The 57,671-nt window shown below is 46.5% G+C and carries 40 protein-coding genes, 1 rRNA gene and 1 pseudogene (1 of these 42 running past the window's edge); 30 read left to right on the top strand and 12 right to left on the bottom strand.

Going from position 1 to position 57,671, the window contains the following annotated elements; all coding sequences use genetic code 11:
- Together cysS and GWO68_RS14535 are read right to left on the bottom strand one after the other, a co-directional pair.
- Positions 1–633: the beginning of a cysteine--tRNA ligase gene (cysS, locus tag GWO68_RS14540; RefSeq protein WP_162347188.1), read on the bottom strand. 858 nt of this gene lie to the left of the window's left edge; 633 of the gene's 1,491 nt are visible here — the first part of the coding sequence; the start codon lies at positions 631–633; the stop codon falls past the left edge of the window.
- Between the two features lie 103 nt (positions 634–736).
- Positions 737–1,855, bottom strand: a complete 1,119-nt coding sequence (locus GWO68_RS14535) for an endonuclease/exonuclease/phosphatase family protein (protein ID WP_162347187.1) — start codon at positions 1,853–1,855, stop codon at positions 737–739.
- Positions 1,856–2,168: 313 nt separating this feature from the next.
- Here GWO68_RS14535 and GWO68_RS14530 point away from each other — a divergent pair, with 313 nt between their 5' ends.
- The 3 genes from GWO68_RS14530 (at position 2,169) to infB (ending at position 7,104) form a co-directional block, all read left to right on the top strand.
- Positions 2,169–2,642, top strand: coding sequence for a ribosome maturation factor RimP (locus tag GWO68_RS14530; RefSeq protein ID WP_235942082.1), 474 nt, complete (start codon positions 2,169–2,171; stop codon positions 2,640–2,642).
- 7 nt (positions 2,643–2,649) lie between these two features.
- Positions 2,650–3,903, top strand: coding sequence for a transcription termination factor NusA (gene nusA, locus GWO68_RS14525; protein WP_162347186.1), 1,254 nt, complete (start codon positions 2,650–2,652; stop codon positions 3,901–3,903).
- Positions 3,904–4,026: 123 nt separating this feature from the next.
- Entirely contained in the window at positions 4,027–7,104 is a 3,078-nt protein-coding gene (gene infB / locus GWO68_RS14520; RefSeq protein ID WP_162347185.1) for a translation initiation factor IF-2, read from the top strand.
- Positions 7,105–7,182: 78 nt separating this feature from the next.
- Here the strand turns inward: infB and GWO68_RS14515 are convergent, their stop codons facing one another.
- Together GWO68_RS14515 and mscL are read right to left on the bottom strand one after the other, a co-directional pair.
- Complete coding sequence (locus tag GWO68_RS14515) at positions 7,183–7,521, bottom strand: hypothetical protein (protein WP_162347184.1); 339 nt, start codon at positions 7,519–7,521, stop codon at positions 7,183–7,185.
- A gap of 174 nt (positions 7,522–7,695) precedes the next feature.
- Positions 7,696–8,115 carry a large-conductance mechanosensitive channel protein MscL gene (gene mscL / locus GWO68_RS14510; RefSeq protein WP_162347183.1) on the bottom strand — a complete coding sequence of 140 codons (420 nt, stop codon included), beginning with the start codon at positions 8,113–8,115 and terminating at the stop codon, positions 7,696–7,698.
- A gap of 188 nt (positions 8,116–8,303) precedes the next feature.
- Here mscL and GWO68_RS14505 point away from each other — a divergent pair, with 188 nt between their 5' ends.
- The 18 genes from GWO68_RS14505 (at position 8,304) to GWO68_RS14420 (ending at position 35,367) form a co-directional block, all read left to right on the top strand.
- Positions 8,304–9,086 (top strand): enoyl-CoA hydratase/isomerase family protein, encoded by a 783-nt coding sequence (locus tag GWO68_RS14505; RefSeq protein WP_162347201.1) that lies wholly within the window; start codon positions 8,304–8,306, stop codon positions 9,084–9,086.
- Positions 9,087–9,116: 30 nt separating this feature from the next.
- Entirely contained in the window at positions 9,117–10,616 is a 1,500-nt protein-coding gene (locus GWO68_RS14500; protein ID WP_162347182.1) for an oligosaccharide flippase family protein, read from the top strand.
- An 18-nt stretch (positions 10,617–10,634) separates the two neighbouring features.
- Positions 10,635–11,084, top strand: a complete 450-nt coding sequence (dut, locus tag GWO68_RS14495; RefSeq protein ID WP_162347181.1) for a dUTP diphosphatase — start codon at positions 10,635–10,637, stop codon at positions 11,082–11,084.
- Positions 11,085–11,241: 157 nt separating this feature from the next.
- The gene (locus tag GWO68_RS14490; RefSeq protein WP_162347180.1) at positions 11,242–12,249 is read left to right on the top strand and encodes a sugar nucleotidyltransferase; all 1,008 of its coding nucleotides are present in this window, start codon (positions 11,242–11,244) and stop codon (positions 12,247–12,249) included.
- Between the two features lie 7 nt (positions 12,250–12,256).
- A complete protein-coding gene (locus GWO68_RS14485) occupies positions 12,257–14,017 on the top strand; it encodes a tetratricopeptide repeat protein (RefSeq protein ID WP_235942081.1) in 1,761 nt (586 codons plus the stop codon).
- Entirely contained in the window at positions 14,010–14,753 is a 744-nt protein-coding gene (locus GWO68_RS14480) for a DUF4292 domain-containing protein (protein ID WP_162347179.1), read from the top strand. The genes GWO68_RS14485 and GWO68_RS14480 overlap by 8 nt, the downstream gene beginning before the upstream one ends.
- Positions 14,754–14,835: 82 nt before the next feature.
- Positions 14,836–16,071: a murein hydrolase activator EnvC family protein gene (locus GWO68_RS14475; RefSeq protein WP_162347178.1), complete on the top strand. Its 1,236-nt coding sequence runs from the start codon at positions 14,836–14,838 to the stop codon at positions 16,069–16,071.
- Positions 16,072–16,727: 656 nt separating this feature from the next.
- Positions 16,728–16,940 carry a Sec-independent protein translocase subunit TatA/TatB gene (locus tag GWO68_RS14470; RefSeq protein WP_162347177.1) on the top strand — a complete coding sequence of 71 codons (213 nt, stop codon included), beginning with the start codon at positions 16,728–16,730 and terminating at the stop codon, positions 16,938–16,940.
- A 22-nt stretch (positions 16,941–16,962) separates the two neighbouring features.
- A complete protein-coding gene (locus tag GWO68_RS14465) occupies positions 16,963–17,181 on the top strand; it encodes a Sec-independent protein translocase subunit TatA/TatB (protein ID WP_162347176.1) in 219 nt (72 codons plus the stop codon).
- Positions 17,178–18,614, top strand: a complete 1,437-nt coding sequence (gatA, locus tag GWO68_RS14460) for an Asp-tRNA(Asn)/Glu-tRNA(Gln) amidotransferase subunit GatA (protein ID WP_162347175.1) — start codon at positions 17,178–17,180, stop codon at positions 18,612–18,614. Before GWO68_RS14465 ends, gatA begins: the two co-directional genes overlap by 4 nt.
- Positions 18,615–18,621: 7 nt before the next feature.
- Positions 18,622–20,154, top strand: coding sequence for a lytic transglycosylase domain-containing protein (locus GWO68_RS14455; protein ID WP_162347174.1), 1,533 nt, complete (start codon positions 18,622–18,624; stop codon positions 20,152–20,154).
- 194 nt (positions 20,155–20,348) lie between these two features.
- Positions 20,349–22,622 (top strand): NADP-dependent malic enzyme, encoded by a 2,274-nt coding sequence (locus GWO68_RS14450; protein ID WP_202923771.1) that lies wholly within the window; start codon positions 20,349–20,351, stop codon positions 22,620–22,622.
- Positions 22,623–23,219 (top strand): Holliday junction branch migration protein RuvA, encoded by a 597-nt coding sequence (gene ruvA / locus GWO68_RS14445; RefSeq protein WP_162347173.1) that lies wholly within the window; start codon positions 22,623–22,625, stop codon positions 23,217–23,219. It abuts the gene before it with no gap.
- A gap of 69 nt (positions 23,220–23,288) precedes the next feature.
- A complete protein-coding gene (sov, locus tag GWO68_RS14440) occupies positions 23,289–30,410 on the top strand; it encodes a T9SS outer membrane translocon Sov/SprA (protein WP_162347198.1) in 7,122 nt (2,373 codons plus the stop codon).
- Between the two features lie 61 nt (positions 30,411–30,471).
- Positions 30,472–30,852 (top strand): glycine cleavage system protein GcvH, encoded by a 381-nt coding sequence (gene gcvH / locus GWO68_RS14435; RefSeq protein ID WP_162347172.1) that lies wholly within the window; start codon positions 30,472–30,474, stop codon positions 30,850–30,852.
- Positions 30,853–30,945: 93 nt separating this feature from the next.
- Positions 30,946–31,242, top strand: a complete 297-nt coding sequence (locus GWO68_RS14430) for a VanZ family protein (protein ID WP_162347197.1) — start codon at positions 30,946–30,948, stop codon at positions 31,240–31,242.
- Positions 31,243–31,283: 41 nt separating this feature from the next.
- Positions 31,284–32,555 carry a M28 family metallopeptidase gene (locus GWO68_RS14425; protein ID WP_202923770.1) on the top strand — a complete coding sequence of 424 codons (1,272 nt, stop codon included), beginning with the start codon at positions 31,284–31,286 and terminating at the stop codon, positions 32,553–32,555.
- 148 nt (positions 32,556–32,703) lie between these two features.
- Entirely contained in the window at positions 32,704–35,367 is a 2,664-nt protein-coding gene (locus GWO68_RS14420; RefSeq protein ID WP_162347171.1) for a S8 family serine peptidase, read from the top strand.
- A 981-nt stretch (positions 35,368–36,348) separates the two neighbouring features.
- Here the strand turns inward: GWO68_RS14420 and GWO68_RS14415 are convergent.
- From GWO68_RS14415 to GWO68_RS14405, 3 genes are all read right to left on the bottom strand, one after another.
- The gene (locus tag GWO68_RS14415) at positions 36,349–37,155 is read right to left on the bottom strand and encodes a M57 family metalloprotease (protein ID WP_162347170.1); all 807 of its coding nucleotides are present in this window, start codon (positions 37,153–37,155) and stop codon (positions 36,349–36,351) included.
- A 432-nt stretch (positions 37,156–37,587) separates the two neighbouring features.
- Entirely contained in the window at positions 37,588–38,388 is an 801-nt protein-coding gene (locus GWO68_RS14410) for a M57 family metalloprotease (protein WP_162347169.1), read from the bottom strand.
- A gap of 305 nt (positions 38,389–38,693) precedes the next feature.
- Positions 38,694–39,575: a YicC/YloC family endoribonuclease gene (locus tag GWO68_RS14405; protein ID WP_162347168.1), complete on the bottom strand. Its 882-nt coding sequence runs from the start codon at positions 39,573–39,575 to the stop codon at positions 38,694–38,696.
- A gap of 128 nt (positions 39,576–39,703) precedes the next feature.
- Between GWO68_RS14405 and purQ the strand changes: the two genes are divergently transcribed.
- From purQ to GWO68_RS14390, 3 genes and pseudogenes are all read left to right on the top strand, one after another.
- Positions 39,704–40,396 (top strand): phosphoribosylformylglycinamidine synthase subunit PurQ, encoded by a 693-nt coding sequence (gene purQ, locus GWO68_RS14400; protein WP_162347167.1) that lies wholly within the window; start codon positions 39,704–39,706, stop codon positions 40,394–40,396.
- Positions 40,397–40,637: 241 nt separating this feature from the next.
- Positions 40,638–41,458: pseudogene (locus tag GWO68_RS18075) on the top strand (IS982 family transposase).
- A gap of 30 nt (positions 41,459–41,488) precedes the next feature.
- The gene (locus GWO68_RS14390; RefSeq protein ID WP_317164530.1) at positions 41,489–42,970 is read left to right on the top strand and encodes a SulP family inorganic anion transporter; all 1,482 of its coding nucleotides are present in this window, start codon (positions 41,489–41,491) and stop codon (positions 42,968–42,970) included.
- 50 nt (positions 42,971–43,020) lie between these two features.
- Here GWO68_RS14390 and GWO68_RS14385 read toward each other — a convergent pair whose 3' ends face one another.
- From GWO68_RS14385 to GWO68_RS14370, 4 genes are read right to left on the bottom strand one after another with little or no spacing between them, the layout of a single operon-like run.
- Positions 43,021–43,539: a hypothetical protein gene (locus GWO68_RS14385; protein WP_235942078.1), complete on the bottom strand. Its 519-nt coding sequence runs from the start codon at positions 43,537–43,539 to the stop codon at positions 43,021–43,023.
- Between the two features lie 3 nt (positions 43,540–43,542).
- A complete protein-coding gene (locus GWO68_RS14380) occupies positions 43,543–44,688 on the bottom strand; it encodes a serine hydrolase domain-containing protein (RefSeq protein WP_162347164.1) in 1,146 nt (381 codons plus the stop codon).
- 9 nt (positions 44,689–44,697) lie between these two features.
- Positions 44,698–47,919: a hypothetical protein gene (locus GWO68_RS14375; protein ID WP_162347163.1), complete on the bottom strand. Its 3,222-nt coding sequence runs from the start codon at positions 47,917–47,919 to the stop codon at positions 44,698–44,700.
- Positions 47,920–47,929: 10 nt separating this feature from the next.
- Entirely contained in the window at positions 47,930–49,015 is a 1,086-nt protein-coding gene (locus tag GWO68_RS14370; RefSeq protein ID WP_162347162.1) for an NAD(P)/FAD-dependent oxidoreductase, read from the bottom strand.
- A 77-nt stretch (positions 49,016–49,092) separates the two neighbouring features.
- On the opposite strand from GWO68_RS14370, the gene GWO68_RS14365 reads away from it, so the two are divergent.
- The 6 genes from GWO68_RS14365 (at position 49,093) to GWO68_RS14340 (ending at position 57,137) form a co-directional block, all read left to right on the top strand.
- Positions 49,093–49,728, top strand: coding sequence for an MBL fold metallo-hydrolase (locus tag GWO68_RS14365; RefSeq protein ID WP_162347161.1), 636 nt, complete (start codon positions 49,093–49,095; stop codon positions 49,726–49,728).
- Positions 49,729–49,753: 25 nt separating this feature from the next.
- On the top strand, positions 49,754–50,449 hold the full coding sequence (gene pssA / locus GWO68_RS14360) for a CDP-diacylglycerol--serine O-phosphatidyltransferase (RefSeq protein WP_162347160.1): 696 nt from the start codon (positions 49,754–49,756) through the stop codon (positions 50,447–50,449).
- A gap of 2 nt (positions 50,450–50,451) precedes the next feature.
- Entirely contained in the window at positions 50,452–50,703 is a 252-nt protein-coding gene (gene purS, locus GWO68_RS14355; protein ID WP_162347159.1) for a phosphoribosylformylglycinamidine synthase subunit PurS, read from the top strand.
- 104 nt (positions 50,704–50,807) lie between these two features.
- Positions 50,808–54,674: a type IX secretion system sortase PorU gene (gene porU / locus GWO68_RS14350; protein WP_162347158.1), complete on the top strand. Its 3,867-nt coding sequence runs from the start codon at positions 50,808–50,810 to the stop codon at positions 54,672–54,674.
- A 49-nt stretch (positions 54,675–54,723) separates the two neighbouring features.
- A complete protein-coding gene (porV, locus tag GWO68_RS14345; protein WP_162347157.1) occupies positions 54,724–55,839 on the top strand; it encodes a type IX secretion system outer membrane channel protein PorV in 1,116 nt (371 codons plus the stop codon).
- Between the two features lie 17 nt (positions 55,840–55,856).
- Positions 55,857–57,137, top strand: coding sequence for a M16 family metallopeptidase (locus tag GWO68_RS14340; RefSeq protein WP_162347156.1), 1,281 nt, complete (start codon positions 55,857–55,859; stop codon positions 57,135–57,137).
- Between the two features lie 415 nt (positions 57,138–57,552).
- On the opposite strand, the gene rrf is transcribed toward GWO68_RS14340, so the two are convergent.
- Positions 57,553–57,664, bottom strand: a 5S ribosomal RNA gene (gene rrf / locus GWO68_RS14335).
- Positions 57,665–57,671 lie beyond the last annotated feature (7 nt).

The raw sequence follows: 57,671 nt of genomic DNA, 5'->3' as shown, positions 1-57,671 counted from the left end.
CCAGCGCATGATATGCGACGGGGAAGCTTTTTTCCAGAGTGCAAAGTCCAGTGGCGAGCGTTTTTCCCCTTGTCCTTCGGTATCACGGGTATTACTCAGCAGGTCTTCTATAATGCGGCCCGACAGCTTGCCATAGTTATGGTCTTTGTTATAAGCAGGCACATCAAAGTATACCGAGCCATTCACTTCATAAGCAAAGCCATTCTCCAGTATCTCCTTTATCATCTCTATCTGTTCGATGATATGGCCGGAAGCACGTGGTTCGATATCGGGAGAAAGGGTATTCAGTTTTTCGAGGTCGCGATGATACACGTTGGTATAGTGCTGCACCACTTCCATGGGCTCCAGTTTCTGTGCCTTGGCAATCTTTTCGATCTTATCTTCACCTTCGTCAGCATCGTTCTGCAAATGCCCAACGTCGGTAATGTTGCGCACAAAACGCACTTTATACTTCAGGTATTTCAGGTAACGGTACAGCACATCGAAGGTAACCGCGCTACGAGCATGGCCCAGGTGTGGCTCGCCATAAACGGTTGGTCCGCACAGGTACATACCTACAAAAGGGGCATGTAGGGGTTCAAATACTTCCTTCTTGCGCGTAAGCGTATTGTATAGATTCAGTTTCTGTTGCATGGTATAAGTATAGGCAGCAGCGCCGCCGCACTTTATAGTTTATCAGCCTGCTATGGCCGGTTTATATTTCAAAATTAAAAAGATTGCCTTCCAACTCCTAACCTCACTCTTTTTCGAGCACATATTTAGCCGATATCGGGAAGTGATCGGAAAGGCCCATTTCGTAATGTGTTGTAAAATCGTAAGCTCGTAAACCCTCACTATAAAACTGGTTATCGATGCGCAGGAAAGGTAAAGGTCCGTTATACGTGGCTCCCACACCGGTACCCGCTTCTACAAATGCGTTCTGTAATTTGCGGGCAAGCTGGTTATAGGTATAACTCGATGGTATGTCGTTCAGGTCGCCGCAAACGATAACCGGATGAGGCGATTCGTTAATATGTTCCAGCAATTTTTCTACCTGGTGGCCACGGGCTATAAATCCTTTTTTCAAGCGGCGCGCGAGGTTACGACCCTCTTTCTTAAAACTCACTTCATCTCCAATAGCCGAGTATGTATTCTCAATATCCTGCGATTTTATACTCATTGACTGCAGGTGAGCAGTATAGATGCGAATTGTATCTCCTTTCACATTAATATCAGCCCAGATAGCGCGGTTATGGTTCGACTCGCCAAACCGGATCACGCCTTTATCAACTACAGGATATTTAGAGAAAATAATAATCCCGATATCAGCTTTGTTACGGTCTACATAAGACACCGAGAAATACCGGAATTTGTCGTACCGGTTTCCGATACGGCTGATAGTATTATAGGTACTGGAGCCCCGGTTGCTGTAAAACTCCTGCAGGCAGTATACATCGGCCGGGTGTTCGGCTACCCAGTTTATCATTTCGCTGGATGCGTCGCGGGCACTGCCATCCGTGTCGGCGTAAGCATTAAACACATGTACATTGTAGCTTAGTACCTGCAAAGTTTTGTCTCCTTCCGGCGCTTTCCCGTCACTAAAGTTAAAGGCCACCAACCGGTTATAGTATCCCCAGCCAAGTATAATTACCAGTAACGGCAACACTACATACCACGAACGTTTTATCAGCCAGTAAAAAAGGAACAGCACATTAATTAAAAGCGCACCCGGCAACGAGAGCGCCACAAAGCCGGCGGGCCAGAATTCGTGCGGCGGAACGCGCAGGCACAGCACACCCAGCAACACCCAAAACACCACAAGTATGTTAAGGATGAGCCAAACTTTGCGCCGTATTTCTCTGAATGTACCTGGCATGAAACAAACATACAAATAAACCCTTTATGTATAATAGGCTGCCTACAGAAATGCGCGTACAAAATCTATAGTTTGCAAACACATATACCTAACCCGAACTATAACGACCTATGCGCTGTTACCTTTTCAACACCCTCCCGGCACTTCCCTCTCCGGCTAGTAGCGCCCTCATGTCAGCAGAAACTATAAATTAATATAGCCCGTTTACGGACCGTATTGTATATATAATGTTTTTGTTGTAAATTTGTGACATTATTTCCAAGGAGATGAGGGGACACGAAGTCCCCTTCTTTATTTCTTATACTTGTAAACGATGGCACTAACCGCGAATACCATACGAGAGATGGCGGAGGCAAGTCTTCCGGACAGCGATCTGTTTCTGGTGGATGTAACAGTATCCGACTCACCGGTTCGCCCAAAGGTAACGGTGCTGGCCGATGGCGAGCAGGGTATAACTATAGACCAGTGCGCAACTATAAGTCGCCGCATCAGCAAGAAGATTGAGGAGAAGTACGGCGAGGAGCTGAGTTATACGATAGAAGTAAGCTCTCCGGGCGTTGATTATCCGCTGACGCAGCCAAAGCAGTTTACGCGCAATATTGGTCGTAACCTGAAGCTGAAACTGCAGGATGGTACCGAGAAAACCGGCAAGCTGGAAGAAGTAACAGAAACAGGCATAAACCTGACAGAAGAAATAAAACAAAAAGGCAAAAAGGCAACGTATGAGCCTGTGCAAATACCTTTCGGGGAGATTGTAAAAGCAAATGTTGTAATATCATTTAAATAAAAAGATAATGAACAGTTCAGTCCTGATCGAGTCGTTCGCTGAGTTTGCGAAATTCAAGAACATAGACCGCCCGACCATGATGCGTATCCTAGAAGACGTGTTCCGCACCATGATCCGTAAAAAGTGGGGCACCGACGAGAACTTTGACATCATCCTGAACGTGGAAAAAGGTGACCTGGAGATCTGGCGCAACCGCGAAATCGTGGACGACAACTCGGAGGATATCTGGGACCATGACAAGATCGCTTTATCGGATGCACAGAAGATAGAGCCTGACTTTGAAGTGGGTGAAGAAGTATCGGAAGAGATACAACTGGAAGACTTTGGCCGTCGCGCTGTACTTACAGCCCGCCAGACACTTATCCAGCGCATCAAAGACATGGAAAAGGAGTTGCTGTTCCAGAAGTATAAAGACCTGGTAGGTGAGATCATCTCTGGAGAAGTATACCAGGTATGGAACCGCGAAGTGTTGTTATTGGATCAGGACGAAAACGAGCTGCTGATACCAAAAGGCGAGCAGATACCGAAAGACCGTTACCGCAAAGGTGATGTGGTGCGTGCTGTTGTTCAGCGCGTTGAGATCGTAAATGGTAATCCAAAGATCATCCTTTCACGTACTTCTCCTGCATTCCTGGAGCGTTTATTTGAGAACGAAGTACCGGAAATTTATGATGGCCTTATCGCTATCAAAAAGATCGTTCGTGAGCCGGGCGAGCGTGCCAAAGTAGCCGTAGAATCTTTTGACGACCGTATTGACCCGGTTGGTGCCTGCGTTGGTATGAAGGGTTCGCGTATACACAGCATTGTACGTGAGCTGGAGAACGAGAACATCGATGTAATTAACTATACCGATAACCTGGAACTATATATTCAGCGTGCGCTTAGCCCGGCTAAGATCACCAGCATGAAAATAGATAACGAGAACAAGCGTGTATCTGTGTTCCTGAAACCAGACCAGGTATCGTTAGCAATCGGTAAAGGTGGCCAGAACATTAAACTGGCAAGCCGTCTGGTTGATATGGAAATCGACGTATTCAGAGAGTCTGAAGTATACGAGGAAGACATCAGCCTGGAAGAATTTACCGATGAGATCGAAGACTGGGTAATTGCAGAATTACGCCGCATTGGTCTGGATACAGCCAAGAGTGTGCTGGCAGTAAGCAAGGAAGACCTGCTGCGCCGCACCGAACTGGAAGAAGAAACCATCGACGACGTGCTGGCTATCCTGCGCGAAGAGTTGGAAGAAGAAGATAACCAATAGTTGTACGTTGTGCCCCATTCGCTTAATTTTGAAAGAAATTACCGAAGGGGCACTGCGCATTACCTGCTTAAAGGCAACTACTAGTAAATAACATTAAGATTAAAGACAGCATATTAGAACAAAATGGCAGACGAACAAACAAGGAGGCTTAAACAGGTTGCAACTACTTTGAACATTGGTACATCTACCATTGTGGACTACCTCTCTGCTAAAGGTTTTGACGTGGAAAATAAACCCACTACCAAGATCACAGCAGAGCAGTTCAGTATGCTGGCTAAAGAATTTGCGTCCTCTATGCAAGATAAGATAGAGGCGCATGAACTTAATATTGGCAAAAAGCCACAAGGCAACCAGGTAGTTGAGTCAGAGGCACACCACCATGAAGTAAAGAAAACTGCAGAACCTGAGCAGGAAATCTTTATTAAAACGGTACACCAGCCAAAAGGCGAAACCCCTGAACCAAAAGTACCTGAAGCACCTGCAAAACCAGCAGAAGCAGCTCCGGAATCTAAACTACCAGGTATAAAGGTACTGGGTAAGATAGAGTTGGATGCAAAAGGCAACCCAATACCAAAGCAGGCTCCTAAGCCAGCACCGGCACCTGAAGCGCCTGCTCCGGCTCCTTTAGCTGAAAAACCAGCAACTCCGGCTACTGAAAAGCCAGCTCCGGCCACAGCGCCAGTAGCTGAGAAGCCAGCGGCTCCGGCACCAGAAGAAAAACCTGCTGCCCCTGTAAAACCAGTTGAAACGCCAGCTCCCGCAGCTGATAAACCAGCAACGCCTGCGCCAGCGCAACCGGCAGCTCCAGTTGCTGAAAAACCTGCGGCACCTGCAACACCAGCCCCTGCTGCCCCTGTGAAGCCGGCAGCAGAAACCAAAGCACCTGAGCCTACGCCAGCTGCAACCGGAAAACCTTCGGAACAAGAACAAGGACCAATAGAAACAATTACAGCAAAAGCCGATCAGTTAAAAGGCCTTACTGTACTGGGCAAGATCGAATTACCAGACAGCTCACGCAGAAAAGGCACGAAACCTGTAGCTTCCTCAGATGATAGGAAGGGCGGCAAAAAGAAAAAGCGCAAGCGCATTATAGTTCCTACTGAAGGTGGTGGCCAGCAGCCAAACCAGCAGCAAGGTGGACAGGGACAAGGACAGCGTCCTATTACGCCGGCAGGTGGCAACCGACCGCATGGCGGAAGCGCACCGCACCAGGGCGGCCCACGTCCGCAAGGCGGTGGCGGCAGAAACCAGCAGCGCGGAACATTTACTCCACGTCCTGAGAAAGCCGAGGTAACCGATAAGGAAATCCAGGAGCAGATTAAAGCGACACTTGCAAAACTGAGCGGTGGCAAAGGAGCCAGCGGCAACAGAGCAAAATACCGTCGCGAGAAACGTTCAGCTATAGCTGATGCTACGGAAGAACGCAGAATGATGGAAGCCGCAGAGTCGAAGACACTGCGCGTAACCGAATTCGTATCGGCTAACGACCTTGCCTCGCTGATGAACGTGAGCGTGAACGATGTTATTAAGGTATGTATGCAGCTTGGTATGTTCGTTTCGATTAACCAGCGTCTGGATGCGGAAGCGATCACAATCATTGCAGATGAGTTTGGCTATAGTATAGAATTTATTACAAGCGAAGACGAGCAGGCCCTGGAGCATATTGAAGAAGATGCAGAAGAGGACCTGGAAGAACGTGCTCCGATCGTAACGATCATGGGTCACGTTGACCACGGTAAAACTTCCCTGCTTGACTACATCCGTGACGCGAACGTAACTGCCGGTGAAGCGGGTGGTATTACACAGCACATTGGTGCTTATAAAGTAAAAACAGAAAGTGGCCGTACCGTTACTTTCCTGGATACACCTGGTCACGAAGCCTTTACAGCGATGCGTGCCCGTGGTGCCAAGATCACAGACGTTGTTATTATCGTGGTAGCCGCCGACGACTCGGTGATGCCTCAGACAAAAGAAGCGATCAACCACGCACAGGCAGCCGGTGTACCAATTATTATTGCCCTTAACAAAATAGATAAACCTGCCGCTAACCCTGATAAAGTTCGTGAAGAACTTGCTCAGTTAAACATTCTGGTTGAAGAATGGGGTGGTAAGTACCAGTGCCAGGAGGTTTCAGCTAAAACAGGACAGGGTGTTAACGACCTGCTGGAAAAAGTATTGCTGGAAGCCGAATTACTGGAACTGAAAGCTAACCCAGACAGAAATGCAGTTGGTAGCGTAATTGAAGCGTCTCTGGATAAAGGACGTGGCTACGTAGCTACCATGATGGTACAGACAGGTACCCTGAAAATTGGAGATGTGGTACTGGCTGGTTCACATTACGGTAGAGTTAAAGCAATGACCGACCACCGTGGCCGCAAAATGAAAGAAGCAGGTCCATCTACGCCAGTACAGTTACTGGGTCTGGATGGCGCTCCGCAGGCCGGTGATAAGTTCCTGGTAATGGAGTCTGAGCGTGAGGCACGTGAAATTGCATCTAACCGTTCGCAGGTACAGCGTGAGCAGAACCTACGTACCCGTAAGCATATTACGCTTGATGAGATCGGTCGTCGTCTGGCAATCGGTACATTTAAGGAACTGAACGTGATCGTGAAAGGTGACGTGGATGGTTCGGTAGAAGCACTTTCTGACTCTTTACTGAAACTGTCGACTCCGGAAGTACAGGTAAGCATCATTAACAAAGGGGTGGGTGCCATCTCCGAGTCTGATGTGTTGCTGGCATCAGCTTCTGATGCGATCATTATCGGTTTCCAGGTTCGTCCGTCACAGAACGCGCGTAAACTGGCAGAGCAGGAGCAGATTGATGTGCGTCTGTACTCGATCATTTACGATGCGATAAACGAGGTGAAGGATGCCATGGAAGGTATGCTTGCTCCTACCCTGAAAGAAGAGATCACTGGTAACGCAGAAGTGCGCGATGTGTTCAAGATTACGAAGGTGGGTACTATTGCAGGTTGTATGGTTACTGACGGCACAATACAGCGTAACAACAAGGTACGTTTAGTGCGTGATGGTATCGTGGTACTGGATGGCGAAATTCTGGCTCTGAAACGCTTTAAAGACGATGTGTCTGAAGTGAGACAAGGTTTTGAGTGCGGTATCAGCCTAAAAAACTATAACGACATACAGGAAGGTGATATCATTGAAGCATACACTGAAAAAGAAGTGAAGCGTACACTATAAGTACAGCTTTAACTATAAAAGCGAAAGCCCCCGGAAACATCCGGGGGCTTTCGCTTTTATAAACTATAGTTGAAAAAATTAACGCCTGTTACGGGCAAGCATACGCTTATCTTTGCGGTGCTTTTTATGCATTAACTTTTCTTTTCTTTCTATTTCCTTCATCTTCTTGCTGTTCTTGATGCGGTTTTTATCAAACGCAGATTTTCTTCCGGTCCTCGTTTCATATTCGTTATAGCGCGTATCCAGGCCGGCGGCGCGGGCACCAACTTCGTCGGTAGCTGCACCTTTGTTTGTTTTAGAAGTTCCCCAGAATTCATCCTTGCCAGACCCCATAGAGTTTGGAGCATTTTGCGCATAGGCAGCATTAAAAGCCAGCATCACACCGAAGCAAAAAAAGGATAGCAGTAGTTTTTTCATACCAGGAATAAGGATAGTGTTGCACGTATAACGGAGCAAGACCAATAAGTTATACATTATTTTGAGGGTAACACTATAAAAAACTATAAAAGTTCTGTGTAACAGGTATAAATACAAACTTTAAATGCTTAAAAACTATACTTTACCAAGTTACACCACTATAGCTATAGTTACTTAGCGGCTGTTCTGGTTTTTAAGAATGTCCCGGATCTCGGTAAGCAGCACTTCTTCTTTGTTCGCGGGTGGGGCCGGTGCGGCAGCTTCTTTCTCGCGGAGGCGGTTTATAGTACGTACCAGTAAAAAGATAGCAAACGCGATGATGAAGAAATTGACCACTGACTGCAGAAACAATCCATAGTTAATAGAAACTGCCGGCGCTAGCTCTTTTCCGTTCTCTATCACGGCATCTTTTAACACTATTTTAAGTGCGCTGAAATCTACGTGGCTGATGAGCAACCCAAGTGGCGGCATAATAACATCATCAACCAACGATTTAGTGATACCACCAAAAGCAGCACCAATTACAACACCTACGGCCAGGTCGATAACGTTGCCTTTAACAGCAAACTTCTTAAACTCAACTAAAAATCCCATTCGTTTTACTTGCTTTAACTATAGCCCAAATATACCACAAAATCATAAAAGAGCCTTTTTGCGCTATATTGCAGCTTATGGCTAAAGGGGTAGGCTATAGTTGCCAAAATCCGGATACATCTACAATTAAATCAAATCACTATATTTGTGGTTTAAACAACAACATCCAAAAAGAGCTGGAATTACCTATGGGCACTTACGAAAACCTGCTGCTAAACATTCAGGACGGCATCCTGACCATAACTATAAACAGGGCTGATAAAATGAATGCGCTGAACATTGATACTGTGCGCGAAATTAAAGCAGCCATGCAGCAAGTGTATGATGACGCTACTATAAAAGGCGTGATTATAACAGGCGCAGGTGCGAAAGCCTTTGTAGCCGGTGCCGACATAGCCGAAATTGCAGAACTGAGTGAAGTGAACGCCAGGAATTTTGCAGAGCGTGGCCAGGAAATTTTTGGAATGATTGAGCAGTGCAACAAGCCTGTAATTGCCGCCGTGAACGGTTTTGCCCTGGGCGGCGGCTGCGAACTGGCAATGGCTTGCCACATGCGCGTAGCATCTACCAACGCTAAATTTGGACAGCCTGAGGTTAACTTAGGTTTGATACCGGGTTATGGTGGCACACAGCGCCTACCACTTTTAATTGGCAGAGGCAAAGCCATGGAGCTGATGATGACCGGCGATATGATCTCGGCTGATGAAGCTAAAGCACTTGGCCTGGTAAACCACGTAGTAGCACCAGAAGAACTTTTCACTACCTGCGAGGCTATACTTCAGAAAATAATGGGCAAAGCGCCACTGGCTATCGGGCTGGTAATAGAGTGCGTAAATGCCGTGTTCGATAAAGAGGAGAACGGCTACCAGACCGAGGCCAACTCTTTTGCCCGCTGCTGCGCTTCCGAAGACTTTGTAGAAGGAACCAACGCATTTCTTGAAAAACGCAAACCAGCTTTTAAAGGCCTATAGTTCTACTTCTTCCCGACCTAAGATAGCATAATGAGTATAGCCAAAAAACTGGTCGGGCAGACTGCTGCCTATGGGTTAAGTAGTATAGTTGGGCGTATGCTTAATTATCTGCTTGTGCCTATTTACACCGACGCTTTTCTGCCTCCGGAATTTGGTGTAATGTCGTACCTGTATGCGTTTGTTGGCTTTTTTAACGTACTGTATACCTATGGTATGGAGACCGCTTTTTTCCGGTTTGCCAACAAGCCCGGCGCCGACCAGCACAAACTATACAACCAGGTTCTGAGCATTATCCTGAGCAGCAGTGTGGTACTTACAGGTATTATCATGCTGCTCTCCGGCACCATTGCCGACTATAAAAATTATACGGCACAGGAACAGAACTATATTATCTGGCTGGCAGCTATACTGGCTATAGATGCTATAGTTGCCATACCCTTCGCCTGGCTCCGGCTCCAAAACAAGGCTGTTAAGTTTGCCTCTATCAAAATGGCAAACATTATCATAACTATAGTTGCCAACCTGTTCTTTCTATGGTTTTGCCGCGAAATTTATAACGGTACCTTTCTGCAGGGTTTGCGCCCTTTTGTAACTATAGTTTATGATCCCTATTTTGGGATTGGCTACATCTTTATCATAAACCTTGTTGCCAACGCGCTGCTGCTACCAATGCTCTGGAAAGAGCTGCGCATCTTCAGGTTTGAACTCAGTTCAGAAATATTGCGGCCGATGCTGGTGTATGCTTACCCGTTAATGCTGATGGGTATGGCAGGTATGGTGAACGAAATGATAGACCGTATTTTGCTGGAGGACTGGTTACCCGAAGGCCTTTACCCGGAGCACAGCAACAAAGCTATAGTTGGTATTTACAGTGCGTGCTATAAGCTTTCTATTTTTATGACACTGGTGATACAAGCCTTTCGGTATGCAGCCGAGCCGTTCTTCTTCTCGCAGGCTGAAAACAAAAATTCCCCACAGACCTTTGCCCTCATCATGAAGTGGTTTGTAATTGCCTGTGCGTTTATATTCCTGTTCATATCCGTTTTCCGCGACGATTTTGGCTACATTTTCCTGCGCCGCCCAGAGTACCGCGAAGGCCTGATGGTAGTTCCGGTATTGTTATTGGCTAACCTTTTTCTGGGCGTGTACTATAACCTGGCAGTGTGGTTTAAACTGACAGATAAAACAAAGTATGGCACCTACATCAGCTTTGGTGGCGCGGCTGTAACTATAGTTGGCAACCTGCTGCTGATACCTGTGTTAGGTTACATGGGCTCTGCAATTGCTACACTGGTTTGCTATTTTACGATGGCGCTGGCCAGTTACTTGCTCGGAAACAAACACTACCCTATTCCTTATCCGGTAAAAACGATGGCCGGCTACATATTACTGGCTATCGGACTAGTTTGGGTAACTATAGTTATTGATATCGAGAACTGGTGGGTACGACACGCTTTTAGCCTGGCTGTATGCGTTGCTTTTGCAGCTATCGTCTGGTTATTCGAGCGTCGCCGCCTGCTTAAACTATAAATCTTTTATTTTAAGAAGATGAACAACAAGAACTTATCGGTTAACGTCATTAATCAATCGAAGCACGCATTGCCGCATTACCAGACCGAACACTCGGCTGGCATGGACCTGCGCGCCAACCTGGACGCACCTGTTACGTTAAAGCCGCTTCAGCGCGCCCTTATACCTACGGGCTTATTTATAGAATTACCTGAAGGACACGAAGCACAAATCCGACCTCGCAGCGGTCTGGCATACAAACATGGTATTTCTATCGTTAACACACCGGGAACTATAGATGCCGACTACCGTGGCGAAATAAAAGTATTGCTCGTAAACCTCTCGGACCAGGATTTTGTGGTAGAAGATGGCGAACGCGTAGCCCAGATGGTAGTAGCAAAATACGAACGCGTAGCATGGCAGGAAGCAGAATCGCTGACAGATACAGAACGCGGCGCAGGCGGCTATGGCAGTACAGGCACCAAGTAGAAACGTGTTTTGTGTTTCATTTTTAGTGTTTCGGGAGAAGTAAGCAACTATAACTCCCAACTCGTAAAACAAAACACGATACACCATAAACGAATCAAAAGCTACGGCATAAAACTGTGGCATTAACTATAACTTATACTAAATCAAAATATCAGCTATGAGGATAATTATACCAATGGCAGGCATGGGCAAGCGTATGCGCCCGCACACATTAACTGTACCTAAACCACTTATACCAATTGCAGGCAAACCAATCGTTCAGCGTCTTGTGGAGGATATTGCCAAAGTTTGCCACGAGCCAATCGAAGAAGTTGCTTTCATTATCGGGCATTTTGGCGAAGAAGTAGAGAACGACCTGCGTGAGATAGCCACCAAAATTGGCGCTAAAGGAACTATAGTTTACCAGGAAGAAGCTCTGGGCACTGCCCACGCCATTATGTGCGCCAAAGAGTCGCTGGATGGTAAAGTGGTAGTTGCCTTTGCGGATACACTGTTTAAAGCGGACTTTAAACTGGATACTAACTCGGATGGTACGATCTGGGTGCAGCGTGTAGAAGACCCGCGTGCGTTCGGGGTTGTGAAGCTAAACGAAAGTGGCGAGATCACGGATTTTGTAGAGAAACCACAGGAGTTTGTTTCAGACATGGCCATTATCGGTATCTATTACTTCAGAGATGGTGCTTACCTGCGCAGCGAACTGCAGTACCTGCTGGACAACAACATTATGGACAAAGGCGAGTACCAGTTAACCAACGCGCTGGAGAACATGAAGAACAAAGGTACGCGGTTTATACCTGCCGTTATATCAGAATGGCTGGATTGCGGAAATAAAAACGCAACCGTTTATACTAATCAGCGCTATTTAGAGTATATAAAGGATGAGCAAGGCCTGGTAGCTTCGTCGGCTAAACTGGTAAACTCGGTGGTTATTCAGCCGGTATATATCGGAGAAAACGTGGTGATAGAAAATTCTGTAGTGGGACCGCATGCATCTATCGGCAACAACAGCAGTTTAACTAACTCTATCGTGAGCAACTCCATCGTACAGGAAAATACTTCTATCAAAAACGGGAACATAACAAACTCTATGCTAGGCAATTTTGTTTCCTACGAAAGAAGCCCGTCGGACCTGAGCCTTGGCGACTTCAATACGCTTTTAGAATAGAATTATCATGATACAGTTCAGAAACATCGTTCTGGCTACGTGCTGCTTCGCTCTGGTAGCGACCGGTGCTGCCAATGCCCAGTCGGGTAAAAAAAGAGGCAAAGCACAGAAGGCAACTGCCGCAGAAGTCCCGGCCCCGGTGGCCCCTTCGGAGCAGGAGCAGCAGATAAGCGAGATGTTATTTCTGGATGGTGTGAAATTTTATATGCTGGAGGACTATAACAAAGCCCTCCAGCTTTTTCAGAAAGCATATACCTTAACGCCCAACAATGCGGCCATAAACTATAAGCTTGCTGAAACCTACATGGTGCTCAAAAACCCTAAAGCAGCCACGCCTTTCGCGCAGGCCGCTATCGCTAAGGAGCCCAAAAACGCCTATTATTACGTACTGCTTGCCCAACTATACACCGAGCAGAAACAGTTTACCGAAGCTGCCCAGGCCTACAACGACCTGATGCACAATGTTCCGGACTCTGATCAATACCTTTTCCAGTTAGCCGATTTATACCTGTCGCAGGCAAAGTATAGCGATGCCCTGAAGACCTATGACCGGATCGAAAAGAAATTCGGGCCGATGGAACAGCTTAGCGTAAACAGACAGCAAATTTACCTTCGTCAGAAAAATGTGCCCAAAGCTATTGAAGAAGGTGAAAAGCTACTAGCTGGTAACCCAAGCGATGTGCGCTATTTCCTGGCCCAGGCCGAACTATACAATGCCAACCAGCAAACCGAGAAAGCTATAGTTACCCTGCAGAAGGCACTGCGTATGGAGCCTAACAATCCTTTTGCGCACCTGATGCTATCGGATCTGCACCGCCAGAAAGGAGAACGCGAACAGTCTGAAAAAGAAATTAAACTTGCCTTTGCCAGCCCTGAACTGGATATCGACACTAAAGTCCGCATTTTAGTTGACCTGATCCGTCAGCTGCCAAACCGTGATATTGAAGATGTATCGCTGGAACTGGTAGACCTGACCATACAAAGCCACCCGGAAGAAGCAAAAGCGTATGCCGTAGCCGGCGACCTGCAAACTATAGTTGGCAAAAAATCCGATGCCCGCAACAATTACCTGAAAGCTGTAAAACTGGATGATTCGCACTTTAAGATATGGCAGCAAATTGTGTTGCTTGATGCAGAACTGAACGAATCGGCGGCACTTGTAAAACACTCTGACCAGGCACTGGAGCTTTTCCCGAACCAGGCAATTTTCTGGTTTTATAACGGTACCGGCCACCTGATAGAGAAGAACTTTGACAAGGCTGTAAAAGCCCTTGAGCATGGTAAACGCCTGTCGGTAGCGGAGCCGGAACTGGTTGCGCAATTTAACATGCAGTTGGGCGATGGGTATAACTCCTTGAAAGACTATAAAAAATCAAACGAGTCGTATGATGCTGTGCTGGCTCAGGATGCTAACAACGAGCATGTGCTGAATAACTATAGTTACTTTTTGTCTGTCAGAAATGAGAACCTAGCCAAAGCAAAAGAAATGGCCTCGCGTCTGGTAGAAAAATTCCCGAATAACCCGACCTACCTGGATACTTATGCCTGGGTATTGTACAAATCCGGCAACTATAAAGATGCTCTTAAATACCTGGAGCAAGCCATAGCTTTATCAGATGACGCAACTATAGTAGAGCATTACGGCGATGTACTATACAAGCTGGGCAAAAAAGAAGAAGCCATTGCCCAGTGGCAACGCGCCAAACTTAAAGGCGAAGCATCCGCGTTCATCGATAAAAAGATAAAAGACAAAAAACTTTATGAATAAGATCCTTCTGTATGGCCTGCTAAGTATAACCCTGCTGGCAGGTTGCAAGAAAGAAGTAGTGCCCACTGCCGCTGAAACCGTTACCGAAACCGTTGGCCGCGTATCTGTACAAAACATTGAATTTAATTACCTTACCGCCAAAGGCCAGCTGAAACTGGACGAAAGCGGCGAGTCTGTAAGCTCAGGTTATTCGCTTCGCATTAAAAAAGACAGTGTGATCTGGCTATCGGTACAGCCGGGCTTAGGCATTGAAGCCGCCCGCCTTAAAGTAACCCAGGATTCTGTTTTTATGGTGAACCGCATTCATAAAGAGTACCTGGCCACCGACTATAGTTTCCTGAGCAATAAGTTTAACGTGAACATGAACTATGATGTGCTGCAAGCCATACTTTTGGGCAACTACCAGGCACAAGGCCAGGAAAAAGTAACCGAAGCCGACAAACTGCAACACATACAGCAACTGCGCGCCAACCTGCTATTCGATTATTTTGTTGGCCGCGAAACCCAGAAACTACAGCAACTGAACGTAAAAGACCAGCAGACCAATAACACCATTACCGTAAAGTATAACAACTTTCAGGAAGTGGGCCAGGTAGCATTTGCGCACGAACTTATTGCCGAAGCGCTTAAGTCCGGTCAGCCTGCCACCTTTACGCTAAACCACAGCAAAGTAACCACAACCAACGAGATCCTGGACTTCCCCTTCTCTGTTCCTACCGATTACAAAAGGCTATAGATTAATAAATTGCTGGGGCAGTTGGTACTTGCCCTATAGTTTTGCCATATTTGTAAATTCAGAGCAGAGAATCCCATAGTTCATGAAGGCCCTTTACAAATTAGTCCTTCTCTTGCTTATAGTTGTGGTGCCGTTTGCTGCCGATGCGCAGAAAAAGAAATCGAAAGCACAACTGGAGCGGGAAAAGAAGGAAAACCTTACCCGTATTAAAGAAGCAAGTCGCATCCTGAAGCAAACCAAAGCGCAGAAGGAAGCCACACTTGGTCAGCTAAACGCCATCAAAGAAAAGATAACGGTACAGAAAGGCGTTATCAGCAATATATCCCGCGAGATCAATTACATAGAATCGGATGTAGAGGAAACCGAAGGTATAGTTGGTTCGCTGCAAGCCGACCTGGAGCAGCTTAAGGCAGAGTATGCCGATATGATCTATGCTGCTTCTAAAACATCCAGCAACTATAACAAGCTCATGTTCCTGTTCGCTTCCGATAACTTTAACCAGTTGGTGATGCGCATGCGCTACCTGCAGCAATACTCCGAAGCCCGCCAGAAACAGGTTGAAATGATAAACAAAGTACAGGCAGCCTTAACGGGCCAATTAACAGTACTGGAGCAAAAGAAGCGCGAAAAAAAGAACCTGCTAACTATACAGCTTACCGAAACAAAGAACCTGCAAACCCTGAAAACCCAACAGGACAGCGTAGTGCAACGCCTCAGCAAGCAGGAACAGAACCTGCAGAAAGAAGTAGCGCAACGCCAGCAATCCGTTCGTAAACTGGATAACCTGATTGCCGATATCGTACGGGAAGAAATTGCCCGTGCCGCACGTGCCGCCAGGGCAGCAGGCACCAAGCCAAGTGGCAGCACCAACAAAGTAACCTTAACTCCTGAGACGGCGCTTATCTCCTCCTCGTTTGCGGGCAACAAAGGTCGTTTGGCATGGCCGGTAGAGCGTGGTTTTATATCGCAGCGCTTTGGCCGCCATAATCACCCAGTACTTAAAGGCGTGGTAGTAGAAAACCGTGGTATTGATATACAGACATCGCAGGGAGCTTCGGCTAGAGCTATTTTCGAAGGCAAAGTAGTTACGGTAGCCAGCGTACCCGGCATGAACAACATTGTAATGGTGCAGCACGGCGAATACTTTACGGTATATGCCAAGCTAAAAACAGTAAGCGTAGAAACCGGCCAGACCGTAAAACTAAAACAAAGTATAGGCACCGTTTACACCAATGCGGATGGAACAACGGAACTGCAGTTCCAGGTATGGAAGAACAGCACCACCATGAACCCGCAGACCTGGATAAGCCCTAAGTAACTTACCCCATAAATGCAAAAGCCGCAGCTATAGTTTATAGTTGTGGCTTTTGCATTTTATAGTTGAAACTCCGAAAACCAGACTGGCATAAAACAAAAAAACACCCTACAATGCAGGGTGCCTTTCCAAGCTATGAAAACAAACTTAATTTTATATATCTAAGCCGAAATAAGATAAATCTTACTACTGCCAGAAATACCTTACGAAGGTAATACAAACACGATACTTCTGCAACATTACCTAAGCTCTATTTACAGCTTTTATAGCTGATTAACAAGCAAATGGCATTGGCCCGGAGCATCTCTACCGGTTTTACGTGCAAGTTGTGTTACGCTGATTTCCTACCCTTCAATTCAGATGCCAAAAACCTAAAAACAGCTTAACTAACTGATTAGCAATAAAAATATACGAAAACCTAAATATTGAGTTTCCCAAATATGGAAATATTTTTACCTGTATGGGAAAAAACATATTCAAAAATTTAGCACAACCTCTAATCAAATAGGCTAAATATTTTTTTATAAATTTTATTTCCCCACCGATCTTTCCCATTTCAGGGCACAAAGGCAACACATAATAAACTAATCTGCTTTGTTGTGAGTTTATTTAAAATATAAACTATAATTTTGTGAGAATTTACCTTTAAATCTAATACTATGAGTATTACAACTGTTTTCTGCTTTTTAGGAAGCCTGGGCGGCACCGAGATCGTCCTGATCATGCTTGCTATTCTTCTGTTCTTCGGCGCAAAGCGTATTCCTGAATTAGCACGTGGTCTTGGTAAAGGTATCCGTGAGTTTAAGGATGCTACCAAAGAGATCAAAAATGATGTGGAAGGTTCTATGAAAGACGAACCAACGCAGAAGTAATTTTATTTTAAAACCTTAAGCTATGTACTTAGCTACAATTTTCCTTTTCCTGGGAGACCTGGGCGGAGGAGAGATGATGGTCATTATGATGGCCATTCTACTGCTTTTTGGCGCTGATAAAATTCCGGGAATGGCGCGCGGTCTTGGCCGTGGCATCCGTGAGTTTAAAGATGCGACCAACGAAATCAAACACGAACTGGAACGTTCAATTGAGGACGACAACAAACCTAAGAAAGTTTGAGACCATACAGCTCCCTACGCGACATCCGCACTGATATTGCCAATGGGCAGGTTACGTGCAAACAACTGGTTGAGCATTATCTCCATAACATAAAGGAGAAAGCTGAACTGAATGCCTTTTTAGAAGTTTTTGAAGAAGAAGCCCTTGCCCAGGCAACTATAGTTGACCAGAAACTGGCCAACGGCACAGCCGGCAAACTGGCCGGTATGGTAATTGGCGTAAAAGACGTTATTGCCTACAAAGGTCATGCACTGCAGGCTTCGAGCCAGATTCTGAACGGGTTTAAATCATTGTATACTGCTACTGCCTTAGAGCGCCTCATAGCCGAGGATGCCATTATTATAGGTCGCCAGAACTGCGATGAGTTTGCCATGGGAGCATCAAATGAGAATTCATCTTTCGGACCGGTAAAAAATGCCGATGACCCAACCCGCGTGCCGGGTGGTTCTTCGGGTGGTTCTGCCGTTTCGGTTCAGGCTGATATGTGCCTTGCCGCACTTGGCTCTGATACAGGTGGTTCTGTACGCCAGCCGGCTTCGTTTTGCGGAGTGGTTGGGTTAAAGCCTACGTATTCGCGTATTTCGCGCTACGGCCTTATCGCCTACGCTTCTTCTTTCGACCAGATCGGTCTGTTTACCAAAAGCGTGGAAGATGCTGCGTTGCTGCTGGAAATTATGGCCGGACCGGATGAGTATGACAGTACTGCCAGCCACCAGCCGGTACCAAGCTATAGTTCCCTTTTAAAAACAGACAAGAAGTACAAGATCGGCTACATCCGTGATTGTTTCGAGAGCGAAGGCTTAGACACAGAAGTAAAAGACAGTATACTTGGCGTGAAAGATATGCTGCAGGCCGATGGCCACCAGGTAGAAGCTGTGGAATTCCCATACTTAGACTACATGGTGCCAACTTACTATATCTTAACTACAGCCGAAGCCAGCTCAAACCTGGGCCGCTACGATGGTGTAAAATATGGTTACCGCAGCCCCAATATCTCTGACCTTACATCGTTGTACAAACAAACCAGATCCGAGGGGTTTGGCAAAGAAGTACAGCGCCGCATTATGCTGGGCACCTTTGTGCTGAGCGCTGACTATTACGATGCGTATTACACAAAGGCTCAGAAAGTTAGAAGACTTATAAAGGAGAAGACCGATGAATTGCTTCAGAAGTTTGATTTCCTTATATTGCCTACAGCTCCGACTACAGCCTTTAAAATCGGAGAGAATACAGCTAATCCGTTAGCAATGTACCTGGCTGATATTTTTACAGTGCAAGCTTCTTTGGCTGGTGTTCCGGCAATTTCTATTCCGGTTAGCCGCGACACCAACGGCCTTTCCATCGGGTTACAGTTAATGACCCGCTCATTCGATGAGGCAGCTTTGCTGGCTTTCTCGAATTACATACTGGATAAGATTCCCGTTGAAGCATAAATAAAAAATGACGTATTCTAAACTCTTTACCGTAGTTGCGGCTATAGTTGGCAGCATCTGGGCAAACTATGCGCAGGCTGCTCCAACAAGCCACAAATATGAATCTCCTGTCTTCGGTGATTCATTGCTCCCGCTGGGAGATACCACCCTGCTGACGCCGGAAGAACTGGCGTTACTGGTAGAGTATATCCCCAACGAGCCCAATGACGTGATCCAGGACAGGCTGAGCTGTATCGAGTCTGAAATACCACTTACATTCAACCCGTTTGTAAGAAACTTTATCGATTACTTCACCATCCGCAACCGCAAGTATACGCGCACCATGATCTCGCGCGAAAATGTATACTTCCCGCTTTTTGAGAAGTACCTTAAAAAGCACAACATGCCGGATGAGATGAAGTACCTGGCTATAGTTGAGTCGGGGCTTAACCCAAAGGCGGCATCGTGGGCAAAAGCAGTTGGTTTATGGCAGTTTATACCTGATACCGGCCGCGAGTACGGTCTGGACCAGAGTGCGCATATCGATGAGCGCATGGATCCGGAGAAAGCAACAGATGCAGCTTGCCGTTTCCTGAAGCGTTTGCATAAAACCTACGGCGACTGGGAACTGGCTATGGCTGCTTACAACTGTGGTCCGGGCAACGTAAACAAAGCGATCCGCAGGGCCGGTGGTGGTAAAAAAACGTTCTGGGAAATTTTCCCTTACCTGCCAAAAGAAACACGCAGCTACGTTCCGTCCATGACGGCTGTAATTTATGCCATGAACTATGCGCCGCAGCACAACATCTTCTCCGATTCTATACTTTATGTACAGGACGTAGAAACGATAACTATAAACCAGGGCGTTGACCTGGAAAAACTGGCAGCCGAATTACATATTGATTCTAAAACACTGCTTGCCCTGAACCCGGAAATCAAGAAAAAAGTATTGCCGGCCAATACGCGCAACTATAAACTGCGTGTACCTGCTGAACGTGCTGAGCTTTTAGCTTCCGCAGATAATGTGAGCTGTATGATTGCGGCAGCTACACCAACTATAGTTCCGGTGCCAGAGCCAGTTATCGAGAGAGAGCCTGCTAAAGCTCCTGTACTGCTTGCCAGCAATACGGCAACTACCACCACCCTACCAGATAGCACCGAAAAGGTATTTTATAAAGTAAAGCGTGGCGATAACCTGTCAAGTATAGCTACAAAGCATAACGTAACTGTAGAACAACTAAAAGACTGGAACAACTTGCGTAAATCAACTATAGTTACCAACCAGAAGCTGACCGTGTACCAGCCAAAAGCTACTGAAGCACTGGCCATGGCCACACCAGCTGAAGTGGCAGAAGCAAAACCTGTAGTTGCTAAAAAAACTTCTAAACCGGCTATCAAGCCATCTGAAAAGCATCAGGAAATTATACACCATGTGCAGCCAGGCGATACGCTTTGGAACATCTCGCAGAAGTATAACGGCATCAGCGTAGAGAAAATAAAGAAGCTGAATAAATTAAAGACAAACGAAATAAAGCCAGGCCAGACGCTTATACTTGGCTAGTTTACACCGGCTTACCCAATACAGCGGCACCTTCTTAACCGGGAGGTGCTGTTTTTTTATCCTACATGCAGGAACATAGCCGTATCTTTAGCGCTTGTTTTTTTGATAAGCAACAATTTCTTTTCAAATTGGCTTTTTACAAGCAAACGAGACGCAAGAGGGTATAAACCCCTGCCTATAAATTTATATTACCTATGATTAAAGTAAACAAAGAAGACGCCCTGAACTACCACATGGAAGGTAAGCCAGGCAAGATTGAAGTGATCCCGACCAAAATGGTAAGCACCCAGCACGACCTGGCGCTGGCTTACTCGCCTGGTGTAGCGGAACCCTGCAAAGAAATAGCAGCCGACAAGGAGAATGTATATAAGTACACAGCCAAAGGAAACCTGGTAGGTGTTATCTCGAACGGTACAGCAGTGCTTGGCCTGGGCAACATTGGCCCCGATGCTTCGAAGCCGGTAATGGAAGGGAAAGGCGTTTTGTTTAAAAAATTCGCAGGTATAGATGTGTTTGATATCGAGATTGACTGCACCGACCCTGCCGAATTCGTTCGCATTGTAAAATCACTGGAACCTACGTTTGGCGGCATTAACCTGGAAGATATTAAAGCACCGGAAAGCTTTAAGATAGAAAATGCCCTGAAAGAGCAGATGAATATTCCGCTGATGCACGACGACCAGCACGGTACAGCCATTATCTCTGCAGCTGCTTTACTTAATGCCCTGGAACTTGCCGGCAAAAGTATAGAGAAAGTACATATCGTGATGAACGGTGCCGGTGCTGCTGCCATTGCCTGTGCTAAACTATACGTAGCGTTGGGTGCCAAAATGGATAACATCGTAATGTTTGATAAGGAAGGCATCATTGTTCCGGAGCGCAACGACCTGGATATTTACAAGGCGCAGTTCGTAACCATGCGTAAGCTGAAGACCTTGGAAGAAGCCATGACCGGTGCCGATGTTTTCGTGGGTCTTTCTGCGGGCAATGTACTGCCTGCCGAGTATGTGAAACTGATGGCTGCCAACCCGATCATCTTCGCACTGGCTAACCCGGACCCTGAAATACCTTATGATGTGGCTATGGCTACACGCCCGGACCTGATCATGGCAACCGGCCGTTCAGACCATCCGAACCAGGTAAATAACGTGCTTGGTTTCCCTTACATCTTCAGAGGAGCTCTGGATGTGCGTGCTACTGAAATTAACGAAGCCATGAAACTGGCTGCAGTTCGTGCTCTGGCCAAACTCGCAAAAGAGCCGGTTCCGGACATGGTGCATAAAGCGTACGGCGATAACACGATCTCTTTCGGCAGATTTTACCTGATACCAAAACCACTGGACCCACGCCTGATCACGACTGTATCGCCGGCAGTTGCCAAAGCAGCTATGGAGAGTGGTGTAGCCAAATACCCGATCACGAACTGGGAAGGGTATGAGCAGGAACTACAGGAACGTATTGGCATCGACCAGAAACTGATGACCCGTATTACCAACCAGGCCAAGAAAGATCCGAAACGTGTGGTATTTGCCGAAGCAGACCACTACAAAATTCTGAAAGCAGCCCAGACGGTAAAAGAGCAGCTTATTGCAACGCCTATACTTTTAGGTAACCGCCAACGCATTAAAGAAATGATCAGGGAATATAACCTTGACTTGGGAGATGCGGAGATCATCGACCCGTTTGAAGAAGATGCCAAGCGCGAAGAATTTGCGCAGATACTATACAAAAAGCGCCAACGCAAAGGCCTAACCCTGTTCGATTGCCGCCGCCTGGTTCGCGACAGAATATACTTTGGTAGCTTGATGCTTGAAACAGGTGAAGTTGATGCGCTTATTTCAGGTCTTACCCGCGATTATTCCAGAACTATACTTCCGGCTATACAGGTAATTGGTGTAGAAGAAGGTGTAAACAAAGTGGCAGGTATGTACATTATCCTGAACAAAAAAGAGCCATACTTCTTTGCTGATACAACCGTAAACATTAACCCTAGCGCAGACGAACTGGTAGATATCATTGCCCTTACTGCCCGTACCGTGCGTTTCTTTGACCAGGAACCGCGTATTGCCATGTTGTCTTACTCTAACTTCGGGTCGGTGCAGGGCGATATTCCAAACAAAGGATCGGAAGCTGTACGTAAAGCCAAGCAAAAGTACCCGGACCTGTTAATTGACGGCGAAATGCAGGCGAACACTGCCCTTAACCGTAACCTGTTGCGCGAGCACTATCCGTTCAGCGAACTGGCCGAAAAAGGAGCGAATACGCTGGTGTTCCCGACGCTTACTGCCGGTAACATTGCCTACAAGCTGCTACAGGAAATTGGCGGTGCCGAAGCCATTGGCCCGGTACTAATGGGTATGCGTAAACCTGTTCATATTCTGCAACTTGGCAGCTCAATCAGAGAAATTATAAACATGGTTGCCATTGCTGTCGTAGATGCACAAAACTATAACAACAAACATATATAGATGATAGCCTATATCGACGGCAAATTAACCTATAAAGACCCCACCTATGTTATTATCGACGTAGGTGGGATAGGGTATCAGATCAAGATATCGCTGGGTACGTATTCTGCTTTGCCGGATGGCGAGCGTTGCCGCTTGCATACCTTCCTGCATATTAAAGAAGATGCCCATACCTTATATGGCTTTATGACGGCTGCCGAGAAAGAGACGTTCCTGCACCTGATATCTATTTCGGGCGTTGGCCCCAACACAGGTCTGATGATCCTGTCGTCGTTGTCGGTAGAGGAAGTACAGCAGGCTATAGTTCGGGAAGATGTGCGCACCATACAGCATGTAAAAGGCATTGGTGCCAAAACAGCGCAACGCATTATACTGGAGCTGCGCGATAAAATAAAGAAAGAAGTGATGCTGACGGATGCGGGCGTTTTACCGGCAGGTGCAGCACACAATACCAACCGCGCCGAAGCGTTATCAGCATTAGTTACCTTAGGTTTTGCCAAGAACGTGGCCGAAAAAACACTCGATTCTATTATTAAGCGCGAAGGCGGAAACCTGAGTGTAGAAGAACTTATAAAATTTGCGTTAAAATCGTCTTAGAATTATACCCATTTGATCTGGAAAAGTAAACAGAGCAGCCTGTTCCTAGTATCGGTTGTTACTATAACTATGCTGGCACTTTGGTCGCAGGCGGAGGCACTGCGTACCCCAGGCTGGTATAACTATAGCCGTATTACAAATTTACTTGCCCAGGATACAATTACCCAGGACACTCCTAAGAAAGATACCGCTTACCTTCCAAGCCGCCGGCCTACGTTTGTACCATCCGACAGGCGTGGCAACCCCTTCAGCGACCGTACCTATACTTCTCCCCTGCTTCTTGGCCAGCCCGGCAATATAAAGCTTAATGTAGAGTACGACGACAGTCTGCAACTATACAATATTAACGAAACGATAGGCGACAGCATTCCCTACCGCGCGCCTTCTTCGATGACCTTAAAGCAGTTTTCGGAGTTACAGCAGAGGCAGGCGATCCGGGACTACTGGCGAACAAAATCCGGTGGTTTAGATGGTGAAGACCTGACCAGCAGCCGCAGGCTAGTTCCTAAAATTTATATCAGCCCTGTTTTCGACCGTATTTTCGGGGGTAACTTTGTTGATATTCAGCCGAATGGTAACATCTCGCTTAAGTTTGGCGCCCGATTTAACCGCAACCAAAACCCAACTATACCGCTCCGCCAGCAACGCACCGGCGATTTTGAGTTCGATCAGAATATCTCCCTGAACTTAGTGGGTAAAGTAGGCGAAAAACTAGCCATCAATTTTAACTGGGACAACAACGCCAACTTCGACTTCGAAAACAACATGAAGCTGGACTATACCGGCTACGAAGAAGAGATCATCCGGAAAGTGGAAGCCGGTAACGTAAGCCTGCCACTAAACAACTCGTTGATAACTGGTGCACAGAACCTGTTTGGGGTAAAAACACAGCTACAGTTCGGGCGCTTGGGCGTAACAGCCATCGCATCAAATGTTAGGGGCCGCAACGATGAAGTGATCATCCAGAATGGTGCCCAGAACCAGCCTTTCGAGATCCGCATCGACCAATACGACAAAGACCGCCATTACTTTTTATCGCAGTTCTTCCGGGGCCGCTACGATAAGTCGCTGGCTAACCTGCCCTTGGTTAATTCGGGCATCGTTATTCGCAGGCTGGAACTATATGTAACTAACAACAACCGCGCTACCGAGAACCTACGCAACATGGTAGCTTACATGGACCTTGGAGAGCCAGACCCCTACCGTAACCAGTTTGAAAGAATAACAACTGCACCAGCCAGCAATGCTGCCAACACCCTTTATAGTCTGGTAGCAACCAACGCAGCCGCCCGCGACAATGGCCGTGTAGATGAGTACCTGCGTGGTCAGGGATTACAGAAAGGGGTAGATTTTGAACATGTGCGTGCCCGCAAAATGGACCCGCGCGAGTATAATTTTAACCCTCAACTGGGTTATATTTCCCTGAATACAGCGCTTTTACCGGACCAGGTACTAGGCGTAGCGTTTGAGTATACCTACAATGGCAAAACCTATAAGGTAGGTGAGCTGCTGGAAGATTACCAGAACCTGCAGGATGAACAGGTGATACACATGAAATTGCTGAAGGCTACAAACCCATCTTTAGAATACCCGACCTGGGACCTGATGATGAAAAACGTTTATAGCTTGGATGCTACACAGGTAAACCGCGAAAACTTCCAGTTGCGTGTTGTGTACAAAGATGACCAGACCGGTGTTGATATATCTGCACTTACAGAGCAAAGCCCGATACAAGGTATACCGCTTGTAGAAGTTTTTAACCTGGATAATGTTAACACCAACAACGACAAGCCAAACGACGGTAACTTCGACTTTTTACCAGGTATAACGATTGATCCGGAAACCGGCCGCATTTACTTCCCGGAAGTGGAGCCTTTTGGCGATTACCTACGCCAGAAACTACAAGGCGACCCGGAACTGGCCGAGAAGTATGTGTTTGAAGAATTATACAACCAGACACAGACCGATGCCCAGCAAAATAACGCCAAAGCCAAGTTTTTCCTGACGGGCCGATTACAGGCTACTTCTGCCGATGAAATTACGCTTCCGGGTTTCAGAATTGCAGAGGGCTCTGTGGCCGTTTACTCTGGTGGCACACGCCTCACCGAGGGCACCGATTACCAGGTGTTCTACGACCTGGGCCGCATCAAAATACTTAACCCAAGCTATATCAGCTCAGCCAGCGATTTACGGGTAACCTACGAGAAAGCAGAACTGCTCAACATTCAGCCACGTGCTTTGGTGGGTGCCCGCTTCGACTACCGCCTGACCGATGATATTAACCTTGGGGCAACTGTACTGCACCTGAGCGAACAACCTTACATTAACCGGGTAAGTATAGGCGACGAGCCAAGCAACAATACCATTTACGGCGTAGACATTAACCTGCAGAAAGAATCGAGGTTCCTGACCAAAATGACGGATGCGTTGCCATTGCTGCAAACCAAAGCGCCATCCAGCATCACGTTCAGTGGCGAGTTTGCACAGTTGGTACCAGCTAAAACCAAATCACCGGCAAACGAAGACGGAACCTCTTATATCGATGATTTTGAAGGCTCGGAAACGCCTTATAGTTTAGGTGGTTTCAGCAATAATGGCTGGCGACTTGCCTCCACTCCTGCCCCACTTATTCCCGGCGAAGGACTTGCCTATAGTTACAACCGCGCAAAACTGGCCTGGTATACCATTGATCAGATCTTTTACCGCGACGCAGATAACCTGAAACCGGATAACATTACCGACGAAGAGCTAAAGAACCATTACGTGCGGGGCGTACCACGCACCGAAATTTTCAGAGGCCGCGATCCGGAAGTATCCAACGCATTTGAATATACCTTTGACCTGGCTTATTACCCTCGTGAACGCGGCCAATACAACTATAACCCTAACCTGACATCGCAGGGCTTACTGGCCGGAGACCCTAGAGAAAACTGGGGAGGTATCAGCCGTGAGGTTACTTTTGATACTGACTTTGATAATGCCAACATCGAGTACATTGAGTTCTGGATGATGGACCCGTTTATTTCAGGACAATATGGCCGTAAAGATGCGCAGGGCAACCCGGTAACCAACAACACCGGTGGTGAGCTGGTCCTGAACCTGGGAAGTATATCTGAAGACTTACTGCGCGATAACCAATATGCTTTTGAGAATGGTTTGCCAACTACAGCCAACAGCCTTCAGAATATAGATGCCACTATCTGGGGACGCATTACTACACAGCAGTTCCTGACCGATGCCTTTACAGGTATACCGGGCGGCCGCCAGTTTCAGGATATTGGTCTGGATGGTTTAAATGACGCTGCCGAAGCTGATTTTTTCAGAGCAAGTTTCCTGAACCAGATACCGGGCACGCCACCCCAGATTGTAGTTGATGACCCGTCCGGCGATAACTTCCTCCACCACCTCGACCCGATCTATGACCAACAGAACGCAGGTGTGCTGGCACGTTACAAGAACTATAACGGCATGGATGGTAACTCACCAGAGAACAGCCAGTTTTCTAACTATGCCTTCCCGGACAAAGAAGACCTGAACCGCGACAACGTGATAAGCGATGTGGAACAGTATTATGAGTATAAAGTTAACCTGCAGCCAGGCCAGCTGAATGTTGGGCAAAACTATATCGTAGACCAGGTAACCAACACCGACCCAAGAACAGGCAATGAAGTTTCGTGGTACCAGTTCCGGATACCGGTGCGCCAGCCTACAGGCAATGTGGGTAACATCAGCGGGTTTAAGTCTATCAGGTTTATGCGTATGTACATGACCCAGTTCCAGGACCCGGTGGTGTTACGTTTGGTGCAGTTCCAGTTTGTAGCTAACCAGTGGCGGGCGTTCCAGCAACCAATCACAGAGGGCCGCCCTTGCCTTACCTGTACCGACGATGCCCGCACCTTTACCATCTCTACAGTAAACATTGAAGAAAACGGCCAGGCAACCGAAGGAAATATACCGTATGTAGTGCCTCCAGGCATCGAGCGCTTACGCGATTACGCCTCCACTAACAACCGACGCCAGAACGAGCAGTCGCTGCAGTTGTGCGTGGAAGACCTGAAAGATTCTTTCTCGAAGGCAGTGTACAAGAACCTGTCGATTGACATGCTGATCTATAAGCGCCTGAAAATGTATTTGCATGCGCAGACGGATAACCCGAATACACGTAGCGGCGATGTGCAGGCTTTTGTGCGCATCGGTACTGACTTTACACAGAACTATTACGAGTATGTCGTGCCGCTAACTATAACACCGAAAGGCAGCCTGTCGCCTAACGAAATATGGCCCCAGGAAAACCTGGTAGACATTGCCCTGGAAGAATTAGTAAACGCCAAAGTAGCCCGTAACAGAATAGCTGGCTACGATAAAACGATTCCTTACGAAGTACAGCTGGGTAACGGCAAGATCATCCGTGTAGTGGGTAACCCGGATTTTAGCGAGGTGCAGGGCGTGATGATAGGAATGCGCAACCCGACTCAAATTGGTTCAGATGCCCGCCCGCACTCGTTATGCATGTGGGTGGATGAACTGCGCGTTACAGACTTTAAGAACAGCTCGGGCTGGGCTACCAATGCACGCCTTAACACCAAGCTTGCTGACTTTGCCAACGTTACAGCCACTGGTGCTTATACTACAGTTGGTTTTGGTGGCTTGCAGCAGAAAATTGCACAACGTGCCCGCGAAAACACCGCCTTGTTTGATGTTAGCGCCAATGTGGTAGCTGATAAATTCCTACCAGAAAAGTTGGGTGTAAAAGTGCCGTTATCGGTGCAATATGGTACCCTGAACAGCGAGCCACAGTTTGACCCACTGGATAAGGATGTGCCACTGGAACAATCGCTTTCAAGATTTGAAACGAAGGAAGCCCGCGATGCTTACAAAAAAGAAGTAACAACCCGCGAGACCCGCAAAAGCTTTAGCTTACTGAACGTACGGAAAGAGCGCACCAACCCGAACGATAAAGTAAAACCTTACGACATTGAGAACATCTCGCTTAGCTATGCTTATGCCGAGCGTTTATTTACAGATATTGAAACGGACCGCGATTTTACAAAGACTTACACAGGTGGCATTGCTTATACTTACAACAATACTACCGCGAAGAACTACGCTCCTTTTGAGAAAAGTGAATCGCTGAAGTCGCCGTACCTGCGCCTGATAAAGGACCTGAACTTTACGCCGCTGCCAAGCAGTTTCGCTTTCCGTGCCGATCTGGACCGTCGCTACAACGAGACATTCCTGCAGCGCCGCGACCCTGTTACCGGCCTTACCACTACCCGCGGTATCGAACCAACTTTCCAGAAGTATTTCTACTTCAACCGTATTTACGATATGAAGTGGGACATTACCAAGAGCTTGTCGCTGGACTATACGGCGACTAACCGTGCCGTGGTAGACGAACCAGATGACCGCATCAACAATGACATAGACTCGCTGCAGTATAAGAATGCGATTATCTGGGAAAACCTGCGCCGCGGTGGCCGCACCACCAACTTTAACCAGCTGATAGCACTGAACTATAAACTGCCTTTAGATAAATTCCCGCTGGTAGACTGGATTGGTGCGGAAACGCGCTATGCTACCACTTATATCTGGACGGCCGGTTCTACAGCGTTGAATAACGATGCAGATTTCAGGTTAGGTAACACCGCTGAAAACAACAAGGAGTTTACAGTTAACGGCCGCCTGGACCTGGTAAAACTTTACAACAAAGTGAAGTTCCTGAAAAATGTAAACACGCCTGCTGCCCCTGTACGTGCGGCCAACGATACTACTAAAACAAGTGCTCCGGGTAAAGTTGCCAGCTCTATTGCCCGCTTTATGATGATGGCGCGCTCTGTAAACTTTACATACCTGCAAAACAAAGGCACCATGTTACCGGGTTATCTGCCAAGCACCAGGTTCCTGGGTTTTGAAGAAGGATTTGATGCGCCGGGCCTTCCGTTTATACTTGGTAAGCAATATGACCTGGACGAACTATACAACCGTGCCAACCGCAACGGCTGGTACACTGACAGCAGCCAGTACCTGAACACACCGCTCAGCGCTATACTTACCGAGTCGTTTACGGCGCGCGCCAACCTGGAGCCTTTCAAAGCTTTCAATATTCAGTTAGATGTGACCCGTAATAAATCAGAAATAGAAGAGGTTTTCTACCGCAGAGAGTATGATGACTTTGGGAACATCAGTGACGAGGCACAGCGTCAGAACCCGATCACAACAGGTGCGTTCAGCACATCGTTTATGGCGCTGGGTACTTTATTTGAGTCTGGCGAGGCGGGCGTTTCCGAAGCATTTGAGAACTACATTCGCTACCGTTATGATATCCGTGAAAAGCTGTTAGCTGCTAACTCGGCTGCAGGTAACGATGGCTATACTTTGAACTCGCAGGATGTATTGCTTAATGCTTTCCTGTATGCTTACCAGGGCCGCGACGTGAATGGGTATAAAGCAGAATCGAAGAGTCCGTTCAGCAGGCTGCCTATACCTAACTGGCGCGTAGATTATAACGGCTTGTCGCAGTTACCGTTCTTCCAGCAGTGGTTCAGCCAGGTAAACTTAACGCATGGCTATAGTTCTACTTACAACATCACCAACTTTACTACCTCGCTGGCCTACGAAACAGAACCGAACGGCTTCCCGACACAGGTAAATGAGTTTGGTCAGATCGTACCTTACTACATTGTAACGCAGCTTACCGTAGCCGAAAGACTGGCACCGTTACTGGGTGTTAACTTCCGCACAAAAACAAACCTGACCGGCCGCCTGGAATATAAAGTAGAACGCAACCTGTCGCTGAACCTGACCAATGCACAGATAACAGAAACCAGCGTAAAGGACTATGTAATTGGCTTAGGCTACGTAGCTTCAAACTTCCGTATTCCGATACGAATTGGCGGTGAGAAAAAAGTTTTGGAAAATGAGCTGAACATGCGACTGGACTTTTCGGTTAGAGATAACCAGACCGTGCAGCGTGCTATTGCCCGCGACGACCAGGGTGTAGAGAGCAGCCAGAATCAGATCACGAACGGAACGCGCCAGTTGCAGCTTCGCCCAACTATAGATTACCTGATAAGCGAGCGCGTAAACATCCAGTTCTATGTGCTGCGCACGGTGTCAGACCCTAAAATATCGACCTCGTTTAGGAACAGTGTAACCGAAGGGGGCATACAGTTGCGAGTTAGTTTGCAATAAAATTTTAGCATTACAAAAAACACTGTATTTTTGAGTCAGTCAATCACAAACAGATATAAAAATGAATTTACCTGAAAACCTGAAGTATACGAAAGACCACGAGTGGGTACGCATCGAAGGGGATGTAGCTATAGTTGGCATCACTGATTTTGCACAAAGCGAACTTGGCGATATCGTTTATGTAGACATTGATACAGTTGATAAGCAGATCAGCAGAGAAGATGTATTTGGTACAGTAGAGGCCGTTAAAACAGTATCTGACCTGTTCAGCCCACTGAGCGGCACGGTGCAGGAGTTTAACGATAAGCTGGAAGCAAGCCCTGAACTTGTAAACTCTGACCCGTATGGCGAAGGCTGGATCATTAAAATGTCTGTTGACAACGTGTCTGAAGTAGATGAACTGCTGACGGCTGCGGCTTACCGTGAACTGATTGGCCAGTAATTTACCTGACAAGGTTTGATACTACGCTATAACCTATTTACAATACTGTGGGCAGCAGTAATATTACTTACTACGCTGCTGCCCTCAGCTTCTATGCCCTCGGTCTCGCTCTCCGACCTATTCTCTTTCGACTCGTTTGCCCACACCACCATGTTTATGGTGCTTTGCTTTTTGATGATCGTGGGGATATCGAAACAATACACTTTTCCGAAGCTGAAGCATTACGCTATCCGTACCTCTCTGGCTATTTCTACCCTTTTTGGAATCTGCATTGAAATCCTGCAATTCTCGGTTGTGCCAGGCCGTACTGCCGAAATCATGGACATCGTGAGTAATACCATTGGTTGCTTGCTAGGCATCGTACTTTTTAAGTGGATCTATACCTGGTAAATTACCGATATAGTTTGGCGCGGCCTTTTTATATTTAGGGCATGAAGCCACTCCTCCGTTTACTTATAGCTATACTTTGCTTTTGTACCCTGCAACTGCACGCGCAGCATATGCAGCGCGTACATCAGACTATAGATACACTTACCAGCCCCTACATGCATGGCCGTGGCTATATTTTGGAAGGTGATGCCAAAGCCGCCAACTACATCCAGGACAGGTATAAGGCAGCCGGGTTAAAAGCATTTGGAACTTCGTATTTCCAGCACTTTACCATGCCCGTAAACCGGGTAACCCAAACCCCGGAGCTAACGATAGATGGGCATAAACTAAAGCCCGGAAATGAGTTTGTAGCCAGCTCCCAGACAGCCAGTGGTAAAGGCAAAGCAACTATAGTTTACCTCGACACGCTGGTGTTTACAGATAACGCTGTTGCCCAAAAATTCTTCTCGCAGAGCTTCCGTAAAAAAGCACTGGTATACCCGCAGCAATTCCGGAAGCAATTATGGGCCTTGCCGGCGCCGTACTTACAAAAAATTTCAGAAGCTAAACTGCATATCATACTTCAGCCTAAAGAACTGCTGACAACCGTGGCTGCTGAACCGGCGCAGGTACCAATGCTGGAGGTGCGAAAAGACGTATGGCCAGCTGACGCTAAAAAAGTGAAGTATACCATAGTTGTAGAGCAAAAGCCAAACTATAGCACTCAGAATGTACTTGCATTTATCCCCGGCAGCACGCAGCCCGATTCATTTATAGTTTTTACGGCACATTACGACCACCTGGGCGGGCAGGGCAAAGGCGTATACTTCCCGGGAGCCAACGACAATGCCAGCGGAACCACCATGTTACTGGAGCTGGCCGAATACTATAGCCAACCGGAAAACAGGCCAACGTATAGTATCGCATTTATGGCCTTTGCTGCTGAAGAAGCCGGTTTGCTGGGCTCATTGTATTACACCAACAACCCGCTTTTCCCGCTGCCACAGATCCGCTTTTTAGTTAACCTCGACCTGCTGGGTACCGGCGATGAAGGTATGATGGTCGTGAACGGAAGTGTACACCCGAAAGAATTTGCGCTGTTGCAAACTATAAATACGTCGAACAAGTACCTTTCTCAAATAAAAATGCGTGGCAAAGCTGCCAACTCCGACCACTATCCTTTTTCGGAGCGGGGCGTGCCAGCATTTTTCTTTTACACCCTGGGCGGAACTACAGCCTACCACAACACAAAAGACCAGGGCCGCCAGTTACCCCTTACAAAGTTTAAAGAAGTTTTCAGGTTGATAACCGATTTTGCAGCAGCCTTGCAGTAACTATAGTAAAGCCTGAAAGTATAAGTTTGCTGTTGCAACATTAAGTTTATGTACTGCTAAGCCACTTTCTGATTGTAAAATTGCGCACCATTGCCTACATTGTATAGCTAAAAATTTGGACCAGTGTCTGGTTATAACCGTTTACGAAGTGCCTGTGAATAAGCGTTGGAAGTACCTGCCATTGGTGCAGCAGTGTGTTTTAGGGATGAGCTTACTTATAGTTAGCACGCAGGTAATGGCGCAGCAGCAAAACACACCAATACAAGGCATTGCCAGGCACCAGCGCATCGCCCCGGGTCTCGAACAAAGTATACGCCTCTCCAGAATACACACCGTAAGGGTTCAGGTTAAGAATAAGGCAAAGTTCCTGAGTTGGCTGACCGAGCATAATTACCAGGGCAATGTAACGCATTCAACTGCTTCAGGGCAGGTGCTTACGCTTTCTAATATCACCGAAAAAACCCTTCAACAACTATATGGTTGCGATCTGGTTACCTTTATAGATAAAGCAAACCGGCAGGCCAAGGAAGAGATCGAGTTGAAAGATGCTGATTTCACAGTCAATAATGTATATACCATCCACAGCTTATATCCGCTGCTGAACGGTGCGACTATGGCGGTATCAGTAAAAGAAGGTGCTTTTAACCCGAATGATGCCGACCTGAAAGGCCGGGCCATTGCTCCCGAAACGTTTGGCAGCGAGTATACTTTTCATGCCACTACGATGGCTACTATTATTGCCGGTGCCGGCAACACCGGCCCAAATGGCAGAGGCATAGCCGACCATGCAAAGTTAGCTTATTCCGATTTTAAGGAGTTTTTCCCGGATAACAGTCAGGCATTGCTTAGCAAAGGCATTAGTTTGCAGAACCACTCTTATGGCGTAGGCGTCGAGAATTACTATGGCCTAGAATCTGCCGCCTACGACCGTGAAACATATCAAAACCCTACGTTGCTACACGTTTTCTCGTCGGGTAACAGCGGCGACAAGGCAAACGAAACAGGCAACTATGCCGGCATTACAGGCTTTGCCAACCTAACGGGCCAATTTAAAACATCTAAAAATACGATAAGTATAGGCGCGCTCGACCCGAATGGCAGTGTTGGTTTGCTGAGTTCTAAAGGCCCTGCTTATGATGGCCGCGTAAAACCAGAGCTGGCCGCCTATGGCAAAGGAGGTACCTCTGAGGCGGCGGCTGTCGTTTCTGGTATAGCCTTACTAACGCAACAAGCTTACAAAGAAAAACACGGAAGTTTACCGCCTGCATCGCTGGTAAAAGCTATACTTATAAATAGTGCCGATGATGCCGGAAGGCCCGAAGTTGATTTTGAAGCTGGTTTTGGGAATGCAGATGCGCTCGGCGCTATCAGAACGGTAGATGAGAGCCGGTTTATAGGGGCAACTATAACTTCCGGTGCCCAGCAACTGCACAACATAACGGTACCGGCTGGCACGCTTAAACTAAAAGCGACGCTGGTGTGGCACGACACAGAAGGATCGCCGGAGGCAACCAAAGCCCTTAACAATGACCTGGACCTGCAGCTTGTAAACACCGCAACCGGCGAAAAATGGAACCCATGGGTACTCAGCACTTTCCCGCACCCCGATTCTCTGAGACTACCAGCCCGGCGCGGCCCCGACCACCTGAACAATGTTGAACAGATAACACTAACTGCACCTGCTGCAGGTACCTACCAATTAAAAGTGCAAGGCTTTAACGTATCCCAAGGCCCGCAAAACTATAGTCTGGTTTATGAATTTGAAACAGCCCCGGAATGGACCTACCCAAGTACAAACCTGAGTTTAAAGGCTGGTAAAGTAAACCGCATCCGGTGGCAGGGCGCAAAACCCGGAGAGCGAGCAAAACTGGAATATAAGCTAACAGGCAGTACAACGTGGCAACTTATTGCAGACAACGTAGACCTAAGTAATTTATACTTCGACTGGCAAACTCCTGATGTGGTAGCGAAAGCACAACTACGACTTACTACTCCCAATGCTACAGTTACATCGGGCGAATTTATACTTACAAAGCAACTCAAACTAGCTATAGGCTATAACTGCGATGACAAGGTAATGCTGCATTGGCCGGAGTTGCCAAACACGCAACGATACCAACTATACCAGCTTGGCACAACGCACTTAGAGCCATTACTATCCACTTCCGATACACTGGCTTTTTTGCAGAAAGACAAGCTACCGGCTTTTCCCGAACTGGTAACTATAGCACCAGTTATAGAAGGCACACAAGCTGAAATAAGCGAATCGGTAGGGTTTGCACAGTCAGGCATAGGCTGCTACATCAAGAATTTTCTACCGGACAGGTTTGTATCCGATAGCATCGCTCTCCGCCTGGAGCTTGGCACGCTGTACCAGGTTTCTGCTATTGCCCTGGAGCGCTTAACCAACGGTGTCTATACTCCGGTGCAGACCATTTCGCCGGTTACGCAATTTACGTATCAGTTACATGATGCAAACCCAAGTTTAGGCAAAAATGTGTACCGCGCAAAAGTCACAGCTACTGATGGCAAAGTATACTATAGCCAGCCCGAAGAAATGCTTTACGCCGATGCAAATTTTGTACAGGCCTACCCTAACCCACTACCGGCAGGCGAAACATTGTCTGTAGCAGTGGCCAGCGAATCGGTTATAGTACAGTTATATGATCCGTTAGGCAAGTTGGTGTATGAGTCTGAAGAAGTTGGTATGATCAAACAGGTACCAACTGCTGGTTTGCACAATGGCTTATACATTCTTCGGATTAAAACAGATACCGGTAACTATATTGCTGGTAAGGTGTTAGTGTTATAATCCTGTCATTTTGAGTTTATCGAGAGATCCTTTGTGCCCTATAGTTGGAGACCTAGCAGCGTGCGCAACTCCTGCTAGTGTCTGGGCTATAGTTCTGTAGTTCCTCTTTTGTCATACCCCGCGAAGTTGAGGGATCTTATGTGTTCTTTAGTTTCACATTTGTCATTTCGAGTGCAGGGAGAAATCTATCGCAGCTTATAGTTACTGTTCCTTAAACTTTAACCAAGCTATCCTTTCAAACTTCCTCTAATCCTGAGAGCTCTATTTGCCTATAGTTTTATAGTTGGCTTGGCTCCCTCACGGCCGGGAGGCCTCGTCTTTGGTTTGATCGCTGCTTTCGCTTCCTTTGCTCGTTCCTCGCAATGCCTTGCGGCACCGGAACCTCTCGAGGCGCTCAACCCAAAGACTGTGATCTTTCTACTATTCACCTGTATCTATAGTTTTAACCTGCTCGCTTCGACATTTATCGTGGCTATAGTTCTGTAGGGACAGGTCGCGACCTGTCCACTCGTGGCTTACAGCCATAGTTGATATAGATTTTTCCTTGCGCCGAAATGACAGTCGGACAAGCAGTAGCAGGAAGTCCCCCTTGGAAGGGGGCAGGGGGATGACTAACGGTAACTATGAAACTTTAAAGCAAATTATAGCAATAGCGAAAAATTGCCTTCTTTAGAGAAACAGGGGTGTGTAATAGTAAAGGCTTAACCTCCCTTCCCACAAGATCCTTTCAAGATGACAAATGAAGTAGTAGGTAAAAAATTTCCTCTCCTCTTTTGGGGTAGAGGCCCTCTTTAAAAGAAGCAGGCTGGGGTGAGGTAGAACGTAAACTATAGAACTATAACCGTCTCACCACCAAATATCTCCGAGCCTACTCATAACCACCCGCACTCTGACACAAACGCTTTAAAGCAAAAACAGCTCCCGCCTTTCGGCAGAAGCTGTTTTTGTTGTTTTAAGGTGTAGTTAAGGTTGCTCTGAGACCTAGTATAGGTAGTTAAGAGCAGTTACGTCGTTTGCGTTGAACGGACGGTTCTGGCCAGATCCGATACAAGCAAGCATCCAAGAGTTTGGATCCTGATTTGCTGGAGTACCTGGGATTTGGATAGCACCTACAGTAGATGCACCTTCGTTAGTGTAAGAACCACCGCAAGAGTAAGAACGGTCCATATAGTCAGTGTGACGGAAACCAATGCAGTGACCCATTTCGTGCGCCAGGATAGAAGTGAACCAAGCCTGGTTAGGGTTAGTACCGATGTAACGAGTAGCTATCTTGATGTTGTTATGCGGATCGCCGGCAGCAGTTGGGAAACCAGCAGAAGCCAGGTACTGCGCTGACTTAGGAGCAGCTTCAAGATAGATGTCACCACCTGTAGATACACGGCTCATTGTAATGTTCAGACCTTGCGCGTTGTAACGAGCGATGGCGGCATCAAGAGCAGTTACATAAGTAGATGGCAATTTAGGATCGATTGAAAGCGTAATGTTACGAACACCACCACCAGTATTTACAAGGTTAGTAGTACGGTACTGCTCAGAAGTACCAACACGTAGCGCTTTTGTGTTGTGCGCGCCAGTAAGGTCAGACTCTGATAAGAAAATGTCGCCTTCAACGATGTAACCGCCGTCAGCTTTCTGAACGTTCTTGTTATAGAAGCCCAGTTGTGCAATTTGAGAAAGGGTGTTTTCAGAAACTTCGTTCTGAGTTGTTACTTCTTCATCCTGCTGGCAAGATGTGAAGCCAAGAGAAGCTACCAGCGCTCCCAGCATTAGTAAACGTGTTACTTTCATAAAGATTTTAAGGTGTTAAAGTTAAACATAATTGAAATGTAGAAAATCAAGTAATACACTCCAACACTTTAAATCAATATTTTAACGTGTTTCAACATCGATCATGGCTTTAAATAATAGTTATATCCTATATAAATAAATAGTATAATTTTAACAACATAATCCCCGTTTAAACATTAAAAACAAGCTATGTACCGCCATGTTTACTGTTTAAACAACAATACTTTCTAAAAAACATTTTATTTAACTACCAGCTATATGCCTTCTGTAGCTGTTAATACTATTAAACTATACTAGCTAGTATCCTTGTAGTACCATGCTATAGTTTGTGTGTTCAACTATAGTATTACCACCGCAAACAAAAAAGCAGCTCCCGCCTTTTGGCAGAAGCTGCTTTTGTCTGTTTTAAGTTTTTCGGGTATACCTACAGAGTTAGTATAGGTAAGCCAGCGCTGTTTTGTCGTTGTTGTTAAACGGACGATTTTGGCCAGATCCGATACAAGCCAACATCCAGGAGTTCGGGTCTGGGCCTGCTGGCGTACCTGGTATCTGGATAGCACCTACGTTAGATGCACCTTCATTAGCATAGCCACCACCGCAAGAGTAACTTCTGTCCATGTAGTCAGTGTGGCGGAAACCGATGCAGTGACCAACTTCATGTGCAAGGATTGTGGTGAACCAACCTACGTTAGGGTTAGTGCCAATGTAACGGGTAGCTACCATAACTTTACCATAAGGATTGCCACCTGAAGGGAAACCAGCAGATGCCAGGTATTGCGCATTTTTAGGAGCAGCTGTAATAACAATGTTACCACCCGAAGCTACACGTGCCATTTTAATAGTAAGATTTTCTGCATTATAGCGGGCAATGGCTCCATCAAGTGATGTACCATAAGAGGCCGGCAATTTTGGATCTAATGATAATGTAATCGTACGGCCACCAGATGCGTTTACCAGATTTGTGGTGCGGTACTGCTCGGACTCGCCAACACGCAGCGCAGTTGTGTTGTGCGCAGCAGTCAGGTCCGATTCTGATAAAAAGATGTCGCCTTCTACTACGTAGCCGCCAGACACTTTCTGCACATTTTTGTTATAGAACCCAAGCTGGGCAATCTGGGTGAGGGCGCTTTCAGAAACTTCGTTCTGTGTAGTAATGTCTTCATCCTGCTGGCAAGATGTAAAACCAAAGGCTGCAACCATAGCGCCTAGTGCTAGTAAACGTGTTACTTTCATAAAATTTAAGGTGTTAAGGTGAGAAATAGAACCAAGGCCGGCAACTATAGAATAGAGCTACAAACCTTTAGATCAATACCTTACGCACCAATTTATAAAACGGCCAAAAATCAGAAAATTAATTTAACTATATCAGATTGCATAATTCTGACAGCAACCAAATACCGAAATATGTAGTGCAAAATTATCCTGCAGCATTAACGGTAATGCTGCATTAACTAGAAAAGCCAGTTAACTTATACTTATAAAAAAGAACCCTGCCACCGTTTATAGTAGCAGGGTTATTTTTTATAGTTGACTATACTTTATAGTATGTTGTTGATTTGTTCTTTTATCTTCTCCAGTTCTTCCTTCATTTCTACCACGTGGTGTTGTATGGTAGCGTCGTTGGCTTTAGAACCGATAGTGTTTATCTCGCGGCCTATCTCCTGCGATATAAAGCCCAGTTTTTTTCCGGTTGGCTCGGGCAGGTAAACAGTTTCGGTGAAGTAATGCAGGTGGTTTACGAGGCGTACTTTTTCTTCGGCAATATCCAGCTTCTCTATATAATACACCATCTCCTGCTCAAAGCGGTTCTGGTCAAAATGTTCTGCGTTTGATAGTTCTGCTATGTGCCCTTTAATACGGTTCCGGATCTGCTCCATACGCACCGGGTCGTGCTTATCAACTTCGGCCAGCAAAATACGGATCTTATCAATATAAGACATGATCTCGGCAGTAAGCGCTTTGCCTTCGTCGTTGCGGAAGTTGTTTATACTTACCAGCGCCTCCTGCACCAGGGGAAATACTTGTTCCCATTCCGCGTCGCCGGTAACTTCTTCGGCCTGGTCCTGCAACAGTACATCGGGCATGTGCAGTGCCAGCCTGAACAGATCGTTCTTAGACCCGCCTACAGCGTCGGCAGCTTCGTCAAGTTCGCGGTAGTAGGTTTGCAGCAGCTCTTTGTTTATAGTGCTTTTGGCTTTCTGGGCTTTGTTTTTTGCGTAATCTACACACACACTTACCTTGCCCCGCACCAATGCCTTCTGCACCAAATTCCGTATTTCGTACTCTTTATCTGACAGGAAACGTGGCAGGCGCACGCTCAGGTCCATGCTTTTAGAATTTAACGATCTGATCTCTACTGAAATGGAATATTGGTCTGTATCGAGTCGGGCACTGCCGAAACCGGTCATGGATTGCAACATAAGCTAATTGAATGTTATACTGGCAAATTAACTATAAATCTTCGTTTTTACGTTACCTGCACTTTAAAAGCTACTTAAAGCTCACTGACCTGGTGTAAGTTCTGTCTATTTTTATTTACCTTTGAACTATGAAATTTGGTGTAGTCGTTTTCCCGGGGTCCAACTGCGACCAAGACCTGGTAGATGCCCTAAGCGTGGGTATGCAGCAGGAAGTTGTTAAACTATGGCACAAAGACCACGACCTGCAGGGTTGTGACTTTATACTGTTGCCAGGTGGTTTCTCGTATGGTGATTACCTGCGATCAGGTGCCATTGCCCGCTTCTCACCTATTATGCAGGAAGTGGTGCAGCATGCCAACCGTGGTGGGTATGTAATGGGTATCTGTAACGGTTTCCAGATTTTAACAGAAGCAGGTTTGCTGCCTGGCGCCTTACTGCCTAACGTAGGCCAGAAATTTATCTGCGACAATGTATACATCAGGCCGGTAACTACCAACCTGTTGCCAACCCGCAATTTAGACCTGAGCAAGGCCTATAAAATACCGGTAGCCCACGGCGACGGCCGCTACCACGCTGACAAAGACACCCTGCGCAAACTGGAAGATAACGACCAGATCATGTTTAAGTATAGCAGCAACATTGCCGACACCCACGAGATGTATAACATAAACGGCAGCTTACTGAACATAGCCGGTGTAGCCAACGAAAAGAAAAATGTGTTTGGCATGATGCCACACCCGGAGCGCGCCGTAGACCCGGAACTGGGCAATACAGACGGCCGCGCCATCTTCGAATCTATCCTGGATATGGTGAACGCGTAAATAAAACGCTATTTATATTTTAGATCAGAAGCCCCGCTTGCTACCACAAGCGGGGCTTTTTATACCTCTTGGTTCCTGCACGCATATTTTAATTAATGAAACAAGTTTTAAGACTCTTCGACTTCAGCCAGAAAATTAATTAACTCAAGTTGCGAGATAGTTGACGCGTTATAAAAAAATCTGTTCTGCCAGTAGCTTGCTTACGTTTTAAAGTTTGCAAACCTATTAATTCGTAACAGCTATGACAGAACAGACTATTACAATATACTGCTTTATAGACGATTTCTTTCATGCCATTGGCAGAAAAGAAGATGCCCATTGTAAAATAAATGACGCCGAAGTGCTCACCACCGCCTTGCTTTCTGCCCGCTACTTTTACGGCAACCTGCACTCGGCCTATGGCTACATGCAAGCCCATCACGGGGTTCGCCGCATTGATAAGTCTGGTTTTATCCGCCGCCTGCACGCCCTAAAAGAGCAGTTGCTGGCCCTTTTCTCAGCTCTGGCCCAGAGTATCAAGCAGCTCAACACCTCTTGTTCCTACCTGATGATTCTTTCCCGGTGGCTGTGTGCCAGAACATCCGCATCCAGCGTGCTCATCTGCTCCAATCTGCTCAGTACCGGGGGCTGTGTGTAAGCAAACGATGTTATTTTTATGGCTTTCGCGTACAGGTCATCACCACCTACGATGGCCTGCCAGTCCAGTTTTTCATCCATGCCGGCTCATTTGTAGACATTACTGCCCTGAAAGCCATGCAACTGGACCTGCCCCAGGGAAGCTGCCTGTATGCTGATGCCGGTTACACCTGTTATGAGGTGGAAGACCTGCTCAAAGAATGTGACCAGGTCCAACTGCATTGTTGCCGCAAATCCAACAGCAAAAGAAAGGACGAGCCGCACATGACTTTTCTAAAAGAGCAGTACCGAAAACGCATTGAAACCTCTTTCTCAGGTATTACCAGCTTCTTTCCTAAAAAAATCCATGCCGTTACACCCGAAGGCTTTATCCTAAAACTGATCCTGTTTATTTTTGCTTACACCTTAAACCGAATCATTCAATAACTCGCAACTTGAGTTAATTATAAAGTAGAAATTCTGGCCGGGCTTACCGTGGCCATGACCATGATGCCTGAATCGCTTTCGTTTGCTATACTTGGTGGTTTTCCGCCGCTCGTAGGTTTATATGCCGCTTTTATTATGGGTTTGGTTACGGCTATTTTCGGTGGCCGGCCGGGTCTTATTTCGGGTGGTGCAGGTGCTACCGTAGTAGTTCTGATTGCCCTGATGCAGTCGCATGGCATTGATTACGTTTTCGCAGCCGTGACCTTGGCAGGTATACTTCAGATTTTGGTTGGACTGTTTAAACTGGGCAAGTTTATAAGACTGGTGCCGCAACCGGTAATGTATGGCTTTGTGAATGGCCTGGCTGTTATCATTTTCACATCGCAGTTTGAGCAGTTTAAAACTATAATTAACGGCCAGACTGCGTGGCTCACTGGCGAACCGCTTTGGACCATGCTTGGTTTAGTAGCGCTGACAGTAGCCATCATCCTTTTATTCCCGAAAATCACAAAAGCTATACCTGCCTCACTGGTTGCTATTATAGTGGTGTTTATAGTTGTACTGGGCTTTAACATCGATACTAAAACCGTGGCAGATATCGCTTCTGTAAGCGGTGGCTTCCCTCCTTTCCATATCCCACATGTGCCTTTTACTTTAGATACCCTGCAGATCATTTTCCCCTATGCCCTGATTATGGCAGGTGTTGGTTTAACCGAAAGTTTGCTTACCCTAAACCTGGTAGATGAAATTGTGGGCAACCGTGGCAATAGCAACCGCGAAAGTATAGCACAAGGCAGCGCGAATATGTTAAATGGCTTTTTCTTCGGGATGGGTGGTTGTGCCATGATCGCGCAGACGTTGGTTAATCTGTCTGCCGGAGCAAGAGCGCGTTTGTCGGGAATTGTGGCTGCCCTAACTATACTTCTGATTGTGCTATATGGTGCGCCAGTAATAGAACTTGTGCCAATGGCTGCATTGGTTGGCGTAATGGTAATGGTGTCGGTAGGTACATTTGAGTGGATCAGTTTCCGGATCATTAACAAAATGCCCAAACACGATATTTTTGTAGGGATACTGGTGGCGCTTATTACTATCTGGCTGCACAACCTGGCTTTGGCTGTACTTATAGGTGTTATTATCTCTGCGTTGGTATTTGCCTGGGAGAGCGCCAAACGCATCCGCGCCCGCAAGCATATTGATGAAAAAGGTATCAAGCATTATGAAATCTATGGCCCGCTGTTCTTTGGCTCTGTAACTGCCTTCTCCGAAAAGTTTGATGTGCAAAACGATCCGCAGGAAGTGATCATCGATTTTAAGGAAAGCCGTGTGGCCGATATGTCGGGGATTGATGCGCTGCACAAATTAACGGATCGTTACCGCAAAGCCGGGAAAACGCTACACCTGCGCCACCTCAGCCTCGATTGTCGAATGCTGCTCATCAATGCCCAGGATGTGATTGATGTGAATATTCTGGAAGACCCGGGTTATACAGTAGCAGCGGTTAAACTATAAAACAAAGGCCCGGAAGTATAGCTCCCGGGCTTTTGTTTTATAGTCTGAGGTTATGCAGAACCATTTATTGATAGCATTGAAAACTTTAATTCCTCGATATCAAATAAAATTCCCCAAAAAGATTTTCCACCATCACAAACTATAACAGGGCTATCTTTCGATTTAGCTTGGTCTCTTCTAAGACTTTCTGCATACTCTCTTCTAAATGAGTTTATATAAATATACGATTTGTTACCTATTTTAACCCCTACTAATTGATAAACATATTCATCTAAATTGGTAATTCTTTCGCCGCTATCACAGCACCCAGAAGATGTAACTTCTTTAACTTTATCGAAGTTCTTATCTAAAATTTCAACATGTACTTTATCTAATTCCCAAATACTATTAATATTCTCAGGTGTACTTCTTGAACATTGGTTTAATAGTTGTTCCCCTTTAACAGTATCCATAATTGTAAACTGATAGTTTTGAGAATCACTACTGCTGTCAGGAATATCAGTTTGTTTTCTACAGCCAACTATAGCTACAACTATACTCACAACTATAAACAGAGGCTTTATATACATAGCTTATTTCACCACCTTATTTACTGCATCTATCATAGCCAGCACTTCGCTTGGGTGATTGTTAATTTTCTCGTCGCGTTGCTTGCCTAATCGCACAATTACTAACTCTTTTTCGGGGATAACGATGATGTACTGGCCAAGTATACCGCGGGCGTAAAAGATGTTCTGGCCTTTATAGTTGGGAAGCAACCACCACTGGTAACCATAGTCGGCAGGCTCACCGGTTTCGGTTGGCAAGCCATTGGGAGTTATAGATACACGCACATAAGCTGGGTCAACTATAGTATCGCTGTTCCAGATGCCGTTTTGTAAGTATAGTTTCCCGATGCGGGCAAAGTCGCGGGCATTGCTAAAGAAACAGCAGTAGGCTTTCTCTGTACCTGTCGGGTTATCTACGCTCCATTCGGCATCGTGCTCGGCTCCCAACGGTTTCCATAGTTTCTCTTCGGCATACTGGCTTAATGATTTTCTAGTGGCAGCTTCTACAACCATACCTAATATCTGCGTATCGCCACTTTTATAACTGAAGGTTTGCCCAGGTTCTTCTACTGCTTCCAGGCGCTTAATTACTTTTTTCAAGTTGGTGCCATAGTAGGCTTCCGTAGTTACCGACAGCGGATTAGCATACGACTCATCCCAGTTCAGGCCGGAACTCATTGTTAGCAGGTGCTTTATAGTTATCTTCTGCTTAGCACCTTCTTTAAACGAGGGCAGAAAATCGGCCACAGGCTGGTCTATACTTTTAATAACTCCGTCGCGCAGGGCAGCGCCAACCAACATGCTGACGATGCTTTTCGCCATTGAGAAAGAATTGCTCTTCGACTTATCAGAGTAGCCGTCCCAGTACTGTTCGTAAAGTATAGAATCTTTGTGTATGACCAGAAATGCCACCGATTCAAGTTGCTGGTGCAGGCTTTGTAAACGCTCCGGAAATGTTACTTTGTTATAGTTGGCAGCCAGTGGCCAATGTTGAGCTTTAGCAGGAGCATCTATAGTTCGCTGGTCAAAAATCAGGTTATCGTCTATATCAGCAAAGTTATAGACCAACGCTTTGTACACATAGTTCTTATCAGCCATGTGCACCCAGGCCGCCAGCAAGCCCAGCAATAATACACCGCCTAAGGTAAAGCGTTTTGCTTTCCGGTTCATGTGTGGTTCTTAGAAGTCGTAGCCGAGCGTTACGTATAGTTTTGGGCCCTGGCTGCCCAGGTCGTCTTCGCTCCAGGCTACATCCAGCTTGCCATATACCCCAAACAACGTAGACCGTGCCCCAAAGCCATACCCAACCAGGAACGGGTTGCGGTAGTTGATCACAGTTATCTCAAATGGGTTACGGTTAGTAGCATCGGTACGGCCACCCACTATACGCGTGTTAATGGAGTTATTGCCCGTGAATGGGTTAGAGCCATTGTAAGCTGAACCGGCGTCGGCAAAAGCGGTAAGCTGCAGATTACGGAAAAAGCCCGACCCGATGGCCCCGTTGTATAGGTACTGAAGTATAGGAATGCGAAGCTCAGCATTTGCCAACAGGTGTTTGTTACCGGTGCGGGCGTTATAGTTAAAACCACGCAGCGGCATTGCATATTCCTGGTAAAACAATTCGGGAGCAGATGGTATGTTTACATCGCCGGGCTCTATCTCGTTATCTTCTCCGGCAAACAGCCAGTTATCCATGCCACCGATCAGGTAGCTCTTAGGTGAGTTACCGAAGAAAGCGCCATAGCTTAAGCGGGTAGCCAGTATAATTTCGCGGTGCAGTTTCTGGTAATGGCGCAGGTCCACGTAAAACTTGTTGAAATTAGCTCGTTTGTTCTCAAAATCCTGCATCTTAAGTAAGCCCACTTTCATGCGGGTTCCTTCCATCATGTTTACGCCTGTCACAACCGAGTTATCAAACACCAGCTCTACGTTACCGCCATACAGGTTATTTACACTATCTGGTGTTACAAATTCGGTTACATAAGTAAAGCGTGTGGTTGCCAGGCGTGGCTGCACGCGTAGGCTGGTACTATAGCTGAGCGGGTAAACCAGCAGCGGTGCCAGCTCATTTTTAGTATTGCGTACTAAGTTTGATGGCGCGTTTGGCAGCGAACTAACCAACACATCTCGCTTAAACTGCACCCCGATATCTACACGATTCTTCAGGTTCACGTACTCAGCAAAGGTACGGCTTGTCTGCAGGTCGGTGCGGATAAAAGCGGTGCCCCGTATGTGGTGGTTCTCAAAAAGGTCGCTCATGTTTACACCGGCCACCAAACCAAAACCCAGTTGCGGATCGGCATAAACTGACGTGATGATCTCGTGCACGCTAAAACGGGTATCGTAATTTAAAGGCCCCGACAGCTTAAACTCGGGAGCTGTGCCTGTTTTTGGGGTAGCAACCACTTTTTCGGCAGCCTTGGCAGTTGTATCGGTTTTGGCTATCGTATCTGCTTTTGCGGCCTCTGTTCCAAACTCGTAGTTCTCTATATTTATTTCGCCTTCGGTGCGTTCGTCTTCGGTTTTAGCTTTATCGTTATCCAGCAGTTTGCGCGTAGTAGCGGATGTTTGCGGTACACGGGCGCGCGTTTCCAGTATTATCTGGCGGGCAGTTTTAAGCTGGTTGTCGGTGCTGGCCGGGCTTACGAAACTATAGTTCGGGATTAGGTATATAAAATCGCGGCCGTAGTCTTTGGCCGTAAGTGCCAATGTGCTGCTGACCGCGTTAAAGTCGTAAGCACTGATGTTCTGGATAAAGTTAGATACCGGAGTAGCCGTATTGGTTGCCAGATTATAGGTATACAAGCTACGGATACCGCTCTCTTCGCTCAGGAAAATAAAGTTACCATCGGCGGTAGCACGTGGCCGTAGTTCGCTGGCTATACCAGAGGTGAGTTGGGTTACCGTTACCGGCGCTGTTTGCTGCAACAGAAAAATGTCATAGTTATCCACCACATCCCGGAACGAAGCCTGCTGCACACGGCCCGTAGAATCTACCCAACGGTTAGAGCTGAACACAATGCCTTTGCCACCTTTCAGGAATACCGGGCTTACGTCGTCGTAAATATCATTAGTAAGTTGCCCTACCAGTTTCCCGTTACTTTGCAGTAAGTATAAATCCGTTTGCCCGCCATCTACAGCGCTTATCACCACTTGGCTGCCATCTTCTGAATAGCTCATGTCGCGCACCTGGGTAAAGCGCTCCAGAGTAGTAGCCGGCTTGGTCAGGTCATCATAAAAAGGCAGGAACGAACTCTTGTTTTTAGCATTAACCTGGCGCAGCAACATTTTACCTCTTCGGCTCTCAACAAAGCCCAGCTGCGAATTGGTACGCCAGGCCAGCACCGGTAAACTATAGTCTGTCGGTTGGTCTAAAGTTTTATATCCTCCGCGCCATACCACACGGCTGCCTCTGCCCTTTACATCTTTTACAATGATCTTATAACTGCCATGGTCGTTTTCGGCATACGCCAGCAGGGTGCCGTCAGGGTTAAGTACAGGCTCGGTATAGCGCAGGGCACGCTTGTTTTTATCAAATAGCTTTTTATCATCCGGCAACGACACAAACGGGTTATCAGAGCGGGCATTTATCTGCTGGTAATAGTTTAGCCAGTCTTGCAGAAAGCGCTTGTAAGGTACGTTCAGGCTGCTGGTGATGCCTATTTCTACGTCGCGGGTTATGCGGGTAAGGTTAAGTATATTTTGTATCGAAGTATAGCCGTAGCGCTCCGCAATGTAATTCCAGACAGACTGGCCGGTAAGTTCGGGGTACCGCATCAGGGTTTGCTCGGGGCGCAGTTTATTTCCATCCAGCAACAGGTCGCGTATGTGGCTGTCCATATCCAGGCTCCAGCCTTCGGCAGTATAGGCGGCCACACCGGTTACAAACCACTCAGGTAAACGCAACAGGTAACTGCTTTGCAGGGCTTCTTTTAAACTTCCACCATACATCATGTCGTTCAGCAGCAGTTCGGTCAGTTGGTAGCTTAGCTGGGTTTTAAAGTCGGTTTTGGTGCCATCGTAAGCCAGCTGCAGTTTATTTTTCATGAACAGGGTTTCGCCACCGGTCTGGAACTGATCAGAGTACAAACCAATGTTGCTCTGGCGCAGGTCTGTAGGCGAGTTGTAAAGGATAAGCGTTATTTTGGAGTATGGGTAATATCCGATCAGGCTGGTAATGCGTTTTAGTTCGCGCTCGGCGTAATCGGCGGCATCCTTTGCAGTTTGTTCGCCCCCTTTGTAAAAATACAGGTTAAAGTTCTGTGTGTTGTAGAGCTTCCAGTCGAAGTTTTTATACTGGATGCGGCTCTTGCCAAATGGGTCGCGGCCGGGTTGCGCCTGGAGGGCAGTACCCGCCAGTAAGCACACAAACAGCAAAAGTAACCTGGTATAAAAACGCATGCGCTTAGGGTTATAGGTTTTGGTGTTTTATATAGTCGTAATATAACGAATAATATCTTGAAATATGTATCTCAGGCATTAATTCTGTTTGTCCGGCCAGTGCATCAGCAACGTGCTGCGACAGGTAAGGCGCCATTAATACACCTTTCGAGCCCATCCCGTTAAACACACTCAGTTGCTTATGGGTTGGGTGCGTGCCTGCCAACGGCCTGCGGTCGCGGACGGCGGGGCGTATGCCTGCCCAGTGCCCGGTAACCGAAAACGCCTGCGTAGTAATTTGCCGGAACCGTTCTGCCAACTCCTCTTTCCCCTGCTCCGTTATTTTCTCATCCGGGTTTCGCCAGTCGTAGGTAGCGCCTATTATAAAGCGACCACCTCCTTCCGGAACAACGTAAACGGCTTTGTTATAGATGCATTCCGGGCTGAAATTCTGTTCGGTCTGTACTTCCAGCACTTCGCCTTTGGTTGGTTGCAAAGGCAGCCACGCAAAGTATGGGTTGTTTACGACCTGGTAGCCCTCACAAAAAACAAGATGCTTCGCCGCTATACTTTTATAGGTTACGCCCGCTTCGGTCAGTTGCAGTTGGCTCATTTCAAACCGCTCCGGCAAGTATAAACCCTGCTGCAACAGGTCTTCGGTCAGCAGGTCCAGCATTGCGTATACATGCAAAAAACCACCCTTCTCAATCATGATCCCGCCGAACGGATCGTCTATACCTGGCTGATTTATACTTTGTGTATAGGTTGCTGAAATATAGTCATCCCAGTTGCCACCGGCGCTTTTAGCCATCCAGGTGTTTTGTTCTTCTATGGATGAAAAGATCTTATAGATCGGCTTATGGAAAAACAATTCCTGACTATAGCGTGCTTCCAGGGCATCGTAAAAAGCATCGGCAGCAGGTATAAACGTATCGGCCAGCCACGATTTTGCAAAGCGCTTACCAGCCACCGGGTTCAGTAAACCAGCCGCTACCCGCGAGGCAGAGTTTTCTTTTGGTTCATCAATTACTAATACACTGTTTCCGCGGCTGCGTAAGGTTTCTGCTAAAATGGCACCGGCCAGGCCGTGGCCCACAACTATAAAATCATAAATCATGGGGGCAAGTTACGAGATGTACCCGTTAAATTTGTAACTTAGAACCCGATTTTATAGGCCCAGGCCACCCGGAAACTATGGAAATAACACGCTTTACTTTTAATCCCTTCGCTGAGAATACCTACCTGCTGCACGACGACACCAACGAGTGCGTAGTTGTTGACCCGGGCTGTTCTGATAAGCACGAAAATGAGCAGTTAAAAAAGTATATCGCTGATAATAACCTGAAAGTAGTGCGCCTGCTTAACACGCACTGCCACATAGACCACGTGCTGGGCAATAAATTTGTAGCCAATACCTATAACGTAGGCCTGGAAATACACGAAAAAGACCTGGAAACCCTGCGTGCCATACCTGTTTATGCGCCGGTTTATGGCATTAGCAATTACCAGGAACAGCTACCGGCAAGCTATTTAAAAGAAGGCGAGCAGGTTAAATTTGGTAATACGACGTTAGAGATCATTTTTGCGCCAGGCCATGCGCCGGGCCACGTGGTTTTCTATAACAAAACAGATAAAACGCTGATTGCCGGCGACGTGCTGTTCCAGGAAAGCATTGGCCGCACCGATTTACCCGGCGGCGACCACGAAACACTTTTAAACAGTATCAGAACCAAACTTTTTGTATTGCCTGATGAGGTTACTGTTTACCCGGGCCACGGGCCGGAAACAACTATAGGCCACGAAAAAAAATACAACCCGTTTTTGAAGTAATATCTACTTCGCTTTCACCCTCTGCATGAAGAAACACATCCCTAACTTTATAACTTGCCTTAACCTGTTTTCGGGTTGTGTGGCGCTATACTTTATTTTCCAGAACAAGCTGGTGTATGCCTCTTACCTGGTTGGCCTGGCTGCTGTTTTCGATTTTTTAGATGGCATGGTAGCCCGCGTGCTGGGTGCTTATTCTGAAATAGGCAAGCAACTGGACTCTCTGGCCGATGTGATTTCGTTTGGTGTGGTACCGGGCGCGATGATGTTTATGCTTTTGAAGCGTGCTGAAGGAGATATCATTTTTTCTGAGCTGCTGCCGTTTGCTGGTTTTATTATCACGGTTTTCTCGGCGCTGCGCCTGGCTAAATTTAACATAGATACCCGCCAGACTACCTCGTTTATAGGATTGCCTACACCGGCCTGCGCTATTTTTGTGGCTTCGTTGCCGCTTATACTGGCCAGTGGCGAGCTGATGGCTTTTGCCGTTATCCTGAACGAACTGGTGCTGTTGGCGACAACGCTTATCCTATCGTTTTTGCTGGTGGCCGAGCTGCCTTTGTTTGCGCTCAAGTTTAAAAATCTGACCTGGGCCGATAATTCTGTAAGGTTTATTTTCGTAGGGCTTTCGGTTATTTTACTGGCTCTTCTTAACTTCGCAGCTATACCACTTATCATAGTGCTATACATAGTGTTATCCATTTTCAAAAAACAAACCGCGTAACCATGAAATTCGTTGCCGAAATAAATGTAATGCCACGCCCAGAATTGTTAGACCCGCAAGGTAAAGCCGTGCTGCTTGGCCTGGAGCACCTTGGCCTGGATCAGGTAGAAGATGTGCGTGTTGGAAAGCGCATTACCCTGAACCTGGAAGCTGAAAATGAAACGATAGCCCGCGAAAAAGTGGAGAAGGCTTGCAGCAAACTGCTGGCTAACCTGATCATGGAATCGTATGCGTACGATCTGAAACAAGTATAAATTACTGGGGCACAATAAGCTGCCGGTTTTATTGTTATTTTCACAGATGATGCCTTCCTGGTTCAGGTGGGCATTATCTGCTTATTAAGTTCTGTGCGATGCCTATGCAGTCACGTTTACATTTCCTGGTATGCATCCTGCTTTTTTTAAGCGTTATGGCCGGCACAGCTGTAGCCCAACATAAGGCTCCGGACCCCATTAAACTTACCTGGGATGCGCAGGAAGCCGTTTTCCCGGCACAAGGCCATGAGGCAAAAATCCCCGCTTTTAAGGGTGCAAATATAGATCTGTTACAGCGACTGCCTTATTACCGGTTAGCTATCCCGCACACACACATCGGTAGTTTTAAGGTAACAGAAGCTGTATTTGCACCTTTCTCAGTTAAAGAACAGCAGCAGTTTAAGGGCATCACTTTTGGCACAGAGCCTATAGTTGAGTTTAAAAATGCAAGGCAAAGTAAGCAACCGGTAACTATAGTTTCCATCTTGCCCATCCGCCGTAACCCGCAAACCAACCAACTCGAAAAACTTACCCGCTTCAGCTATAGTTATGGTTCTGCAACTATAGCCACCCATACTATAAACCGTACTGCAAACAGTAACTATAGTAACAACTCCGTTCTCAGCGCAGGCGAGTGGTATAAATTGGCTGTTACGCAATCGGGCATCCATAAAATAGATAGGGCAACCTTACAGGCACTTGGCATAAACACGCAAGGTTTAGATCCTAAAACCATACAGATCTTTGGAAATGGCGGCGGTATGTTGCCCCAACCAAACAGTTCGCCGGTTTTAGATGATCTGCAGGAGAATGCTATAGTTGTAAGTGGTGAGCAGGACGGGCAGTTTAACGACAACGACTTTATACTTTTTTACGGGCAGGGGCCGCATACCTGGAACTATAATCCGCAGCAAAACAAGTTTGAGCATACCTACAATCTATACTCTGACACCACTTTTTACTTTTTGCGGGTAGGCTATACTTCCGGGGCGCGTGTGCAGAACCGGCCGCAGGCAACAGGCCCCACACAAACTATAACTACCTTTAACGAACGGGCTTTTCATGAACGCGACATGGCCAGCATCATCCATTCGGGGCGTGAGTGGTATGGCGAGGATTTCAGTACGTTTAACCCCAGCCGCGAGGTCAGTTTTCCGGTTACAGGCATTGTTCCCAATTCGGAAATAAAGTTAACAGCAGCCGTGATGGGCAATTCCGCTACTGATTGCTCATTCAGTTTAAAAATGGGTAGTAACCTGTTGGGAACTATACCCATTGCCGGGCGCGGCACTTACAATTACCACCCCGAAGGTGTAAACGGCAGCAAGACTTTCACATTTAACCAACAGCAACTAGGCAGCGCAACTGAGGCTAAAGCAGGTATAACCTTTAACATGCCTTCCGATGCAACAGCTACCGGCTACCTGAACTACCTGGAACTGAACTACAACCGCCAGCTTAAACTATACAACGACCAGACTGCTTTCCGGGCAACGGCAACTATAGGTAACAGCGCAAGCACCTATAGAATCGCGGACGCCCCAGCCACTGCTATAGTTTGGGATATAACTGACCCGCTGCGGCCACTACAACAACAAACCAACTATAGCGGCACGCTGCAATTTACAGCCCCAGCTACAGTGCTACGGGAGTTTATCGTTTTCACAGACAACAACATCAGCTTAAAACCTATAATTAAAGGCAAAGTAACCAACCAGAACCTGCACAGCCTTAACCTGGATGGAACGATAGACCATGTAATCCTCACGCACCCATCGCTACTGCAGGAAGCTAAGAGGCTAGCAACACATCGCAATGCTAAAGGTAACCTGAAAAGCATAGTTGTAACTACTACGCAGGTATATAACGAGTTTTCGTCGGGCGCACAGGACGTAACCGCTATCCGTAATTTTATGCGGATGCTGTATAAGCGCAGCACCAAACCTGCTGGTGAGCCGATGTATTTATTGTTGCTAGGTGATGCTTCCTACGACTATAAGAACCGCATCCCGGTAAATACCAACCTGGTTCCGGTTTACGAATCGCGCCAGTCGCTGCACCCTATTGCCAGTTACTCTTCCGAAGATTATTATGGTTTCCTGGATGAGGAAGAAGGCGAATGGGCCGAGAACAATTTAGGAGATCATTTACTGGACATTGGCATTGGCCGTTTGCCGGCTAAAAACCCGCAGGAAGTTGCTGTTTTGGTTGATAAGATCATTGCGTATGAAAGTAACAGCCATTTTGGTAAGTGGCGCAGTGAGGTAACGCTGGTTTCAGACGATGGCGACTTTAACGAGCACCAGGAAGATGCTGAATTTCTGGCTGATTTTCTGGAGAACAACGCACCGGATTATACCACCAACAAACTATACCTGGACCTTTACCGCCAGGAAGCTGTTGCCAACGGACAGCGTGCGCCCAAACTTAACCAAGACCTGACCGAAGCTGTTGAGAAAGGCACGCTGCTGGTAAACTATACCGGGCATGGCAATGAGGTGAGTTGGGCATCGGAGCAGATACTTACGCTTCCACAAGTTACCGACTGGCAAAACCCCGACAACCTTACCTTTATGCTGACTGCTACCTGTGAGTTTGGCCGCTACGATGACCCAGCGCGCGTATCCGGGGCTGAGGTGGCGATGCTGCATGCCAATGGCGCAGCAGTTGGGTTGGTTACCACTACAAGGCCAGTATACTCAAGCAGCAACCGGGTGCTTAACCGTAACTTCTTTAAAAGCGCTTTTACACCAACCCCAGGCACTACTCCCCGCCTCGGCGACCTGGTGCTCCAAACTAAAAACAACAGCATTACCGATAATATAAGCGGTTCGCGGGGCGTGTACAACCGTAATTTCACGCTGCTTTGCGACCCTGCTGTGCGCCTGGCATCCCCAGACCTGAAAGCAGAGATAACCTATATAAATGGTAAAGCTGTCAGCACCGATACCTTAAGTGCATTAGGAAAAGTAACTATGCAGGGCCAAATTACAGCTGATAATGGTAAAATAGCCAACTATAGCGGCACACTTCGGATCACGATTTACGAGAAACAGACCACCCAGCAAACTTTTGGCGACGAGAACGCCCCGGTTGTGCCTGTAACACAGCGCCAGAATGTGTTGTATGAAGGTTCCGCAACTATAGCAAATGGTTTGTTTTCGGTAGCTTTTGTGGTGCCCAAGGATATTGCGTACCAATATGGCCCCGGAAAGATTACGCTTTATGCCAGCAACAACACACAGGATGCCCTGGGCGCAAACACAACTATAACAGTAGGCGGTACTGCCAGAAACATAGCCACCGATAACACCCCTCCAACTATAAACCTGTACTTAGAAGATGAGTCGTTTGTGTTTGGTGGCAGTACCGGACAGCACCCGTCGCTATTAGTTAAACTCTTTGATGAGAACGGAATAAACACGGCAGGTTTAGGCATAGGCCACGAACTGATTGCTATAGTTGACAACAACGAAGAAAACCCTGTCATACTTAACGATTACTATACTTCCGAGAAAGACAGTTACCAGCGCGGGCGTGTCAGTTATTCGCTAAAAGACTTATCTCCCGGCCCGCACTCCATCCGTTTTAAGGCCTGGGACACCCATAACAATGCTTCCGAAGAATATATAGAATTTTTTGTATCTAATACGGAGGATTTTTCGTTAGACCATGTGCTTAACTACCCGAACCCTTTTTCAACTAAAACCACGTTTCATTTTGACCATAACCGAGCCGGAGAAGACCTGGATATACAAGTGCAGATTTACACAATCTCCGGAAAGCTTGTTAAAACATTACAAACTATAAGTATGGCATCGCCTGCGCATGTTGCAGCACTAACCTGGAATGGCCGCGATGAATATAATGATTTGCTTGCACGGGGCGTTTATGTATATAAGATCAGCGTACGAACGCGTAAGGATGGTGCCGGAGTCTCGAAATTTGAAAAACTTGTAATATTAAACTAAACAATACTGTAATATCCCTATATTTGATATAGTTATCAATACCCTATCTATGTACAGAAAAAGCATTCTATTAAAGGTCGCAGCTTTTGCATTAACTTTTATTGCGGCGCCAGCTGCCTACGCCCAAACAACTATAGGCCAGGAGGGCCAGGTACTTACTACTGCCGTTCCGGTGTTACTGGTTGCCCCCGATTCGCGCTCAGCTGCCCTTGGCGAGGCTGGTGTGGCCTTATCGCCTGATGCTAACTCCCCTTTCTGGAACCCGGCCAAATTAGGCTTCGTGCCAAACGATCTGAGTGTGAGTTTCTCTTATTCTCCATGGTTGCGTAACATCACCGACGATATGTCGCTGAACTACCTTTCCGGCTACAAAAAGATAAATGAAACATCGGCCATTTCGGTGTCTTTAATGTACTTCGACCTAGGTGATATCCAGTTTATAGATGAAGACCGTAACCCGATCCAGGATTTTAATCCGAAAGAATATGCCGTATCGGTAGCATATGGCCAGGCACTGAGCGAGTACCTAAGCTTAGGTATAGGAGCACGCTTTATCCACTCTAATCTGGCAGGCGATGTAAACGTGAGCGGCTCTAATACCGAAGCACAACCAGGCAACACAGCCTCTGTAGATGTGGGCGTATACTATAACCGCGACCTTAACCAGCAAATAAACATGGCGTTGGGCGCTAATATCTCAAACATAGGTGGGAAAATAGCTTACTCAGAGTCTACGGCAAAGAGCTTTTTGCCAACAAACCTTAAGTTAGGTACAGCTATAAAGTATAACCTCGATGCTTTTAACTCACTTACGTTTCTGTTAGATGCCAATAAGTTGCTGGTACCTTCGCCGGCGGCTGACCCAGACCAATCGGTAATTGCCGGTATCTTCACTTCTTTTGGTGATGCTGAAGGTGGTGCAAGCGAAGAATTTAAAGAAGTAAACTTTAACACAGGCCTCGAATACTGGTACAATAACCTGTTTGCAGCGCGTGCCGGTTATTTTTATGAGAATGAAGAAAAAGGCGGTCGCCAGTTCTTCTCAATGGGCCTTGGTTTACGCTATCAGAAATTTGGTGTAGATGCAGCTTACCTCATACCAAACGACAAAAACAATCCTTTAGCCGAAACTATACGTTTTAGTATTGGTTTGAATTTGGATTAAGGAATAAACAATTTAAAATGCTTGACAGAACAAAAGCACCAGACATACAAGAAATAGATGCGGTTTCAATTCAGGTTGCAGAGGTAACACACCTTTCAAACGGAGTTAAATTACACATCATAAAAAGCGAAACCCAGCCTGTCATCAGGCTGGATTTTGTTTTTAAAGCCGGCAAAGTCTACGAGAACATAAAAGGAGCATCTGATCTATCAGCTAAGATGCTCTTTGAAGGGACAAAAAACTATACGGCTAAAGAAATAGCGGAGAAAGTAGCTTTCTATGGCGCATCGTTCGATAATACCCACGGCTACGACAGATCAGAGTTTACCTTATACTGCTTATCAAAGTACACAACCGATTTGCTTCCTGTAGTGCTGGATGTATTGCAGAATCCTGTATTTCCGGCCGAAGAGTTTAAGATCTTAAAAAAACGGAATCAGCAGAACCTGAAAATCCAACGGCAAAAAAACAACTACCTGGCAACGCATTCATTCACCAAATTAATTTATGGCGAAGATCACCCATATGTTTATGGTTACGAAGAAGGCGCTTTGGATGGATTGACGTTAGAAGATGTAAAGAATTTCTACTTTCAAAACTATAGCTTAAGTGGTCTTGAAATATTTGCCTGCGGAGCTATAGATGATAACCTGGAAAATATACTGATAGAAGAATTTTCTAAAATCAAGACTCCTGCAGAAAAACCAACAACTTCACACTATGTTGAGGCAAGTAATACGAATAAAGAAGCCTTTGATAAAGTAGAAGAAAGCTTACAGTCATCCATACGCACTGGTATGACCTTCCCTCATATTCTGCACCCTGACTTTCATAAGTTAACAGTGCTGAATGAGATCTTGGGTGGGTATTTCGGATCAAGATTGATGCGAAACATACGAGAAGATAAAGGCTATACATACGGCATTTACTCTACTATTTCTCCGAAAGAAAAGGACAGCATGTTTTATATCGGAACCGACGTAAATTATGAAGTAACCGAAAATACGTTATCAGAAATAAAAAAAGAGATACAGTTACTACAAAGAGAGTTGGTGCCAAATGATGAATTGAAAACGGTGCAAAGCTACATGATCGGTAAATTCCTGAATAACATAGCCACCATATTTGAGCAAGCTGATAAGTATAAACGTATTATTCTCTATGGCTTACCCAAAGATTATTATTCCAACTATATAAATACCATTAAAACTATAGATGCAGAAGAAATACAGCAATTAGCTATTAAGTATCTCAATATAGATGACCTTAAAACAGCAGTAGCTGGCCGTAAAGCATAAGTAATAGTAATATCTATATTCAATAAACAAAGGAGCTTATCTGCTCTTTTTTATTGAATATAAATGAGTAAAATCAAAATCTATTCTATTAATATAAGGCATCCTATTTAGTTAAGCATAAGAGTTGCTTATTTAATCACTATACTCTTAACGATTGCTTATGCCTGAGTTTTGTTTTTACTAGAACGTTTTCAAAAGCAAAAAAGGCCACGATCCATATCGTGGCCTTTTTTAATATCACTAATTATTCTATTAGATGCTTATTTGCTTTAATTAAGCAATATTCTACATCCAGCAAGGTAACGCCTTCCAGTCCGCAGTTTCCTATTTATTGGGTTTGCAGTTACCCCCCTTCCCCCTATGCTTAAACGCAAGAATCCCCTGCCTTTTGTGAGACAGGGGATTCGAGGTATAGGGTTGGCGGCCACCTACTCTCCCAGTTGTGACACCAGTACCATCGGCGCGTCCGGGCTTAACTTCTCTGTTCGGGATGGGAAGAGGTGCTCACCGGAGCCATAGCCACCATTATTTTTA

Origin of the sequence: Pontibacter fetidus, assembly GCF_010119545.1 — a bacterium.
In the GTDB taxonomy this organism is placed as follows: domain Bacteria; phylum Bacteroidota; class Bacteroidia; order Cytophagales; family Hymenobacteraceae; genus Pontibacter; species Pontibacter fetidus.
The sequence above is the reverse complement of the archived record's forward strand: the minus strand, read 5'-3'. Positions and strand labels throughout refer to the sequence as shown.

Bases quoted from the DNA above. Each gene is read 5' to 3' on its own strand.
- GWO68_RS14535 (WP_162347187.1), bottom strand. From the start codon at position 1,855: ATGCCAGGTACATTCAGAGAAATACGGCGCAAAGTTTGGCTCATCCTT.
- GWO68_RS14530 (WP_235942082.1), top strand. From the start codon at position 2,169: ATGGCACTAACCGCGAATACCATACGAGAGATGGCGGAGGCAAGTCTT.
- nusA (WP_162347186.1), top strand. From the start codon at position 2,650: ATGAACAGTTCAGTCCTGATCGAGTCGTTCGCTGAGTTTGCGAAATTC.
- infB (WP_162347185.1), top strand. From the start codon at position 4,027: ATGGCAGACGAACAAACAAGGAGGCTTAAACAGGTTGCAACTACTTTG.
- GWO68_RS14515 (WP_162347184.1), bottom strand. From the start codon at position 7,521: ATGAAAAAACTACTGCTATCCTTTTTTTGCTTCGGTGTGATGCTGGCT.
- mscL (WP_162347183.1), bottom strand. From the start codon at position 8,115: ATGGGATTTTTAGTTGAGTTTAAGAAGTTTGCTGTTAAAGGCAACGTT.
- GWO68_RS14505 (WP_162347201.1), top strand. From the start codon at position 8,304: ATGGGCACTTACGAAAACCTGCTGCTAAACATTCAGGACGGCATCCTG.
- GWO68_RS14500 (WP_162347182.1), top strand. From the start codon at position 9,117: ATGAGTATAGCCAAAAAACTGGTCGGGCAGACTGCTGCCTATGGGTTA.
- dut (WP_162347181.1), top strand. From the start codon at position 10,635: ATGAACAACAAGAACTTATCGGTTAACGTCATTAATCAATCGAAGCAC.
- GWO68_RS14490 (WP_162347180.1), top strand. From the start codon at position 11,242: ATGAGGATAATTATACCAATGGCAGGCATGGGCAAGCGTATGCGCCCG.
- GWO68_RS14485 (WP_235942081.1), top strand. From the start codon at position 12,257: ATGATACAGTTCAGAAACATCGTTCTGGCTACGTGCTGCTTCGCTCTG.
- GWO68_RS14480 (WP_162347179.1), top strand. From the start codon at position 14,010: ATGAATAAGATCCTTCTGTATGGCCTGCTAAGTATAACCCTGCTGGCA.
- GWO68_RS14475 (WP_162347178.1), top strand. From the start codon at position 14,836: ATGAAGGCCCTTTACAAATTAGTCCTTCTCTTGCTTATAGTTGTGGTG.
- GWO68_RS14470 (WP_162347177.1), top strand. From the start codon at position 16,728: ATGAGTATTACAACTGTTTTCTGCTTTTTAGGAAGCCTGGGCGGCACC.
- GWO68_RS14465 (WP_162347176.1), top strand. From the start codon at position 16,963: ATGTACTTAGCTACAATTTTCCTTTTCCTGGGAGACCTGGGCGGAGGA.
- GWO68_RS14455 (WP_162347174.1), top strand. From the start codon at position 18,622: ATGACGTATTCTAAACTCTTTACCGTAGTTGCGGCTATAGTTGGCAGC.
- GWO68_RS14450 (WP_202923771.1), top strand. From the start codon at position 20,349: ATGATTAAAGTAAACAAAGAAGACGCCCTGAACTACCACATGGAAGGT.
- ruvA (WP_162347173.1), top strand. From the start codon at position 22,623: ATGATAGCCTATATCGACGGCAAATTAACCTATAAAGACCCCACCTAT.
- sov (WP_162347198.1), top strand. From the start codon at position 23,289: ATGCTGGCACTTTGGTCGCAGGCGGAGGCACTGCGTACCCCAGGCTGG.
- gcvH (WP_162347172.1), top strand. From the start codon at position 30,472: ATGAATTTACCTGAAAACCTGAAGTATACGAAAGACCACGAGTGGGTA.
- GWO68_RS14430 (WP_162347197.1), top strand. From the start codon at position 30,946: ATGCCCTCGGTCTCGCTCTCCGACCTATTCTCTTTCGACTCGTTTGCC.
- GWO68_RS14425 (WP_202923770.1), top strand. From the start codon at position 31,284: ATGAAGCCACTCCTCCGTTTACTTATAGCTATACTTTGCTTTTGTACC.
- GWO68_RS14415 (WP_162347170.1), bottom strand. From the start codon at position 37,155: ATGAAAGTAACACGTTTACTAATGCTGGGAGCGCTGGTAGCTTCTCTT.
- GWO68_RS14410 (WP_162347169.1), bottom strand. From the start codon at position 38,388: ATGAAAGTAACACGTTTACTAGCACTAGGCGCTATGGTTGCAGCCTTT.
- GWO68_RS14405 (WP_162347168.1), bottom strand. From the start codon at position 39,575: ATGTTGCAATCCATGACCGGTTTCGGCAGTGCCCGACTCGATACAGAC.
- purQ (WP_162347167.1), top strand. From the start codon at position 39,704: ATGAAATTTGGTGTAGTCGTTTTCCCGGGGTCCAACTGCGACCAAGAC.
- GWO68_RS14385 (WP_235942078.1), bottom strand. From the start codon at position 43,539: ATGTATATAAAGCCTCTGTTTATAGTTGTGAGTATAGTTGTAGCTATA.
- GWO68_RS14380 (WP_162347164.1), bottom strand. From the start codon at position 44,688: ATGAACCGGAAAGCAAAACGCTTTACCTTAGGCGGTGTATTATTGCTG.
- GWO68_RS14375 (WP_162347163.1), bottom strand. From the start codon at position 47,919: ATGCGTTTTTATACCAGGTTACTTTTGCTGTTTGTGTGCTTACTGGCG.
- GWO68_RS14370 (WP_162347162.1), bottom strand. From the start codon at position 49,015: ATGATTTATGATTTTATAGTTGTGGGCCACGGCCTGGCCGGTGCCATT.
- GWO68_RS14365 (WP_162347161.1), top strand. From the start codon at position 49,093: ATGGAAATAACACGCTTTACTTTTAATCCCTTCGCTGAGAATACCTAC.
- pssA (WP_162347160.1), top strand. From the start codon at position 49,754: ATGAAGAAACACATCCCTAACTTTATAACTTGCCTTAACCTGTTTTCG.
- purS (WP_162347159.1), top strand. From the start codon at position 50,452: ATGAAATTCGTTGCCGAAATAAATGTAATGCCACGCCCAGAATTGTTA.
- porU (WP_162347158.1), top strand. From the start codon at position 50,808: ATGCAGTCACGTTTACATTTCCTGGTATGCATCCTGCTTTTTTTAAGC.
- porV (WP_162347157.1), top strand. From the start codon at position 54,724: ATGTACAGAAAAAGCATTCTATTAAAGGTCGCAGCTTTTGCATTAACT.
- GWO68_RS14340 (WP_162347156.1), top strand. From the start codon at position 55,857: ATGCTTGACAGAACAAAAGCACCAGACATACAAGAAATAGATGCGGTT.